This is a genomic window from Paraburkholderia sp. PREW-6R (assembly GCF_039621805.1).
Lineage (GTDB): Bacteria > Pseudomonadota > Gammaproteobacteria > Burkholderiales > Burkholderiaceae > Paraburkholderia.
This window is the reverse complement of sequence record NZ_CP155076.1, coordinates 173,015-230,685: the sequence shown is the minus strand read 5'-3', so window position 1 is coordinate 230,685 and position 57,671 is coordinate 173,015. Positions and strand designations below refer to the sequence as shown.

General features: G+C 59.1%; 37 protein-coding genes and 11 pseudogenes (1 of these 48 cut by a window edge). 25 read left to right on the top strand and 23 right to left on the bottom strand.

Annotated features, from left to right (window positions below; genetic code table 11):
- The first annotated feature begins 50 nt into the window (after positions 1-50).
- Positions 51-1,133 carry a site-specific tyrosine recombinase XerC gene (gene xerC, locus AAGS40_RS30170; RefSeq protein ID WP_345817672.1) on the top strand — a complete coding sequence of 361 codons (1,083 nt, stop codon included), beginning with the start codon at positions 51-53 and terminating at the stop codon, positions 1,131-1,133.
- Positions 1,134-1,139: 6 nt separating this feature from the next.
- Here the strand turns inward: xerC and AAGS40_RS30165 are convergent, their stop codons facing one another.
- The gene (locus AAGS40_RS30165; RefSeq protein ID WP_345817671.1) at positions 1,140-1,571 is read right to left on the bottom strand and encodes a hypothetical protein; all 432 of its coding nucleotides are present in this window, start codon (positions 1,569-1,571) and stop codon (positions 1,140-1,142) included.
- Positions 1,572-2,019: 448 nt separating this feature from the next.
- Between AAGS40_RS30165 and AAGS40_RS30160 the strand changes: the two are divergent.
- The 9 genes and pseudogenes from AAGS40_RS30160 to AAGS40_RS30120 form a co-directional block, all read left to right on the top strand.
- Positions 2,020-2,415: pseudogene (locus tag AAGS40_RS30160) on the top strand (DUF637 domain-containing protein); the annotation flags it as partial.
- A 132-nt stretch (positions 2,416-2,547) separates the two neighbouring features.
- Positions 2,548-3,234 carry an HNH endonuclease gene (locus AAGS40_RS30155; RefSeq protein ID WP_345817670.1) on the top strand — a complete coding sequence of 229 codons (687 nt, stop codon included), beginning with the start codon at positions 2,548-2,550 and terminating at the stop codon, positions 3,232-3,234.
- Position 3,235: 1 nt separating this feature from the next.
- Positions 3,236-3,718: an SMI1/KNR4 family protein gene (locus tag AAGS40_RS30150; RefSeq protein WP_200564034.1), complete on the top strand. Its 483-nt coding sequence runs from the start codon at positions 3,236-3,238 to the stop codon at positions 3,716-3,718.
- A 10-nt stretch (positions 3,719-3,728) separates the two neighbouring features.
- A complete protein-coding gene (locus tag AAGS40_RS30145) occupies positions 3,729-4,289 on the top strand; it encodes a DUF1851 domain-containing protein (RefSeq protein WP_345817669.1) in 561 nt (186 codons plus the stop codon).
- Positions 4,290-4,430: 141 nt separating this feature from the next.
- Positions 4,431-5,159 carry a hypothetical protein gene (locus AAGS40_RS30140; RefSeq protein ID WP_345817668.1) on the top strand — a complete coding sequence of 243 codons (729 nt, stop codon included), beginning with the start codon at positions 4,431-4,433 and terminating at the stop codon, positions 5,157-5,159.
- Between the two features lie 100 nt (positions 5,160-5,259).
- Positions 5,260-7,272 (top strand): filamentous hemagglutinin N-terminal domain-containing protein, encoded by a 2,013-nt coding sequence (locus AAGS40_RS30135; protein ID WP_345817667.1) that lies wholly within the window; start codon positions 5,260-5,262, stop codon positions 7,270-7,272.
- Entirely contained in the window at positions 7,272-9,074 is a 1,803-nt protein-coding gene (locus AAGS40_RS30130) for a ShlB/FhaC/HecB family hemolysin secretion/activation protein (RefSeq protein WP_345817666.1), read from the top strand. Before AAGS40_RS30135 ends, AAGS40_RS30130 begins: the two co-directional genes overlap by 1 nt.
- Before the next feature lie 10 nt (positions 9,075-9,084).
- Positions 9,085-10,035 carry a peptidyl-prolyl cis-trans isomerase gene (locus AAGS40_RS30125; protein WP_345817665.1) on the top strand — a complete coding sequence of 317 codons (951 nt, stop codon included), beginning with the start codon at positions 9,085-9,087 and terminating at the stop codon, positions 10,033-10,035.
- A gap of 22 nt (positions 10,036-10,057) precedes the next feature.
- On the top strand, positions 10,058-10,591 hold the full coding sequence (locus AAGS40_RS30120; protein ID WP_345817664.1) for a hypothetical protein: 534 nt from the start codon (positions 10,058-10,060) through the stop codon (positions 10,589-10,591).
- Between the two features lie 952 nt (positions 10,592-11,543).
- Here the strand turns inward: AAGS40_RS30120 and AAGS40_RS30115 are convergent.
- Positions 11,544-12,188: pseudogene (locus tag AAGS40_RS30115) on the bottom strand (prohibitin family protein); the annotation flags it as partial.
- A gap of 1,410 nt (positions 12,189-13,598) precedes the next feature.
- Here AAGS40_RS30115 and AAGS40_RS30110 point away from each other — a divergent pair.
- The 3 genes and pseudogenes from AAGS40_RS30110 to AAGS40_RS30100 form a co-directional block, all read left to right on the top strand.
- A pseudogene (locus AAGS40_RS30110) lies at positions 13,599-13,787 on the top strand (transposase); the annotation flags it as partial.
- 510 nt (positions 13,788-14,297) lie between these two features.
- On the top strand, positions 14,298-14,714 hold the full coding sequence (locus AAGS40_RS30105) for a hypothetical protein (RefSeq protein WP_345817663.1): 417 nt from the start codon (positions 14,298-14,300) through the stop codon (positions 14,712-14,714).
- A 10-nt stretch (positions 14,715-14,724) separates the two neighbouring features.
- Positions 14,725-15,366, top strand: coding sequence for a hypothetical protein (locus AAGS40_RS30100; RefSeq protein ID WP_345817662.1), 642 nt, complete (start codon positions 14,725-14,727; stop codon positions 15,364-15,366).
- 90 nt (positions 15,367-15,456) lie between these two features.
- On the opposite strand, the gene AAGS40_RS30095 is transcribed toward AAGS40_RS30100, so the two are convergent.
- A complete protein-coding gene (locus tag AAGS40_RS30095) occupies positions 15,457-15,759 on the bottom strand; it encodes a hypothetical protein (RefSeq protein ID WP_345817661.1) in 303 nt (100 codons plus the stop codon).
- A gap of 682 nt (positions 15,760-16,441) precedes the next feature.
- Between AAGS40_RS30095 and istA (AAGS40_RS30090) the strand changes: the two genes are divergently transcribed.
- From istA (AAGS40_RS30090) to AAGS40_RS30075, 4 genes are all read left to right on the top strand, one after another.
- Positions 16,442-17,452 (top strand): IS21 family transposase, encoded by a 1,011-nt coding sequence (gene istA, locus AAGS40_RS30090; RefSeq protein ID WP_345817659.1) that lies wholly within the window; start codon positions 16,442-16,444, stop codon positions 17,450-17,452.
- On the top strand, positions 17,449-18,237 hold the full coding sequence (gene istB, locus AAGS40_RS30085) for an IS21-like element helper ATPase IstB (RefSeq protein WP_345817658.1): 789 nt from the start codon (positions 17,449-17,451) through the stop codon (positions 18,235-18,237). Before istA (AAGS40_RS30090) ends, istB (AAGS40_RS30085) begins: the two co-directional genes overlap by 4 nt.
- 904 nt (positions 18,238-19,141) lie before the next feature.
- The gene (locus AAGS40_RS30080) at positions 19,142-20,314 is read left to right on the top strand and encodes a hypothetical protein (RefSeq protein WP_345817657.1); all 1,173 of its coding nucleotides are present in this window, start codon (positions 19,142-19,144) and stop codon (positions 20,312-20,314) included.
- A gap of 177 nt (positions 20,315-20,491) precedes the next feature.
- The gene (locus AAGS40_RS30075) at positions 20,492-20,746 is read left to right on the top strand and encodes a hypothetical protein (RefSeq protein ID WP_345817656.1); all 255 of its coding nucleotides are present in this window, start codon (positions 20,492-20,494) and stop codon (positions 20,744-20,746) included.
- Between the two features lie 640 nt (positions 20,747-21,386).
- Here the strand turns inward: AAGS40_RS30075 and AAGS40_RS30070 are convergent.
- The 4 genes and pseudogenes from AAGS40_RS30070 to AAGS40_RS30055 form a co-directional block, all read right to left on the bottom strand.
- Positions 21,387-21,941, bottom strand: a pseudogene (locus AAGS40_RS30070) (transposase); the annotation flags it as partial.
- A 126-nt stretch (positions 21,942-22,067) separates the two neighbouring features.
- Positions 22,068-22,886 carry an IS21-like element helper ATPase IstB gene (istB, locus tag AAGS40_RS30065; protein ID WP_345817655.1) on the bottom strand — a complete coding sequence of 273 codons (819 nt, stop codon included), beginning with the start codon at positions 22,884-22,886 and terminating at the stop codon, positions 22,068-22,070.
- Positions 22,883-24,377, bottom strand: a pseudogene (gene istA / locus AAGS40_RS30060) (IS21 family transposase). Before istA (AAGS40_RS30060) ends, istB (AAGS40_RS30065) begins: the two are co-directional and overlap by 4 nt.
- 227 nt (positions 24,378-24,604) lie before the next feature.
- A pseudogene (locus tag AAGS40_RS30055) lies at positions 24,605-25,149 on the bottom strand (transposase); the annotation flags it as partial.
- Between the two features lie 139 nt (positions 25,150-25,288).
- Here AAGS40_RS30055 and AAGS40_RS30050 point away from each other — a divergent pair.
- A complete protein-coding gene (locus AAGS40_RS30050) occupies positions 25,289-25,477 on the top strand; it encodes a hypothetical protein (protein ID WP_345817654.1) in 189 nt (62 codons plus the stop codon).
- A 91-nt stretch (positions 25,478-25,568) separates the two neighbouring features.
- Here the strand turns inward: AAGS40_RS30050 and AAGS40_RS30045 are convergent.
- The 5 genes and pseudogenes from AAGS40_RS30045 to AAGS40_RS30025 all read right to left on the bottom strand — a co-directional run.
- Positions 25,569-26,102 (bottom strand): annotated as a pseudogene (locus tag AAGS40_RS30045) (ISNCY family transposase); the annotation flags it as partial.
- A gap of 40 nt (positions 26,103-26,142) precedes the next feature.
- On the bottom strand, positions 26,143-26,352 hold the full coding sequence (locus AAGS40_RS30040) for a helix-turn-helix domain-containing protein (protein ID WP_345817653.1): 210 nt from the start codon (positions 26,350-26,352) through the stop codon (positions 26,143-26,145).
- A gap of 258 nt (positions 26,353-26,610) precedes the next feature.
- Entirely contained in the window at positions 26,611-27,090 is a 480-nt protein-coding gene (locus AAGS40_RS30035; RefSeq protein ID WP_345817652.1) for an RES family NAD+ phosphorylase, read from the bottom strand.
- Positions 27,087-27,527, bottom strand: a complete 441-nt coding sequence (locus tag AAGS40_RS30030; protein ID WP_345817651.1) for an antitoxin Xre-like helix-turn-helix domain-containing protein — start codon at positions 27,525-27,527, stop codon at positions 27,087-27,089. The genes AAGS40_RS30035 and AAGS40_RS30030 overlap by 4 nt, the downstream gene beginning before the upstream one ends.
- A gap of 1,356 nt (positions 27,528-28,883) precedes the next feature.
- Positions 28,884-29,102 (bottom strand): hypothetical protein, encoded by a 219-nt coding sequence (locus tag AAGS40_RS30025; RefSeq protein ID WP_345817650.1) that lies wholly within the window; start codon positions 29,100-29,102, stop codon positions 28,884-28,886.
- Between the two features lie 369 nt (positions 29,103-29,471).
- Between AAGS40_RS30025 and imuA the strand changes: the two genes are divergently transcribed.
- The 5 genes from imuA to AAGS40_RS30000 all read left to right on the top strand — a co-directional run bounded on the left by imuA (position 29,472) and on the right by AAGS40_RS30000 (position 38,812).
- On the top strand, positions 29,472-30,179 hold the full coding sequence (gene imuA / locus AAGS40_RS30020) for a translesion DNA synthesis-associated protein ImuA (protein ID WP_345817649.1): 708 nt from the start codon (positions 29,472-29,474) through the stop codon (positions 30,177-30,179).
- Positions 30,109-31,578, top strand: coding sequence for a DNA polymerase Y family protein (locus AAGS40_RS30015; protein ID WP_345817648.1), 1,470 nt, complete (start codon positions 30,109-30,111; stop codon positions 31,576-31,578). The genes imuA and AAGS40_RS30015 overlap by 71 nt, the downstream gene beginning before the upstream one ends.
- Before the next feature lie 6 nt (positions 31,579-31,584).
- Positions 31,585-34,734 carry an error-prone DNA polymerase gene (locus AAGS40_RS30010; protein ID WP_345817647.1) on the top strand — a complete coding sequence of 1,050 codons (3,150 nt, stop codon included), beginning with the start codon at positions 31,585-31,587 and terminating at the stop codon, positions 34,732-34,734.
- 1,621 nt (positions 34,735-36,355) lie between these two features.
- Positions 36,356-37,719, top strand: a protein-coding gene (locus AAGS40_RS30005) for an IS3 family transposase (protein WP_345817646.1) whose coding sequence is annotated in 2 segments (ribosomal slippage) — positions 36,356-36,830 and positions 36,830-37,719 — 1,365 coding nt in all. Because the reading frame shifts where the segments join, the coding sequence is not laid out codon by codon here.
- Between the two features lie 130 nt (positions 37,720-37,849).
- Complete coding sequence (locus AAGS40_RS30000) at positions 37,850-38,812, top strand: SOS response-associated peptidase family protein (RefSeq protein WP_345817841.1); 963 nt, start codon at positions 37,850-37,852, stop codon at positions 38,810-38,812.
- A gap of 771 nt (positions 38,813-39,583) precedes the next feature.
- On the opposite strand, the pseudogene AAGS40_RS29995 reads toward AAGS40_RS30000, so the two are convergent.
- The 10 genes and pseudogenes from AAGS40_RS29995 to AAGS40_RS29950 form a co-directional block, all read right to left on the bottom strand.
- Positions 39,584-40,030: pseudogene (locus AAGS40_RS29995) on the bottom strand (RES family NAD+ phosphorylase); the annotation flags it as partial.
- A gap of 71 nt (positions 40,031-40,101) precedes the next feature.
- On the bottom strand, positions 40,102-40,512 hold the full coding sequence (locus AAGS40_RS29990) for a DUF2384 domain-containing protein (protein ID WP_345817645.1): 411 nt from the start codon (positions 40,510-40,512) through the stop codon (positions 40,102-40,104).
- A gap of 223 nt (positions 40,513-40,735) precedes the next feature.
- Positions 40,736-42,151, bottom strand: coding sequence for an ISNCY family transposase (locus AAGS40_RS29985; protein ID WP_345817840.1), 1,416 nt, complete (start codon positions 42,149-42,151; stop codon positions 40,736-40,738).
- A gap of 151 nt (positions 42,152-42,302) precedes the next feature.
- Positions 42,303-43,745: an ISNCY family transposase gene (locus AAGS40_RS29980; RefSeq protein WP_345817839.1), complete on the bottom strand. Its 1,443-nt coding sequence runs from the start codon at positions 43,743-43,745 to the stop codon at positions 42,303-42,305.
- A 510-nt stretch (positions 43,746-44,255) separates the two neighbouring features.
- Positions 44,256-44,582, bottom strand: a complete 327-nt coding sequence (locus AAGS40_RS29975) for an H-NS histone family protein (protein WP_345817644.1) — start codon at positions 44,580-44,582, stop codon at positions 44,256-44,258.
- 541 nt (positions 44,583-45,123) lie between these two features.
- Positions 45,124-45,587: pseudogene (locus AAGS40_RS29970) on the bottom strand (RES family NAD+ phosphorylase).
- Positions 45,587-45,952, bottom strand: a pseudogene (locus AAGS40_RS29965) (antitoxin Xre/MbcA/ParS toxin-binding domain-containing protein); the annotation flags it as partial. The pseudogenes AAGS40_RS29965 and AAGS40_RS29970, both read right to left, overlap by 1 nt.
- Positions 45,953-46,803: 851 nt before the next feature.
- A complete protein-coding gene (locus AAGS40_RS29960) occupies positions 46,804-48,210 on the bottom strand; it encodes a CocE/NonD family hydrolase (RefSeq protein WP_345817643.1) in 1,407 nt (468 codons plus the stop codon).
- 1,208 nt (positions 48,211-49,418) lie between these two features.
- Positions 49,419-49,712, bottom strand: a complete 294-nt coding sequence (locus AAGS40_RS29955) for a hypothetical protein (protein ID WP_345817642.1) — start codon at positions 49,710-49,712, stop codon at positions 49,419-49,421.
- Positions 49,713-52,069: 2,357 nt separating this feature from the next.
- Positions 52,070-53,818: an ATP-binding protein gene (locus tag AAGS40_RS29950; RefSeq protein WP_345817641.1), complete on the bottom strand. Its 1,749-nt coding sequence runs from the start codon at positions 53,816-53,818 to the stop codon at positions 52,070-52,072.
- 1,116 nt (positions 53,819-54,934) lie between these two features.
- Between AAGS40_RS29950 and AAGS40_RS29945 the strand changes: the two genes are divergently transcribed.
- Both AAGS40_RS29945 and AAGS40_RS29940 read left to right on the top strand, forming a co-directional pair.
- Positions 54,935-55,102 carry a hypothetical protein gene (locus AAGS40_RS29945; RefSeq protein ID WP_345817640.1) on the top strand — a complete coding sequence of 56 codons (168 nt, stop codon included), beginning with the start codon at positions 54,935-54,937 and terminating at the stop codon, positions 55,100-55,102.
- 831 nt (positions 55,103-55,933) lie between these two features.
- Positions 55,934-56,262 (top strand): annotated as a pseudogene (locus AAGS40_RS29940) (integrase); the annotation flags it as partial.
- 1,006 nt (positions 56,263-57,268) lie between these two features.
- Here the strand turns inward: AAGS40_RS29940 and AAGS40_RS29935 are convergent.
- Positions 57,269-57,671: the 3' end of a peptidyl-prolyl cis-trans isomerase gene (locus tag AAGS40_RS29935; protein WP_345817639.1), read on the bottom strand. Its footprint extends 485 nt past the window's final position; only the last 403 of its 888 coding nucleotides appear in the window; its start codon lies beyond the right edge, outside the window — the gene reads right to left on this strand; the stop codon is at positions 57,269-57,271.

Here is a 57,671-nt window from a genome sequence, read left to right as displayed (position 1 = left end):
ACGGCGCTGCCCTCACGCCCCTGTTAGCTGCCGGTGTTCGGGGGTAGGCGATGCCGAACCTGGGACGCCGCGAGCCGTTTGCGCCGATCGGCCCGGCGCATGATCCGCAGAGCCTGTACCGTCAGATGAAGGATTACCTTGAGTGGCTTGCGGAAAAGAACTACTCGCCGCGCTCGGTGGTGACGTGGGAGCGGTATCTGCGGTACTTCGTGATGTGGTGCGATGAGCGGGGGTTGACGCGCCCCAGCGAGATCACGCGGCCGATCCTTGAGCGCTACCAGCGGCACCTGTTCCTGAAACGCAAGGCGAATGGGGCACCGCTGTCGGCGACGCACCAGGCCGGACAGACGGTGCCGGTGCAGAAGTGGTTCCGGTGGCTCACGCGCAATAACCGGCTGCTGTACAACCCGGCAGCGGACCTGGACCTGCCGCGCAAGGAAGAGCGGCTGCCGAAATATGTGCCCACGCCTGGCGAGATGGAGCGGGTGCTGGGCATGCCGAAGCTTGGGACGGCGACGGGGGTACGGGACCGTGCGATCCTGGAGACGCTGTACAGCACGGGGATGCGTCGCATGGAGGTGATTGGCCTGCAACAGCGCGAGGTGGACTACGAGCGGGGCACGGTGATGATCCGGCAGGGTAAAGGCCGGAAAGACCGGATGGTGCCAATCGGGGAGCGGGCGCTGGCGTGGATCGCGAAATACCGGGACGAGGTTCGCCCGGAGCTGGCGCTGGCGGGTGACGACGGCACACTGTTCCTGACGGTGGCGGGGGAGCCGTTCTCGGACAACCGGATGACGCGGATGGTGCGGGACTACGTGCACGCGGCAGGGCTGGGGCAGATTGGCAGCTGTCACATGTTCCGGCATGCGATGGCGACACAGATGCTGGAGAACGGGGCGGACGTGCGGTACATCCAGGCGATGCTGGGTCACGCGGACATCAAGACGACGCAGGTGTACACGCGGGTGAGCATCCGTGCGCTCAAGGAGATTCACACGGCGACGCACCCGGCGCGGCTCGCGCGCACGGCGCCGCAACCCGCCGACGGCGAAGACGGGGTGCCTGCGACGGCGCTGGACCTGCTAGTCGCGCTTGATGCCGAGGCGTGGGAGGAGGGAGAGCCGGACTGATGCGGGTTATGCGTCGGGCGTGAGCAGGTCGCGCTGTCCGGGTGGGGTGGCGGGCGGTTTGCGTTCGCGCTTCGGCTTGGGGTAACCCGCCCGGTTGAGGGCGCGGGTGACGGCGACCAACTCGTTCCAGATGGCATCGGCCTGTGCGGGAGTAAGCAGTTCGGCGGCCGAGTTGATGGCGACGACGAGTTCGGCCAGGCGGCTGTGGGCCGCGTCAATCGTGTGGCGGTGCTGGGCGTGTTCCTGACGGTCGTGCCGGACGGAAAGCCAGCGTTTGAGTGCAGCCTGTTCGTCGCCGGAGAGCTGCGCGAGCAACGCCCGTGAGGGCCCATCGTCGCGGCGGAAAGTACCGATGAGCTTCTGGCGTGTACGGGGCGAGTCGGGGTTGCGCTCGGCGCGAATCAGCTTGACGGAGTGACCTTGTTCGCGGATCAGCATGGGGCGGTTCGCGAGTGATGGAGCGAACAGCATAGCGTGCGGAGGGCGCGAAGATAGAGAAAATGCGAAGCCAGCCTGCCAGCCGTGGGGCTGGCTTTTTTATGCCCGGTGATGGGAGCGTCAGGGACAGCGGCGGGGCGATATCGACACAAGCCCACTTCCTCGTTTCTCCCGGATCGGGAGAAACGCCCGCCATGGGCAGGTGACGGCCCATTCGACAGTTAATAAAAAATCATAGTTAGCGCAAGTCCGGGTGCTCTAGAATCCGGCGCAAACGCGCTGGAGGACCAACCACGGCGCATTGCTCTTTAAATAAAGTCGCTGACGCGCTGGAAAGGTGCGTCGGGGCAAAAAATCCGGAAAGCAGGATCGCATCGGGCCGATTGCTGTCGCAAAGCCGCATGACGTCAGGGGTTGCGGGGCGTGGTGAACGCGGGTCGCGTCAGGGGTTTTACAGACTGCGATTGGCGGCGGCAGCTTCCTGACAAACTTCCGCAACAGCACGGTGAGCGATATGGCCGCCGCCATCGCGTATGGGATCGGCGACAGCACGGATTCCTACACCGCACAAAACATCCTTGAGCACGCGGCACTCGGTTGTGCGGCATCGGCCGCTGTAGGAACAGGATGCGCGGGAGGCGCGGTGGGTGCAGCGGCCAGCGCGGTCATTTCGCCGCTGCTTGTCTATGCTGCCGCAACCAGTGGCGCAGACCTCCCCGTCCAGCAGGCTTTCGTAGGGTCGTTTTCCACGGCGGTGGGCGGGATTGCGGCGGCGCTCAGCGGTCAGAATCTACAGGCGGGGGAGACCGCCGCGCAGAACAACGCGCTGAATAACGACCTCTAGCACAGCGACAAGGTCGTCCAGCTGATCAACAAGGCGCTGGCGAGCAACCACACGCTTGCTTCCCAGTACACGCCGGATCAGCTGCTGAAGGCCGCGCAGAACGTGTATGGCGGTAACGGCGGTCCTAACGGCATGCGCGTCTGGAACAGTCTCGCCGATGCGCAGGCTGGCACGGCAGCTCGCGGCACGACGTTCTACCAGGACGCCGCAGGCCAGTACGTCGAACAATGGGCCGTGCCGGCAGGTGCCGAGGATACGGCCCGTAGCATTGTTGATAACGCGAAGTACAACTATGGCCCGTCGTACGCCGATGTAACGAACGACAATCTGGGTCAGCTGATGTCGACGTACATCGGCAAATACGGTGCTGATTCGTCGAACTTCCAGGGACCGGGCGAGGCAGCCGCAGGGTTAGGTCTGGCCGGTAGCTTGCTGAAGCAGGATACGTCCGCTGCTGACGGGATCGTTTTGGTAAATGGGCGAGTGCCGATTAACAGCAAGTACGCGGGGCAGTTGTATCCTTCCGACGGCCTTTCGCCCGAGCTCCAGGCAAAATATCCAAACGGGGTTCAATTTACGCCGCAAGGATTTCCCAACTTCTCGCCATATGCGAAGGCGGAGGTCGAGGTTGACGGCTTAACCGGCAACTACGGCACAGACGCGGCGATGGCTAACCAAGCTGTCGGTTTGCCATCAACCCCGCAGGGCTACGTTTGGCACCACGTGGAAGACGGCAATACGATGCAGTTGATACCGCAGGACCTACACAATGCGGTAAGGCATACTGGTGGTGCTGCTGTAATCAAAGGAGGAAATTGATATGCAAATCAAGCTGAATTCTGCGAGCGCTGCGCCTTCTGACGAACTCGTCGCGAACGTGGAGGCGGCACTTAACCTGAAGCTGCCCATGGACTACCTACACTCTCTTAAAGAGATCAATGGCGCAGTTCCGGAGAGCAATATGTTTGATATTCCGGGCGGGAATAACTCAGGGGTGAATCAATTCATTCTTCTTGATCGCGTGCCATACGAAGCTCACCTAGTCGAGCTGCATGGAGTCAGCGCATTCTTGCCGATTGCGTATGCCGAAGGTGGGAACTATGTCTGCATCTCGGCATCGGGGATGGAAATAGGCAGTGTTTATTTCCTTGATCATGAGATACCCGGACTCGCGGCTCTCACGAAACTGGCTTCTTCAATCAGTGAGTTCCTTCAATTGCTGCGCCCTTCCCGCTCGGACGATGTCAAGCTCAAGCCGGGACAGGTCAAGCGGGCGTGGATTGACCCGGATTTCTTCAAGTGATCGTTGAGATATGTTTGACCTTTTTTCGTCAGTGTTCAAAGTCGACGGAGACGGCGCTGTCGCAACCATGCCGACTGACAGCGTTGCACGTGACCCGGATATTGTTGCCTTGCGTGCGCTATTTGCAGGCATGTCGTTTAATCGCGGTTTGTATCGTGTGCTAGAAAACTCTGTAGCAGGAACGATTCAACGAACAGTCGGACACGCATTTCCGGCGCTCGCCGCGCGCATCGAATGTTTTGGTGTCGACTGGCTCGGCCGTGTTTTTTCTGCTGATTCGGGGCGCAGGATCGATGGCAAATCTGCCGTAGTAATGCTTGAACCAGGCTCAGGTCAAGCTCTTGAGATGCCTTGCCATGTGACTTCATTCCACGATGAAGAGATATGTGAATGCGCGGACGCAGCTCTCGCGGACGGATTTTCCAGAAAATGGCTTGCCTCCGGGGGAGCCTCTCCGATGGTAAGTCAATGTGTCGGATATAAGCGACCGCTTTTTCTTGGGGGGCGGACGAGCTTCATAATCTTGAACTCACAGACCTCGACGTCTACTGGACGCTATCAGCCCAGATGATCGCTCAGCTCAGCGGCGTCCCCACCGGAACGAGCGTTAAGATCTCGAAATCTCCTGACACTCTGAAGTAATCTGGCTGGCTCGGCGGAGATTCGAGTGTTATTGAGAATATAAAATAGTTATACTAAGCAAAATAACGTAATGAAAAGCCCCCTATTCCTGTCCGTTGCGCTGCTTTTCGCGACAGTGACCACTGGCTGCTCGACCGTCAGGACGCAGCCCCTCACGCATGAGAACGCGGCGAGCATCCATTCCATCACTGTGATCCAGCACCGTGGCATGGAGGAATATCGCACGCTGATTGTCTTCAACCCCGCGATGGCCTTTGGCCTGATTGGTGGCATGGTGGCCGCAGCCGACATGAACGCCAAATCAACTCGACTTACGCAAGCACTGGACCCGGCCCGAACTCGGCTTCAGGAGAGGTTGGCCACGCAGCTAGCGGAAGGATTGGCGCGGGACGGCTATGCCGTCGACACGGTCGCGCTTGACTCTCCCAAGGATGCACCGGCGGGTGCGAAGCCGCCTGCAGACGATCTGCCGAAGAACCTGAATGGCGATGCTGTGCTGAGCACCACGATGACGTCCGGGTATGTTTCCGCCGGGCCGGGCATGCCCTATGTGCCTAGCGTACGTGTCAACGTGATTGCCAGGCGGCAGGCCAGTGGCGCCGTGATTTACCAGAACACCTATGCCTACGGCTACACGGTAGGCGAATCTGATCGGGCCGTTCATCTCGATGCCGACGCGAAATACCGGTTCGACAACATCGACGCGCTCGTCGCGAACGCAGACGAAGCCCGCGAAGCACTGGTGACCGGGGTGAACGCGATCGCCGAACGCATCGCAACGGATGCCAGAAGAAACTGAAATCGGGGAAATCTTGAAAACAATAAAAGCTCGGAAGGGCACTTCGCCCATATGGCGCTGGACGGCACTGGCTGTCGCCGCGAGTGGGACCTTTGCGGCGATGGGGGGCACCGCTTCGGCGGCCGGCATCGTCGCCGACGGTGGTACCGCGACATCCGTTTCAACTGGAGCGAACGGTCACCAGATCGTGAACATCGCACCAGTAACCGGTGGCGTATCGAACAACACCTATTCGTCGTTCAATGTCGGTTCGGCAGGCGCGGACCTGAACAACACAGGCATCAACGCGCGTACGATCGTCAATCAGGTAACAAGTACAAATCCGTCGCTGATCCAGGGTGCGGTTAGTGTGCTGGGTCCGCGCGCGAACGTCATTCTGGCCAATCCGAACGGCATCACGGTCGATGGGGGCAGCTTCGTGAACGCCGGGCACGTGGTGCTGTCCACGGGGCAGGTGAGCTTCAACGACCTCACGCTTGCGCCCGGCGTTACACAGCGCAATGTCGTGCTGACGACGAACGGCGGGACGATCACGATCGGCGCCGGCGGTCTGTCCGGCACGCTCGTGAACCTCGATCTGATCGCAAAGCAACTGGCCGTGAATGGTCCGGTGACAAACAGCTTTACCAGTTCGACGGGAGGCATCCGCGCGATCGTTGGCGACAGTACGAACACCTACGACACCAGCTTTTCCCCGAGCGATAACGGTCACGACTGGCTTGTCAGTTCCACGTCACCCAATGCCAGCAGCACCGGCTTCGCAGTGGACATCACGGCGCTGGGCGGTCTGACAGCGGGTCGTGTGCAACTGATCGTGACAGACCAGGGCGCGGGCGTGCGCAACCTCGGGCAGCTCTACGCGAGCGCGGGCGATATCGTCGTATCGGCCAGCGGCGATATCAGCGCGTCCGGCGGCTCAATCAAGGCCGAGCACGACGTCGATATCGCGACAACGGGCGCGCTGTCGCTGACTGGCGCACAGATGAGCGCCGCAAACAACGTGACGGTCCACGCGAGCAGTATTACGCTGGCCGACGGCGCGACGGGTGCAACTGCAGTGCCGACCGCGCTCACGGCAGGCAACGCAGTGAATCTGACGAGTACAGGCGATATCAGCAGTACCGGCAGCCTGATTCAGGCCGGGAATGTGGCATCGAGCGGAACGGCTGCTGCTGCCGCGACAGGCGGTGACGTGACGCTCTCGGCCGGCGGCAGCATCAGGAATGCATCGAGCCCGGCGAACCTCGGGATCATCTTCGCAGCCAACGGCTCGACGGTGCTAAGCGCGCAGGGCGACATCACCAACGACAACGCGCGTATTCTTGCTAACCAGTCCGTGAGCCTCACGACGCAGGGCGACGTGCTCAACACGATCGATCACACAGGCGGCACCAACGGTGGCCAGCCGGTTGCGTATTCAAGCCGCGGCGGCAGCTTCCTTTTCTTCACCCACACGACGAGCGGTTTCGGCGTCGACTACGGCACCGTGAGCCAGCCAGACCAGCTCGCGTACATTGCGGCAACCAGCGGTCCGGTCACGATCTCGGGGCGCAACGTCACAAACGAAGGCGGCATCATCCAGTCAAATGACGCGGCCGTGAAGATCTCGGCGCAGCAGGCGTTCACCAATGCGGCCGTGTTTTCCGGTCAGGCCAGCTATTCGCGCGGCTGCTGGATTGTCTGTTATGCCAGCGCATCGAGCAACGTGACGCCGTATGGCGGCACGATCCAGCCCGGAACCGATATCTCGATTTCCGCTGGTACCGTGGCACGCAACGTTGGCGGCAACGTCTTCGCATTGGGTAACATTGACGTCAGTGCACCCGTCACCTACGCGCAGGGCGTGACCGGCTATTCGGCGCTTAATCAGGACCGCGGCTTCAAGGCTTTCTTTGGCAGTAGCTGGGCGCAGATCATCGCGGCTGACGTGGGCGGCGGCTTCACGGCGAACGGACTCGTTACGCTCACCGGCGAAGGCGTGATCGATGGCGGCTATGTCACCGGTAGCAAGGGTGTGTCCGCGACAGGTGGTCTCACGACCATACGCGCGCCGGGACGTACCCCCGTGCAGATCGGCCAGCATCTCGGGCTCACCACATGGTGGTGGCGCTGATGCGGAAGTCTTCCAGAATCGTGCGTCGGGCGGTACGTCTGGCGCTGCTGCCCGGTGCGCTCTGTGGACTCCACCTCACTCCTTCGCAGGCGCAGACTGCCGCGCCCGGTCCTGTGCCTTTTCCGGCCGCGCGACCGGTGCAGGATCCGGCGCAACAGCTGATCGACCAGCAGAAGGAGCGGGCGAGACAGCAGGAGCTGAATCAGCCGCCCCCGTCGATCGCGGTACCAACGACAGAGCAGACGCTTGACGTTCCCCCCGGCACACCGGTCGACCAGATCGACGAGAGCGGGCCGACTTTCCGGGTCGATCACATCGAGGTGAGCGGCAACACCGTGCTGGCGCAATCGAAGCTCGATGTGATCACGGCGCCGTTCGTGGGCCAGAAACTGGGCTCCCACCGTCTGGGCGTGCTCCTGAAAAGGCTCACCGATGCGTTCGTGTCGAGCGGGTACGTGACCACGCGCGCCTTCCTCGGGCCGCAGAACCTTGAATCCGGCACGCTGAAGATTACCGTCCAGGTCGGACACGTGGAGCAGTACACGGTCAATGGGCAACCTGTTCACCGGCTGAAGAAGGATGAGCGCGCCGCGGGCGGCGGCTGGCTCACCGATGCCGGCTACGAAAACGCCTTCCCGATCGCGCCGGGCGACCCGCTGCGGCTGGAGGATCTCGACCAGGGCGTCTCGCAGATCAACCGACTGCGGCGCAATCAGGCGGAGGTGCAGATCCTGCCGGGCCAGAGTGCGGGGGATTCGATTGTCGCGATTCGAAACCAGCCCGGCGATCGCGTCTACACGACACTCGGCGTCGATAACTATGGCAGCACCGCCACCGGCGTGACGCGGTACCGGGCGGGGATCGAGGCCGACAACCTGATCGGTCTGCAGGAGTCGGTGAGTCTGAATTTCATCGACAGCCTCGACAGCAATGCGCTCGTTGGTTCGGTCGCGGTGCCGTTCGGCCGCCATACGTTCAGCTACACGCTGTCGGACTCCGAATACCAGCAGGTGGTCGGCACAACGGCGCTCGTGTACGGCCGCACGCTAAGCCATATCTTCGGCTGGAACTACACGGTTGGCCGCACGCAGGCGGACATCACGAATCTTGATGCAACGTTGTCATGGCGGCGCACCGATCGGGAGGTCAACGATATCGACTTCAATCCGCAGCATCTGGCGGTGTTGAGAGTCGGCGGCAACTGGCTGCACAAGTTCGTGCTGAACGACGCGCCAGGCAATGTCACGCTCGATGCGGGCATTTCGCAAGGCCTGCCGTGGCTCGAGGCCGATCACGATACGCAGGGAGCCGCGCGCGGTGACGCACACAGCCAGTTCACCAAATTGGATGCGACCGCGAGCTTCACGGTGCCGCTACCGGAAATCCGCGACGCGGTCTTTGCGTATCGGGGCGTGATCGGTGGCCAGTACACGAACGTAGCGTTGTACGGCTCCGAACAACTGTATCTCGGCGGCATGGATACCATCCGCGGCTTCCGTTCTGGCGAGATCGTTGGTGACCGCGGGCTGTATTCGCGTAACGAGATCGCATGGGTGAACGCGCCGGCGTGGAAGGACGGACGCATTGAGCCTTATGTGTTTCTTGACGCCGGCAAGGCGGGTCTTGTCGCGGCATCAGGCTTTCCGACACTTGCAGGTGTCGGCGGAGGTCTGCGCGCGCAATGGCAATGGCACCAGCAGATCCTGTCCGGCGAGGTGACGGTCGGTCGGGCGCTCACTCAACCGGCCAGCCTGGGTCCGAAAGCGACTCTCGTGCTGGCTACGGCAAACTGGAATTACTGAGAAAATCATCATGAGAAAAACCACCTCCCACCTGGGTACCACCGTCAACGCGCTATGCGTGGTGGCTTTCGCTTCCGTATCGCTGAGCGTCGCGATGACAGGGCTGGCCCGTGCAGACGATGCGAACAGCGCCGCCAGTCAGACCGGCGCCGCGATCGTGCATCCCTTCGGCATGCAGGCCGCGGGAACTGGCGGCTTGCCGCAGGGTGTCGTGGCCCTCGTCAATGGAGTCGATATTTCTGTTGGACAGCTCGATAACGCGCTGCAGGCTTCGCGACAACCGGATACGCCGCAAGTGCGGCAGGCGCTCAAGGACCAGCTGATTGCCCGCGAACTGTTCCGGCAGAACGCCGAAAAGGCGCATTACGATACGAAGCCCGAAGTGCAGCAGGCGATCAACGCGGCGAAGGTCAATGCTGAAACGCAGTTGTACCTCAAGGACAGCATCCATCCGGAGCCTGTGACCGATGCGCAGGTAAAAGCGCGCTATGACCAGATCGTCGCCTCGCTTGGCAAGGAAGAGTACAAGCCCCGCGTCATTGCCGTGACCGACGACGCAACTGCGACGGCAGTGCTGCAAAAGCTCAGATCTGGCGCATCGTTTGATGCGCTCGCCCGTCAGTACAGCGTGGCACCGAGCAAGGCGTCGGGTGGCGAACTGCCGTGGGTCAGTTTCAGGACGCCGCTCAGTGAGGGCAATACGCAGGGCCTGCCGCTGGCGGTGGCGCAGACGATCACGCAGTTGCCGGCCGGCGGCGTCACGCCACAGCCAGTCGTGACTGGTCCGGCGGCCAATGCACCGCGTGTCATCCTGAAGCTCGACGCGAAGCGGCCGACGCAGGTACCGTCGTTCGATCAGGCGAAGGACACGATCCGGCAGCAGTTGCAGGCGCTCGCACTGGAGAAAGCGGCCGCGCAGTTCACCGGCGACCTGATCAAGGGTGCAGCGATTACGCAATAGGTCGCGCCCCTCAGGAGCCCGCATGAAAGCCTTCACGATCTCCGGCAAACCTGAATCGACGAACCTCGCGCCACACGCGAATGCGGACGAAATGACGGCATTCCTGCAGCAACATGTGGCGCAGTTGATGTCCCCAGGGTTTCGAACCGCTGCCGACGTGCCCGCGGTGCGGGAGTCAGAACGTCCGGGGCTGATTCATGACCCGGCAACGCGCCGGTCCAATGCCGTATTTCATGTGCCGCTCATGCGTTTGCGTGTTCGACCGGATCACTGGCACGCCGCTTGCGGGCGCATTTACCGTAACATGGTCTATGAGTTCATCATGTTGCTCCCCGAGCCGATCAGTCTCGAAGAAGCCGGCGGATACTGGCACACCTTAAGCCAGCGACGCGCACAGTTTGCTACCGGACCCCGACCGCGACGCCTGGAAATGGCGGACTGGACTGGCAGTCCGGCGATACGCCGATGCGCTCGCGGCCAGCACGAAAACGCGCGAAGGCGGAATGCTATGGAGCGACGGGCCTGCAACGCTCAAGCATGTACGCGCGCACCTTAATCGGAGCCGCCTTCTATTGCGGCGCGGCGTTGACCACTACATCCAGTACATACGCGGCTGGAATGCCCTCGTGCCCCTGTCGGGAAAGGAGCGTGCTAGCACTGATCGACCAGGTGCGCAATCGGTCGGTTGTGTGACAGCTGACACTTCGGCCACGCTCACGCACGCGCCCGACAGTTTGAGACGCTCGCGCTGGCTCAACTGTCGGAGCAGGGAAAGGCAAACCAGGCGCGCAGTCATCGCTTCGCGCGTCAGAAGGCGAGCGTCCCGATGGCAAAAGGCGGTATCGGAAAACAGGCAGGAACAGGGCGGACTATGCACTGGACTGGCGTTGCGGTACAAGAGGTAGCACGCGCCGATACGCCATTGAGTTGTCTCACGGCGTGCAGGGATGCCTGCCGGGCGGTTCTGTAGCGCTGTGAGATAACCTCTTTGGGCAGCTATCGACGGCGGAGCAATGCAAGGTGCTGGCGTCTCGCGAGCTGGCTGTCATAGTCTGACACCGACGTCTCGCGGGCACCTTGGCTTTTGGTTGACCGATTAACAAGCTCCTCGGTGGCCACATCTGCGAATTACGCAACGGAGGCTAGTGCAGCCCCGCATACCAGCATTAAATGCGTGCTCCGGCAAGTCGCAGGCGTGCCGAGGTAGAAGCCCGCTATTTTTTCCGAAGCCGGCTGTAAGCTTGCGCCCCTGCCGCTAACCGCTAACGGTCGACAGTGCGTGTCATTTGGGCCCCGCTAACACAACCGTTGATGCGAGGAGCGGCTGCATTCAGATCCGGTCGTCGAACTGGCGGTCCCGGTCAGGAAGCGTGGTTCGCCTCTGCCTGCACTCCGACGTACGAACGGCCACCTCGGTCTACCAATGGACCTTCGCACGGTCTTTTATGTCGACACGTCTTTACGGCGACTAACCGCGTTTCAAGCTGTGTACAAGAGGGAGAATGGCATTATTTTTGGGTCGCTAAGTTGACGAATGGGATCGCTGCTCCGGACCACTGGCTCGGAAGCTGGCCGTTCCACTTCTCGACAGCTTTCAGCGCGACGTACTCCTGTCCGCCCTGTTGCTGGATCGCCTGAGCCTGAATCGCAATAGCCTTTGCATTACCCTCGGCTTCAACAATCTGTTGCTGCGCTGTCACTCTCGCGGTTTCTAGCTGTTGCTCAGCAGTCAACCGGTTCTGGCCAGCGACGACCTTCTGTCGCACCGCTTCGGCGAATTGCGGATCAAAGTGGAAGTTCTGAACATTGATGTCAGACACGATGATCCTGTATTTCGTGAGCTTTGCCTGGAGCTTCTGCACAATGTCCTGCGATACCTTCGCGCGCTGTGTCACAAGCTGTTCAGCCGTGTATTGCGACGTCTCGGCTTTGAACGACTCGTAAAGTGCCGGAACAATAAACTTCGCCTCGATGTCTGCATCGTCGCCGAAGTTGTTGTAGACGTACGGCGCGTGGACCGGATCGTATTCATAGTTGACCGTGATGTCCTCAAACACCTCCTGCAAATCGGCCGTGCCACCTTCCGCCTTCGTCGCCGTTGCACTCTGGAAACGCACATTGAAGTCGATTACACGGGCAAGCGGGTTTAGAACATGTAACCCCCCTGAAGCGGCTGTTCCTGGACGTCACCGAAGACCTTCACAACGCCACGATGACCAGCAGGTACCACGTGCACCGAACACAGGATCACGAACAGGACTGCAACGACAGCACCAGCTACCCCCTAGACTTCCATTACCAGGTTTCATTGTGGCTACCACTTTTTTGACTCGGACAGCGCCCTTCGCCGGGCGCACGCCTAATATACTTCCTGGCTATCCCGAAAAGATGACTAGAAATGAACATTGACAAAAGCTGATCCCTACCGAAATGGTAGCTTTGGTGTGGGTCACCGGCGCGGGCGCTGCTCCAAACGGGGCGCCCGAGTCCGTAGGCGCAGATTCTTTGCGGAGGTCGCTGCTCGCTGTTCAGGCATCAGCATGTCGAGGCAAAGCTGCGCCTGTTCGGATTGACGTTTATTGGTTCGTTGACAGGCGGCTTCCCAACGCACCCCTGTTGTGCGATGCATGCACGGTTTTATACAGCTGCGCCACGTTGAACCATCCGCTTTGACATGGCGTGCAATAACGTTTGGCATGGCGCGTTGACGTGAGACTGGCGCGCCGGGCTATCATGTCGTTGGCGTCAGATCCAGGCGCCAATTCCAACACTGCCACAAGCAGGACACGGAGACACCATGCCAGACAGAATGACAAAAGACAGAATTCTCGAACTCATGAAACGCGGCCGTTCGTATAGCGCCGTACACATAGCCAACCATTTTGCTGAGCCGTCGCACCGGGTGCGTGCACTGCTGCTTGAGATGGCTCACGAAGGATCGCTTCGGCTGATCCGAAGGTCGTGGCAGGAATTGTTTGTACTCATCGACTCCCTGCACGAGGAGGTCTCGCCGGCCGCTAGTCCGGTCCTTGTGTGCGATCCCCAGCAGCCTTCCGCATCGGATGACCGGGGTGCCCGCAAAACGTCGCTATCAGACTATGACAGCCAACTGACGAGACTTCAGCAGCTTGCATTGCTCTGCCGTCGATAGCCATGTGAAGAGGCTGTCTGACAGTGCTGCCGGCCTGCCCGGCAGGCGGCCCTGCGGGCGGCCCGACAACTCAATGGCGAGTCGGGATTGGCTCGTCTTACCTCTGGCACCGCAACGTTAGTCCAGCCCGTAGTCCGGCCCGTTCGGGACATTTAGTCACTGCACCGCGTCCGCAACCTGCTATTGCGGGACCGCATCGCGCAGATCAATCAGATTCGAGGCTGCTGGCTAAACACGATGTGGTCATCGCGCGAACGCCTCTGAAAGTGCAGACGCAGTTTCCCGCAATTATCGATAACGAGCCCAATGACTAGGCCGGCCCGGGCGAAACCTGACACGCAGCAACCTTTAAACTTTGAGGTAGTCTTACGCATATGTCTAAGCCCAGCTCTGACCTGGAACCTGTTGAAGTCTGATCCAGCGCCGCCAGCGCTCTGTCGAGGAGAAGCTTGCGATAGTGCGCGAGACTTTCGAACCCGGCGCAACCGTATCCGGAGTTGCCCGTCGCCATCAGGTTAATGCAAACCAGTTATTCGGCTAGCGCGAGCTCTATCAGGACGGAAATTTGTCAACAGTCAGTGCCGGCGAGCAGGCGGTGCCCTTCGTCGCCGTCGGGCTTCGTAACACGGCAAGCTTTTTCATACCGGTGACCGCAGCGTTGACCTACATCGTCGTTTCCAGTTTCCCCGTGTAATTGCGGAATGCGCAGCCGGTAGACTATTTGAAGCCCGCATTTTTACGCCTTTGTGGGAAGCAGATTCTGTGCTTCCTGCCGCTGCCCCCGCTGTCTGGGCAGCATCCGGCTAGACGCGGTATCCCAACTTTTCCGACACTCAACCAGCCGCTGGATTGTGGCAGGCGACTCATTCGATTGCGCCTGTATGCCCGTATGCCCTGCGGTCGATGCAAATGCAGGTGTGGCGTTCCGGCTCGTAACCGGTCTATTGCCAAGCGGCGGTCCTCACCCGAACGTCGCGAATTTAGCCTTGCCGACTGCTGCTTACCGCACGGCGGGTCCCGATTGTATGATCGCCGTGCGGAACGTTGTTGTGGGGCGTGGGCAGAGGTTTCTGCAGGTCGCAGATTGCGAACATTAGAATGGAGAAGGAGCATGGGTCTGACGGTCGAATGGGTGCTGATAAATCTCGTCTTCCCTGTCGCCGTAGCTCCGGTCCTTGTGTCTCTCGCAAGTGCGTTTCTTGCCCTGACGCCCGATCAGAAAAGGAACACGCGACTTCTGAGGACGGTTCAAGAAGGGCAGCTCGGCTGGGTATCGCTCGCATGGTCCGCCGCCGCGGTATATCAGGCTTGGGACTACCTCGAACATCATCAGAACTTCTACAGATTTGTTTCGCTCGTCGGACCCGCTGAAGGGCTGTTGGTGCTAGCTGGCGGGTTTATATCTGTCGGCGGCACAATGGCTGCTTCAGATGAAGCTAGTAAGCAGAAGAGATACGCAATATGGAGTATTGTGACTGCCTGCGCCTCCGGTTTTGTGTGGGCGGTGGTGCAATTCAAAACCACGTAAGGGGCCAGTAATGGCTGACGAGCCTCTTGTTGAGCATCTACTCGATCGCCTGACCGCTCTCGCAGTGCGGGAAAACGACGATCGGTCGGAATTGGTCGCCTCGGTTCTGGCTCGCATTCGGGAACAGACTGGTGCGGGCGACTTTGATCATGCGCTAGAAAGTGTGACTTACGTCAGGGAGCTGTTGGAGGGTCATCCGCCTCTTCCCTTCAGGTTTTCGCGGGACCGCGACATAGAGGCGCTATCGTTGCTGCAATTGAATTTGCGGGCGCTATCATCGGCGCAACGGTTGCTCACGCCCGCACCGACGTCCGTTGCTGATGCGACAGCGTCTTCGCGCGTCGAGCACACCACACTTTTGCATAATGCAGTATTTGGCCAAGTCGATCCGGACCCGAGAGGCCATCTTGCCGATCTTGCGAAGCTCTGGACGGAAAACGCCGAACGGCGGGATAGTGCGAACTTGACGACGCTCGCCGAGCCACAGGCAGCGCATGGAGTTGTAGCTGCACGTCATGTGCTGACTGACGTCGACGCTGGGGAGCCGGTTGCTGCGTCGGCATTTTGGGACAGTGCCCGTATGGGTATGGCGGCGGGAGGCCTGTCATGTATTGCCGTCGTTATGGCGGTAGCGGCATTGGTCATCGCCTAACCGCACTTAGGTCATTCTTCCATGCTGCGCTGCGAAAGTTGCTTTGAAGTTGGCCACCTCTACAGGTCAGGCCGCGGCCCGCAGAACCGTTTAGACGGTCCTGACCCGGTAGGCGCCTTGAGTATTCAGGTATTGAAAGCAGCCGGCCGCGGCTTTTTCAAGCGCATCATTTGCATCTTTTCTGTGTACGGAAAATGTGCCGTTTTTTCGCTGTTTCGATTGCACCAGGCCCTTCGCGACGATTGAAAAAACGCCGGACCACTTGCGTACCAGCATTAGGCCGTTCTGATGAATTTTGCGACGGTCTATGTGTGCGGACAGGATGCGTTCGTCAGGGACGTGGGAACACATCGTCACATCGTCCGGGGCAAAGGCATCTTCACAAAACGCCACATTTTCCTCACATTCAATACTGCGGAGGAGGGCAGCTCATAGGTCAGGCGCCTGGGGCGGGTGTTCGAGGCCAGCATACTCCCGAGGCCCAAACACAGCGATAGAAGAGCAAGAGAAGCTGTACGTTGAGGGCGCTCTTTCTACTCCCGGATCGGGATTGCGCCATGCCTGGTCAGTGTCTTCGTGATCAACAGCGGCGTCGCGACATCTGGAAATGCTTACTTAGCCTGATCGGGAAGGTCGCACTGAGCAACCGAGGCCGCAAGATGGCATCGTATCCGTCCAGTCCTCCGTATCTGACAGCATCTAGCACACTTCATTAATGACGCAGCTTTGCGTGGCATCGTGCGGTTTCAGCAATTATTGTTGGAAGCCCGCTAAATATTAAGAAGTAACCGTTTGGATGCGACGAACTCCAGGCGGTGTATCGGGCGAAAAATTTGTGGGAATAGCTTGAGAATGTCGTTTTCCGCGCTCGCCGATCTGTCATACCTAGGGAAGGGCAAGCCAATTGAATAATTCAGAACGTCCTACCCGCCCGCATAGTGACCCTTGAAGAGAAAACCTAAGGAGGCTGTCATGCTTGCGAAAAATGCGTTACCTGTTAGCGCCGATGTAAAAATGACCCTGGCGCCGAAGTAAGCCTGACCCACCTGGGAGACGATGGCGGCTTTTGCCGCCGATGCTGACTCAGGAGCAAGCAGTGGAAATCAAGGTATTGGCCCGGCGTGGGACGGCGGTGCGCGAGATAGCGAGGCAAACAGGTTTATCGCGCAATACTGTGCGACGCTATCTGAGGAACGAGCAGGCTAGCCGCTACAGCCAGCGTGAGCCGCGAGCAACGAAGCTCGACCCGTTCAAGGACTATCTGCTGGAGCGCGTCGCCGCCGCGCGGCCGCACTGGATTCCGGCAACGGTTCTGCTACGCGAATTGCAGGAAGCTGGATACGAAGGCGGCATCAGTCAGCTCAAGGCGTTTCTGGTGCCCCACAAGCGTCCCGAAGTCGAACCGGTGGTGCGCTTCGAGACTGCGCCCGGCAAGCAGATGCAGGCCGATTTCACCGTTATCCGGCGTGGACGCGAGCCATTGCTCGCGCTGGTCGCGACGATGGGTTACAGCCGCGCGAGCTTCGTGCGGTTCACCGCGCGCGAGGACGCCGCGACGCTTTGCGAATGCCTGCGCGAAGCGCTCGTGTACTTCGGGGGCACGCCGGAGCATGTGTTGTTTGACAACGCGAAGTCCGTGGTCATCGAGCGCGATGCATTCGGCGAGGGCCAGCATCGGTGGAATACGCAGTTGCTGGCGCTGGCGGAAACCTATGGGTTCACGCCGAAGGTGTGTCGTCCGTATCGCGCGAAGACCAAGGGCAAGGTCGAACGGTTCAACCGCTATCTCAAGGAGAGCTTCGTTGTGCCCCTTGCCGCGACGCTCAGGTCGTCAGGGTTGAAGCTGGACGTTGGGGCCGCCAACGCGCACATCGGCCGATGGCTGTCAGAAATTGCCAACGTGCGCCGTCACGCGACGACGGGTGAGCGTCCAGCGGTGCTGCTTGCAACCGAGCAGGCGGCGCTTCTTCCGTTGCCGACGCAGGCACCTGCGCTCGCTGTGCCGGACAACCGCCGGGTGCTGCCACGCGAGAGCCTGCAACACCCGCTGGCGGTCTACGACGCGTTGCTGGAGGTCGCCGCATGAATCTGCAACATGAACGGATTGCCGCGCTGTGCGTGCAACTCAAACTCGATTGCATCGCTACCGACTGGGCGCCGCTCGCACAACGCACCGCAACGACTGATTCGAGTATGGCCGACTTCCTTGAACAGCTTCTGCAAGCGGAGCTCGGCGCGCGCGAGCAGCGCAAGCGTCAGGTTCTGACAAAGCTGGCGGCGTTGCCGGGCGTCAAGACGCTTGAGCAATACGACTTCGCCTTCGCCAGCGGCGCGCCGCGTGCGCAGATTCAGGAACTGGCGAGCCTGGCGTTCATCGAGCGTGCAGAGAATGTCGTGCTGCTCGGACCATCGGGGGTCGGCAAGACACATATTGCGACCTCGCTTGCGTATCGTGCGGCGCAAGCGGGCATCAAGACGCGGTTCATCACGGCCGCCGACCTGATGATGCAACTGGCCGCCGCGCGACAGCAGAACCGCTTGCGGGAATTCTTCAATCGAGCGGTCATCGGACCCAGGCTGCTCGTTATCGACGAAATCGGCTACCTCCCATTCGGACGCGAAGAGGCAAACCTGTTCTTCAATGTCGTCGCGAAACGCTATGAGCGCGGTTCAGTCGTCTTGACCAGCAACCTGCCGTTCACGCAGTGGGCGACGGCCTTCGCTGACGACCAGACGCTGACAGCGGCGATGCTCGACAGGCTTTTACATCACGCTCATATCGTGCAAATCAGCGGTGAGAGCTATCGATTGAAGGACAAGAGAAAGGCGGGACAAACAGGTACGCGGGCAAGCGCGAAAGCAGCCGGGTGATACAGGACCCGGGTGGGTCAGATTTACTTCGGCGAAACCTCCAAATGTGGGTCAGGTTTCAGTCGGCGTTGACAGTTACCAATCCTAACGATCCTGCTTGCGGCATGCGAGCCATGTATGGCTCAGAGCGAGCCAGTGTTCAGAGTCGTGACGGTCCATGTTGACAACACATTGAATGGGACAACTATTCTCGACCATGTAAATGACTGTCTGAACAACAATCTATGCGCTGGCGTCGTCAAACAGGCATTGCAGTGGGCCGCGAGTGGCGGGGACGGTGGCGATAGCGGAGGGACTAATACTGGCGATGGAGCAGGGATCGTGGCAAGCGCTAAACCTGTAGTAGCTCAGGCGTCCGTCGTTTCTCAATGGCATAAGGGCCAGGAGTGGGGTCACGTTTTCGCACTACCAGCCAACTATGTTTTCTGCCGCATCCATATCGAGTCGGGCTCCAAGGTTCCCAAAAACGGGGACCGCTCGCCCCATATGTCAGTTGGGGTGGACGGAAATCAATTCAGCGACTACTTCGTAACGCCAGCGCAAAATAACGGAGCCAGGTCCTGGATGGAGGCTACATATACCGTCACAGGCGTGCGAAGCGACTTGGCGGGAAAATACCGGGCGAACGGGCAGTGTAACGCCAGCCCAACGCACCTGGTTGTTTCGTGCAGAGGATCAGGACCGGGCTTTCAGCACGGGGAAATACCCTGCACACAGTTTGATAACTAAGAGCGTTCTGACTTCGACACAATGGGCACATCAATGCTGTTGCCGGGGAAAGCGGCAACTGGGCTGGAGAGCCGGGGGAGTTACGGCCATCTGGCCATTGTCAAGCCTCAATCTGGTAAGTGCAAATTTTCGCCACTTCAGTCGAATAACCCATGTGGCCTTCGCGAGATAAAAAATGAAACGCACTTCGCACTCCGTAAGGCTGTTTTGGGCGGCGTCCATTTTGATCGCCAGCCCTTGTACATTCCCCCAGACGCCGAATGAATTACTCGCGCAGCGCCTATTGATCTGGCAAAGGTACGCGCCCGTATGCTTGGGAAGCCCGAGTAAATGGAAGGATCCTCCGGCCTCCGTCGATCCGATGTGCAACGACGGTGACATGAATCTCTTTTCCGGGCTTCTATGCGCGGCCGGGGTGGAGGAGGGGTGTCGTGCGGTGAAAGCAGCATTCGCGAACAGCGGCCCTCAAGCCGGTCGCTGGTACCGATCACCGAGGCGCAGGAATGATCCCTCGATCGACGCAGCCGAAGCCAAAGGGGGAGTTGCTTCGTTCTCGCCGGACATGGCGCTCGGCGCGCAGCTGTATCTCGCCACGACCCGCGACACGGCCACCGCCCAGGCATGGCTTAACTGGTTGAACAGGCATCGTCCGTGTCTGGCAGGTAAGGAACCGACATGCAATTTCCCTCAGGACGCGCTGGTCCTGATACCCAACGTGCGTGGCTGGCCACGCTTCTGCACGGACGATGCGCCATCCAGTGGGAACGTCGGGCGTGGATGTACGATGAGACCAGGAGATCTTGCGGACCTGGCGTTCACTCGGTATTACCTGCTTTCAGCAAACCAGCCCTCTTTAAGCTGCACTGCGGACCTCTCAAGTGTTGGGGACCTCGGAGACTACTTCAGCCAGCTCGTTGACGTCGATAAGCTTGTCGCGGGCGGCCTCCCCCGACTGCTGGATATTTCTTGCGGCCTTGCTCCTGAGTTGAATCGACTTAGTGGCTTGGTGAACAGGCCGGGCTACTCGCAGCATCTTGTGGCGGTCGAGATTTTTCTATACCGTAAGCTTGGCGTCAAAAATCCGCTGATTGACCAGACAGCGAAGCTGCTGTCCGACAAGCAGCCGAAGAATCCCTTTTTCAGATATCTCGCGGAAGGCCCAACGGACAGCGTTAGAGACCTTGTGCTGGCACAATGTCCGTCGACAGACGCGGAAGCGGCAGCTTCGCCGCGCTCGCAGTGGGCTTGGGAGCGGGACGATGCCGAGCAGGCATGGAAAAAGTCATCCATGTGGGACTGCATCTTTATGGCGAAATTGCTTTATTCCGGCCTTGAGTCAACGAAGTAGTGCGAATTCTGATCTCTTCCATTGGAGTCTGCCAGCGCATTCAGTCGATTTCCAGAAGCCAGGATCTGCTGGTTAGCGGCAAATGGACAGGCATCTCTGTGCGCGAGCCGGTGACTTTGCAGATTGCTGTTTCGGGGGGATGACGAATCGCGCTTCAGTTTGACGGGAGACGGAGAAGTGAAGCTTGATGGGCGCGTCGCGGAGACCGTCGGAAAGGCCACCTATGAACTGGCTACCAATGCCATCAAGTACGGTGCGCTTTCGGGCAAGGAAGGTATCGTAACGGTCGAAGGGGCTACGGACGAGCGGAACTCCATGTTTCGGCTGACGTGGGAAGAAACGGGAGGCCCTTCAGTCGAAGTACCCCAGCGCAACGGTTCGGCTCATCGGCAATTGCGCGCAACCCTTTTGCGAGTCGCGGTGCTCACGTGAGTCACGTGTTTCAGCGTGACGGAGTGAGGTGGGAATTTGCTATGCATGGCGGTGCAGCGTTAGCGCCGAGCTACTCGCTACAGCCTGCCGCGGCACCATTCCGGTCCATTTGGGTCCGCCCTTCCTGCACTACAAGGGGAACGTCCCGAAACGGATGCGAGCGCCTGCACGAGCAAGGGTCCTGGCTGCTGGGAAACGGACTTTTTGATGAAGCCGTTACGCCAAGGAGGCGTCTCTGGTCCTCTTGAAGGTGCTTGCTCGCCCCGTCTTAAAATGGAAGTTCTTTAGTAGCAGGGTTAGCGTGTCTCCGAGGCCGTATTGACCGACAGTCTGATCGCAAGCTTGCCTCCGTCTATGGGTTGACGATCCATCGTGACGGGTAATATGGATACTCTTGAAGGGAGGCATGAGCGTGGACGTCGAACAGATCCATGAGGAACGTTACGAGATCGTTGTGTCTGGCAACGGCGATACGCTCTGGGTCAATGGAGATGACGGCTTGTGCTGGGCGCGATTCAGCAAGCGATTCGGCATCGACGTACACCGGAATGCGTCAATACAAGACGCAACAAGCGAGTGTCTGTACTGCACTCACAGCAAAGCTGGCGTCGACGATTGGGCGATTTTCCGCGCCGAAGTATTACGGCATCACCGCGCTGTTGTTCCAGCAGATGCACTGTCGTTTGATTGCAGTTCGCTGTATTACTGCCCGCCATGGCAGCAACTCATCGGCACGACTGATCGGATGGTCCGCAATACGTCCAAGCACGAATCGCAAATACGCCTCAGGATCGATGCCATTGAGTTTTGCGGTGCCCACGAGGCTATAGATTGCGGCAGCACGTTTACCGGGAGAATCGGCTTCAGCGAACAGCTAATTGCGGCGACCGAAATCCACGCCACTTAGCGCGCGTTCGACTGGCAGGTTGTCGATTTCGAGCTGGCCGACATCGCGATAGTGTGTGACCGATTCCCACCGGTTCAGCGCATGGAGAATCGCCCGGCTCGTAACCGATTTGCGCGAGGGTGTCTCCAGCACCGTGGTGAGCCATGCGTGGAATCGATCGAGCAGCGGGCGCGCGTCCACGTGGCGATACGCGCTGTGCTCGTCGGGCGGTTTGCCTCTGATCGTTTCCTCAATCGTGTACAGCACGCCGATACGCTCGAGCGCTTCGGTGTTCAATGCATTGGACCGTGCGTAAGCATCTGATGTGTACCGTTCCTCGCCTTGCTTCCTTGGTAACCGTCGTAGACGGCGTCAAGCAGCACGGCCGATCAGCGACAACTATCTTGGCCGGTCGACGGGTGTAGTTGTCGCGGGCTAATTCATAGTTGTCGCGCCTCCATCGTAATTGTCGTCGGGTAATTGTCGCCGGCGCGCGCTCTGTTTGTCGCTGGCCTTACGACGGCGATAGCTTTCGACGTTCAGCTCGAAGATCGTCGAGTGATGGACGAGCCGGTCGATGGCTGCGACCGTCATGCCGGGGTCGGGGAACACATCGTTCCAGCCAGAGAACGGCTGATTGGCCGTTATTAAAAGACTTTTGCGCTCATACCTCTCGGCGATCAGTTCGAACAGTACGCTGGTTTCGGCCTGGTCCTTGCGCGCGTACGACAGGTCATCCAGGATGATGAGATCGAAGCGATCGAGCTTCGCGGGCGCGGATGGCAGTTGCAGGCTCTGGCGTGCAGCCTGGAGCTTCTGGACGAGTTCGCTGGTGCGCGTGAACAGCACCCGGTAGCCAGCGTCGATCAGCGCGTGTCCGATGGCCGATCCAAGATGACTCTTGCCGGCGCCAGGCGGCCCGAACAGGAGAATCGTGGCGCCTTTCTCCAGCCAGGATTCCCCGGTTGCCAGCGCCGTGACATGCGCTTTCGAGACCATCGGCAGCATGCCGAAGTCGAAGTTAGCAAGCGTCTTGGTCGGATCCAGATGCGACTCGGTTCGGTGGCGCTCGATGCGTCGTTTGACTCGCTCGGCCAGTTCGTGCTCGAGCAATGCGCCGAGCAGCCGTGAAGCCTGCCAGCCTTCCTTGTCAGAGCGCTCCGCGAACTCGGGCCACAACCTGCCGATGGTCGGCAAACGTAGCTCGTTGAGCATCAGGGCCAGACGGCCGTTGTCGTGGGCGGGAGCGTTCATGCTGCCACCTGGTCGAGCAGCTCGTCATAGATCGCCACAGGGGGCATTTCGACCACCACCTCAGGGCACAATGCTTGACGTGGCGCGAATTCGTCGCGCAACTGCTTCAGATCGGGCAGGTCACCGGCTGCGAGCAACGCTTCAAGCCGTTCGGCCAGTAGCGCTTCAACGCCGTGGTGTCCCGCGAGTTCGAGCAGGCCCACCATGCTCTTGCAGGCCTGACGTTGCGACAGCTGTCCCTCCAACTGCTCCCAGGTCCGGCGATAGGCTTCGCGAGGAAACAGTGCATCACGGAACGCGAGCCCCTTGAATGCCTGTGGCTTGCGCCTGAGCGAGTCGATGAAGTGTCGGTAGTCAAGCGCGTGGCGGTTGTCGGCGGCACGAGAAGCTCGCGCGGTGCTATGCACCAGAGCGCCAGACAGATAGCAGTCGAGCCGATCACCGTAGAGACGTACCTTGAGGCGATGGCCGATCAGGCGCGACGGCGCGCTGTACAGGATGCCGCGCACGGTGAACGTGCTGCAACGGGTCACGAGCGCCTCTTCCTCGACGAAGTCAGTGGTACGGCGTTCAGGTAAATTCTGCAGCTGTGCGCGCTCAATGCGAAACGCCGCAGCGTTGCGCCGGTTTCGGCGCATCACCACCTCACGGATGAATTCATCGTAGGCCGCCCGGTCCGCGAAGTCGCGATGGCCCCGCAGCATCAGGGCCTGGTCGACCGCTTCCTTCAGATATCGATGCGAGGATTCCACGCTGCCATTCTCGTGACCCAGACCGCGATTGTTGCGCGTACCCTCCATGCCGTAATGATCGAGCAGCGCTGCGTAACGCGTCGTGAAGTCCTCCTGCTCCGTCAGGTTCTTAAAGGGCAGCCGACAGGCTGTCAGAGCGATGTTCGCGCGGGCAGCCACCCGCTTGCCATAGCGCGTTCTGCAATCCCGCTGCGAGGGCCTCGAAACTCTCGCCACCCTCAACAACGTTCGCATACTCCCAGCGCGAGAACGCCAGTACGATGTGATACAGCCGGTGGCCAAACGGGGCGCCGCCGATCGTCACGCACAGCTTGCTCATATCGGTGAAGTCCGACAGTCCACGCACGCCGGGCTGATGCTCCTGGGGGAAGAACACCTCCAGGCCAGGCCCTTCGAGTGCCCGCCACTGGCGAATACGTCGCTCCAGCGTGCGACGCATGCTGTCGGGATAACGATCCGGATGATCATCCTGCAGCTTGCGCAAGATCGTGATGCCCATCAGGTGGGGCGCGTTGCGCAGCAACGGTACGACTTCGCTGTCCCATACGTCGATAAAGGGATCAGGGCGGGTCCGCCAAGATTGACGAGGCTTCTGGGAGGGCAACGTGGCATCGCGCTCGATGCGGCGTGCCGTGCGCACGCTGATACCGGTCTTGGCGGCAGCGACTTCCTGAGAATGGTGTTTGCGCTTGTTCATGTAGAGACGAACCTGTTGGTCGGTAATGCGGGTTCCAGACATGAGCTGACCGCTTCTTCTTTAAGCTTCGATCAGCCCATCCTAAAGCCCCGCCGACACGGCGCTGCCGGTGGCTCGTCGTCTCCGGCGGCTACGCCGCCTACGACTCCTCACCACCGGCCAAAGCAATCGTCAACGACCGGCCAAGACAATTGTCGCCGCCCACCGTCGCGACCGCGACCGTTCCTGACAGAGTGTTGATATCGAACAGTTGGACGCGGCGTGCTGAGTCAGGCGATGTCGTGATGAAGCTGATCGGCAACAACCCATGGCAGCAGGTCATCAACGCGATTGACGGGGTGCTCGGCGATGCGAGCGATGACGTGGGCAGGCAGGCCTCGGGATCAAGGCCATTCAGTTTGGCGGTACCAACCAGTGTGCAGATTGCGGCCCCGCGTTCGCCGCCGCTGTCGGAGCCGAAGTGCAGATAGTTCATCCGGCTGAGAGCAACGGCACGTAGAGCGCGCTCGGCTGCGTTGTCGTCGATTTCCACGGCGCCGTCATCGACGTACAGCGTGAGCGCGGTCCACTGGTTCAGCGCGTCGTTGATGGCTTTGGCGGTATCGCTTTTCTGCGACACCGTACTCCATGTCGAGCGCAGCCAGATCTCGAACGCATCGAGTAGCGGACGAGCCTATTCTTGCCTGACAGGTCTTCGTTCGTCCGGTGGCTTGCCGCGAATCGCGGCCTCAATTGCGTACGGTTCGCCGATCTTGCGCGACGCTTCGGTGTTGACCTCGTTCGTGCGTGCGACGAACAGATCGTGGAATTTGCGCGCGAAATCCGCATAGCGCTCCCGGATGGTCGCCAGCGGCCGCTGGGCCAATCCTTCGTCCAGCTTCCGGTTGCCGGAACGGCCACGTCTGCGCGATGCCAGTCCCGCCTGCACCGGATTGCTGGTAGCGGATCACAAGATGCTCAAACTGACGTACGGTCAAGCCCAGGCGTTCGGCCGCGCGACCAGGCTCAAGGCCCGTGTCGACAACGGCCTGGATGACCTTCAGACGGTCGAGTTGCGCATGTTCAATGTCGCCGGTGCAGCTGCATGCAGGGCAGGCTCCGTAGTCCCGCAGGGAACCGGCAATACCGAGACCAGAACATGACATTTCTATAAAGCTACTACACACGCGATGTCAAGGCCATTCTCAAATGTCGTAGCGGCAACAAAGTAGAAGTGTCGTAGTTGTAGCTTTGCTATCTCCTTGACGAGATTTTGATCAAGGAGTCCTGGAGGCTGACCGTCGTTCTGCCAATCGCGGTGTTCAGATCATCGACCGTGATCTCCCGCTGCTTCTTTGTCCCAGCCTTGCGCTCCTTCGGCTTCGGCGCCTGCCCCTGATAGGTCCGTGACGGCGAGCCTGACGCACGACGGTTATCGCGATCGGCCTGAACCAGCTGCGCGACCTGAAGCACGTGACCCAGCCGCTTGTGGTCAACCACCGCGCCCTGATCGATCTCCGCGAGGCGGTCATAAGGGGTGCAGGGAAGGGCGACACCGTCCGCGCGAACCTCAATGCGACCGTCCGGATACTCAAACACGTCGATGTAGCGTGCTGCCAGCCTGCGGTTCGCCTCTGTGTCATCGAGCAGGTAGATTTCCCGGTTGTACTGCAGCGTCAGAGAACGCGTGACGCGCCGCGGTTCACGCCACGTCAGGATCGTGTCGAGATTCTCATCCTCACGGAGCGGCCGGTGCGCATTGAAGGCGCTCCGTGGCACCTTGCCAAAGCAGTCGATCCGGACCAGCTCGCCCACGCCGTCTGCCAAGTTAGGCGCCCGGGTGCTCACGATGCCGTGACAGCAATTCCGAAGCGCCCTGGCTGCGATAGCGGACGATCAGCCGCTCAACCTGACGCCGGCTCAGATGGAGCCGTTGCGCAGCCTGCAACGTCATTAGCATGCCATCGACCAGCAACTGGATCGTCCTGAGCCGGTCAACCTCGCGGATCGTTATGGTGATCGTTCTAGATGTCGTCATGCGAGCCTCCCGTCAAAGGTCGGCCAGTATGACAAGCGAAATTCCAACTTTGTCCAGGTACGACATTACAGCTTTGCCGTTATCCGAAAATCTGGCTTATTAGATGTATGTTCAGTACATCGGAAACCGAACGACTAGACGAGTCGTTAAAGCATCGTCCCACCCCGTTATCCGGTGTCTACTCGTCAAGCGTAAGTTCAGAACGGATCACCTGGTCGCCGGATCAACGGTGCCCGTCGACCGCTCGCGGACACATCGTCAAGCATCGTTTCGAGCGGCGCGCCTTAACAACCGCGGATCAGTCTCCCATTCATCGCGCCTCCCGATTGCGATTTGCGAGAAGTCTGGATGACCAGGGTTCAGCAGATAGTTGGCTTCAGCAGGGACGACCGCGCTCGGCACTGCAAGCACTGCGCTCGTCAGCTTCTGCGCCCACCTGGCACCAATCTGTTGCAGCTCGGTCCGTGCACTGAGATCCCGCCAGTCGGGCGGCAAATCTGTAGCATCCACGCGCTCGATCAGGATCTCAGGAATCTGGGCTGGGATCATCACATATCGTGCTCGCAGCGGTGAGTCCTGCACGAGCATCTCGAGGAGTGCCAGTGATTGGGTCTGTGCTGTATATATGAGCGCGACGCCTTTCGGGTTCCACCGCCCACCATAAAGTCGCGCGCCTTCGCCGGAGAAGGCGTTATCAGCATACCGCGCTGTCACTACCCGCCATACCGTCAAGGTCATGCAAAAACACCATGCTCGAGGCGCCCGAGCGTATCCATCACGCTATCGGCCCCAATGTCCGTATCGAGAAGGCTGAGCGGGGTAGCATCACCTAGTGCGGCCGCCGGCGACTTGAGCCACCCGATGGCCAGATTGAGATCTTCAAATACCTCCGCCGCGCGCGCCGCGACACGCGCAAGCCGCAGTAATTTGGCCGACTCCTCGCGGCTGAAGACGCCTTCGCGCTTGCGCCGCGCCAAGGTGCGCTCGGGTATATCGAGCGCCTGCGCCAGTTCTGACTGCGAGATTGCAATGGATTTGAGCATTGAGTCGAGCGCCTGGGAGGAGATGCCGTGACGGACGATATCGACCCATTCGAGACCCGACCGAGGGGCACGGCGCAAGACCGCGCGTCCGCCCAACAACGAATCTGCAGAAATCTTCTCGATGACGGTCATAGCACCTCCTGCCATTTGGCATCCATATTACACCAAATTGGCAGCGCCTGCCCGGGGCGCGCTTTGCAGTTTAGAACCAACGCGGGGTTGCAACTCTATTGCGCAAGTTTTTAATAAAAAATCCTTGCAACCCTGTGACCGTCCTTGGACCGTCAAAATAGGGTCCACGAACCCTGGAATCAAGCCGGACGAACCGTGGAGCCGTCATTAATATGTCCAGAAGCCCGAAACGCTGCACCGGGACGCGTACTGCGAGATCGACCCAGGATGCTCAACGGTCCTTTCGGCCTGCATCGACATGATCGATGCCGCAGCCGTCATTGGTGTAACGGAGCGGCTCCATGCCGTACGCGAGACTCTTCTGGGCCTCCACGCTGTCTCGACCATGGCTGTTGAAGGGGAAGTGGGGGCGCGCGTGCTAGCGATATGTACCTGAATCAGTTCTTCGGAAAAGAGCGCTGACAATTGGCTGTTGCTTAACACCGGCCTGACTGACCGAACCACGGTGCTTCCAGCCGTTAAGTGTTCGTTTCAGCAACCGTCAGCTTCGGGGCGATTGCTGTCCGACGCTGACGACATTGCGAATCTGAAAGCGGACGCACAGTCGCATCACTTCGCCAGTCGAATCTTCAGAATTTCGCGATCTGCGCTTTTCCGTCCAGGCGGTCGGAGCCATTACCGCGTGCCGGCGAAAGGTTGACGTCTTAAGTCGGCCGCCAGCATGTTGCCTCTAGCCGGACACACACGCGAATGTCAGTTCTGCCTCTTGAGGCGTCCAGCCGCGAACGCCGTGCGTCTGCATGTCGACCTGATGCATCTGCTTTCCCTCTTGCCTGCAGTACTCGTCAGCACGTTTCAGACTTGACGCCTTGATCTCTCCCCAAGGAGTCATTCCGCCGCGTACCTGCGTTGTTACGGTGTAATGTCCGTCTCCGGCCGGCGAGACTTCCGAGATCGATGTGCAGGCTGTCAGGACAGTAATGGCGGTGAGTGCGACGATTAGTTTCATCGATTGGAGGATCGAAGGATTGGCCGACGGTGGTGTTGCATTTCTCGCGTCGATTAAGGGCGAGGGCGGCTTGGCGGAGCTGCGCTCCGTCAAGGCGAATAACGGCCTCTAAAGCGGGAACTTGAGGTGTGTCTTCATGTCGTTGTTTAACGAACGGAAGGCCGCTTCACTCCTTTAAGGAGCCGCCGTTAAGAAAAGATGTCTTTAGGACCGTTTGGGGTCGCGTCTGGCCGATCGCTGCATGGTCGGTTGAAAAAAGCATCGGACTGGCTTTCCCGTCAGGGGGACCAATCAGCCTCGGCGGTGCCAGCACTGGCGCAGGAGGGGATGTTTTGCGAGACCAGTCGCTAGCCGTGGTTATCGACCCACGCACGACACCAAGACAGGCCGGCCGATTCTGCCTCTTCATCAGTATCAAAGGCGCCAAGCACTCCAGAGGCCACTACAACCTTCGAGTCGCGCATGATGGTGCCGCTCCCGGCGAAGCGCTCCCGGTGCATGCCTTCTTCCTGCTGCACGATGGCATGGCCCCACAACGTGTATCCGCGGTATTGGTCGGTTTGCATCGGTCGACCTTGAAGGTCTGCTATTCCTGTTTATCGTTGATTGTGTAAAGCGGGGCGGTTCGACACATGCCTGCTGCTTACGCGCAGTGTCGATACCGGCCATCTTCAACGTAGCGTCAATCTTCCGCAACTCCTGAACGAAATCAGTCGCCCACTTTTGCCCTCGCATCGGACGGTCAGGCCTGTCGATGCCCTATATAAGGCGGGACCCATACATCTGCGCTCACGATGGACTTCATCTGAACACAGGAGAGGGGCCTGATGCCGCGCGATGAACGTCGCGTCGCCCCGTTCCTTAAAAAGTGACAGTTCGCACCTACGAATTTGCGTGTAGCATACTGTATAAATATACAGGTTTTCTTTTCTCATATGTCCAGCGCTACTGTCACGGCCGAAGAGATACATCCGTCCCTGTGGCGCGCGTCCCAGCTCGCGCGCGGCCGTGGGCGGGTCGTTGAGACCGGCTATGCCGCATTGTCAGCCGAGCTCCCGGGCGGCGGTTGGCCGGTCGGTGCGCTTGTCGACCTGATGGTCCAGCAGGCCGGGGTCGGGGAACTGCGACTGTTGCGCCCTGCGCTCAGTGGTTCGGGCAACCGCCCGGTTGCGTTTGTGCAGCCACCGCACACCCCGGATGGACTTGGGCTGAGCTACATTGGACTTCCCATTGACCAGGTGATGCGGGTGAAAGCGCGGAAGACCGCAGATGCGCTCTGGTCGGCGGAGCAGATTCTGCGGGCAGGCAGCTGCGGTGCGCTCATTTTCTGGGCGCAGTACGCGCAGGCCTCATCGCTGCGGCGCCTGCATTTAGCAGCGCAGTCGTCGGAAACGCTTTTCGTGATGGTCAGGCCGCTTGCCGCCGCACAGGATTCGTCGCCCGCATTGTTACGGCTGGCGTTAAGACCATCAGCCGACGGTCTGACCGTCGACATCGTGAAACGACGAGGGCCCGCCCGCGCAGAGCCGCTGTCGATTCCCCTTCAACCTACTCCTGTATTGCTTTCCCGACATGCGCGTCTTTCTCGCCGTCCACTTGCCGAAGTTGCCGCTCGAGGTGTTCCGACCGAAGTGGTCACCTGAGCCCCAGCACGGAAGTGCGGTCCTGGAGAAAGACAAGGTGGTCATTACCGACAGCACCGCTCGTGCAGCTGGCGTGCGCCCCGGAATGAAGCGCGGTGGCGTGCTGACACTATCGCCGGAAACGGAGATGCATGAACGTGATGCCGCCAGGGAGGCCGCGGCACAGAGGGAGGTGGGCGTTGCCCTGATGCGCTTTTCACCTGAGGTCGCATTGCTTGACGAAGCGACAGTCGTGGCGGAGGTCGGCGCGAGTCTGCGACTCTTCGGCGGGTTGCTCGCATTGTGCCGGGAAGCGAAGGCTGTTCTCGGAACGCTCGGACTTACCGCGCGCATCAGCGCTTCGCCGACCGGCCAGGGTGCATGGCTACTCGCAAAGTTTGGGAACCGTCGCGTGCTCAAGCTCGCGTCACTTGAGCAACGACTGGCGGCACTACCGATGATGGCCGTTCCCGAAGTTCGTCCGTTCGGAGACTGGTTCTCCGGACTTGGCTGCGAGACCATTGCGGACATCAGGCGTTTGCCCCGCGCCGGCCTGCAGCGTCGCTGTGGTGAACATCTGCTCGACTCGCTCGACCGGGCATTTGGCACCGCGCCCGAACTATTCGATTGGCTGGAACTCCCGCCCACTTTTTCCGCGCGCATTGAAATGCCTGACCGGCTTGAGGATGCGGACGGCGCAGTCTTCGGGGCCCATCGGCTCATTGTGCAACTGTGTGGCTGGCTCTGCGCCAGGCAGCTTGCGGTCACGGCTGTCAGACTGCTGCTCGAACATGAACGTGGGCGCGACGCTATGGACCCGACGGCCATTGACGTCGCGCTGGGCGAGCCGACCTGGAAGGAGGAGCATCTCGTCAGGCTGCTGAAAGAGCGGTTGCACCGGATTGAGCTGGCTGCGCCGGTTATCGCGTTGCGGCTCGATGCATCGAAAGTGGAGTCCGCGGCACCGGCATCCGATACGCTGTTCCCGGAGCCGGGCGGTTCCAAGGAAGACCACGCGCGCCTTCTTGAGCTGCTCGTTGCTCGACTTGGCGAAGATAACGTTCTCCGGCCGGCACCGACTGCCGACCATCGCCCGGAGGTCGCCAACCGCTGGGTGCCGGTGACACTCAGGTCGAAGCAGGGAGCACTTCCGCACGGTTTGCCGAGGCCGACGTGGATGCTGGACAGCCCGGTGAGACTGCTGATGCGCCAGCATCGTCCTTTCTATGGGTCCCCACTGCGGATGGTGTCGCCCGGTGAACGCATCGAGGCCGGCTGGTTTGATGGTGAGCTCGTAACGCGCGACTATTTTGTGGCGCAAGGGGAAGACCAGAGTTGCTACTGGATATATCGCGAGCGCGTCAGCAGCCGGGATGCCGAGGAAGAGCAGCGATGGTTCCTTCACGGACTGTTCGGCTGATGCGCCATGGAGACTACCTTCAATGTCCTTCCGGCGTATGCCGAGCTTTTCTGCCTCTCGAATTTCAGCTTCCTGCACGGCGCTTCGCATGCCGAGGAACTGTCTGAGCGCGCGGCACAGCTAGGATATTCGGCGCTGGCTGTCACAGACGAATGTTCGCTAGCGGGTGTTGTGCGTGCGCATGTCGCCGCGAAGGAAGCAAAGCTGCCATTTATCGTCGGCTCGTTCTTCCGGCTGGTCAATGCCGACGGCTCGCCTGCATTCGGAATTATCCTGCTGGCCAGAAACCGCGAGGGGTACGGCAACCTGTCCGAGCTGATTACGCTTGCCCGTACCCGGGCGGCCAAGGGCGAATATCGCCTGACGCCACAGGACCTCTCGCGTCCCGAGAAGGAATATCGACACCTTCGCGGTATGCCGGACTGCCTCGCCATTCTTGTGCCGGATTTTCCCGCCAGCGAGGATGTCCTTGCCGCACAGGTCGAGTGGCTGAACGATACATTCACGGGCCGCGCCTGGGTAGGGTTGGTGCTTCACCAGCGCGCGATGGATGACATTCACCGTGGCTCGGTCGAATTCATCGCGCGCAGCATGGATGTACCCGTGGTGGCGTTGGGGCATGTCGTCATGCATGTGCGCTCGCGCAAGCCACTTCAGGATACGATGACCGCCATCCGCGTCGGGAAATCCGTACACGAATGCGGTTACGAGCTTGCGCCAAACGCCGAACAGCATCTGCGGTCCCGGCTCCGGCTTGCGAACCTGTACCCGGCAGAAGCACTCTCAGCGACCGTCGACATTGCGAGCCGCTGTACCTTCTCGCTCGATGAGCTTCGCTATGAATATCCAGACGAGCTGGTACCCGCAGGCATCACCGCGAAAGCCTATCTCCGGCAGGAAACCTACATCGGCGCGCAGCGACGCTTTCCGTCTGGCATCCCGCACAAGGTGCAGGAGCAGATTGAGCACGAGCTGGAGCTCATAGCCGAGCTACAGTACGAGCCGTACTTTCTCACTGTGTACGACATTGTTCGCTTCGCACGCAGTCAGCATATCCTTTGCCAGGGTCGTGGGTCGGCCGCCAATTCCGCAGTCTGTTATTGCCTGGGTGTGACCGAGGTGGACCCCGCGCGCGGCAACATGCTGTTCGAGCGGTTCATCAGCAAGGAGCGCGGTGAGCCGCCGGACATCGACGTCGACTTCGAACACCAGCGGCGCGAAGAGGTGATTCAATATATCTACCGCAAGTACGGCCGCGACCGCGCAGCGATTGCTGCAGCAGTCTCAACATACCGGCCCCGGGGTGCGCTGCGTGAAACCGGCAAGGCACTTGGCGTTGACCCCCAGATTGTTGACCTCGTCGCAAAAAGCCATCAGTGGTTCGACACTAGCCAGGACCTCCTCAAGCGCTTCGCCGAGTCCGGGCTCGACCCGGAGAAGCCGCTCATCCAGGCGTGGGCGCGGCTCGCTTCCCAGCTCCTTGGCTTTCCGCGCCACCTGTCGCAGCACTCAGGCGGCTTCGTTATCAGTCGGGGCAAACTCACGCGGCTTGTCCCTGTCGAGAATGCGGCCATGGCGGACCGGTCCGTCATCGAATGGGACAAGGATGACCTTGAGGCGCTTGGTCTTCTGAAAATTGACGTGCTCGCGCTTGGCATGCTGTCGGCCATCCGTCGGACGCTGGACATCGTGTCAGAGCAGCGGGGCGAGCGCTTCGAAATGCAGGACATTCCACCGGAGGATTCCCAAACGTACGAGATGATTTCCGCCGCGGACACTGTTGGTGTTTTCCAGATTGAGTCGCGGGCGCAGATGAGCATGTTGCCCCGTATGAAGCCACGGACGTTTTACGACCTGGTCATTGAAGTTGCCATTGTGCGACCCGGACCGATTCAGGGTGGTGCTGTCCATCCTTACCTGCAACGGCGTCAGGGCTTCGAACCTGTGACGTATCCGAGTGAAGCGCTGAAGACGGCCCTCGGGCGGACGCTCGGGGTGCCGATTTTCCAGGAGCAAGTCATGCAGGTGGCCATTCTGGCTGCCGGCTTTACAGCTGGTGAGGCCGACCAGTTAAGAAGGGCGATGGCCGCGTGGAAACGGAAAGGCGGCCTCGAAAAATACTACGACCGCATCGTCAACGGGATGCACGAGCGCGGCTACGACCAGGCTTTCGCTGAAGGTATTTTTGAGCAAATCAAGGGCTTCGGTGAGTACGGTTTCCCTGAAAGCCATGCCGCCAGTTTTGCGCTGCTGGTATATGCGAGTAGCTGGCTCAAGTGCCATGAGCCCGAGGCATTCCTTGGCGCGATGCTCAACAGTCAGCCGATGGGATTCTATTCGCCATCACAGCTTGTGCAGGATGCGCAACGCCACGGCGTGAAGGTGCTGCCGGTTGATGTCACTGTCAGCGGCTGGGACTCCGTCCTGATACCACTGGCCGACCACGGCCGCCCGGCAGTCCGGCTCGGCATGTCGCTCGTACGAGGCATGAAAGACGGTGCGGCAGAGCGGATTGAGAATGCCCGCGCCGTGCGCCCATTTGAAACCGTCGCTGACCTCGCCCGCAGGGCGCAGCTTGACCGGAAAGACCTTCATGCTCTTGCGGACGCCAACGCGCTCGCTTCGCTTGCCGGTAATCGTCGGGAAGCTCTATGGCAATCGGTCGCCGCCGTGCCTGACAGGGATATGCTTGCCGTAGCGACGGTCAGGGACGAGACACCGCAGTTGGGCGCACCGACGGAAGCGAACGACATCGTTGCAGACTACCGGTCCGTTGGGCTAACGTTAGGACGGCATCCACTGGAACTGCTCCGGCCGCAGCTGCTCGCAAACCGGTTGATGCCGGCGTCGACACTGCGCAGCTATGGCGACGGCCGCCTGGCAAGAGGCTGCGGACTGGTGACGGTCCGCCAGCGGCCCGGGACTGCCAAAGGCGTCATGTTCGTCACACTCGAGGATGAAACGGGTAACGTCAACGTCATCGTCTGGCCAGGCCTGCTGGAAAAGCAGAGGAAGGAAGCGCTTGGGGCATCCTTGCTTGCGGTGTATGGGACGTGGCAATGCCAGGGAGAGGTTCGACATCTGGTCGCGCAGCGGCTGGTCGACATGTCCCATCTGCTTGGCGGGCTGATTAGCGCAAGTCGGAATTTCTGCTGACGGAAGGGACAAATCCGCCACTGCCTCTGCGCTTGTCCAGTCAGGGCGCCGGTCAGCAAGATAGCGCAGATAATTCACATGAGGTGAGCGCGGGTTTCCTAGACTATCGAAGACACCGCTGGCCCCAGCGTTATGCCATGAACCGATGGAGGCTTCCATGGAATCTGGTCGGACACCGAAACTGTCGCGCCGCGACGCCCTCCGTGACATTGGCGACGGCTGTTCAAGGGCAATATCTGCGTGCATCGACATGATGGATGCTGCGGCCTCCATTGGCCTTATGGATGAGCTTTATGCCGTACGTGAGGCGCTGCTACGCCTCCATGCACTCTCAGCCCTGTCGGTTGAGCACTGGACGGGACAACCACGACATTGACTGCAACTGACCAGTCGTCGCCGCGAGCGCCGCTAACGAACCGACGTTCCACTGGCCCAGGCAGCGCGTGTGAGCCGGTCGACGGCAGACAACCGGCGAGCGTAGACGCGGTTCACATTAAGCGGGAGCTTTCACTTTCTGCGTGCTTCGAGCTTCGTCCGCGACAGCTTTCAGCTGTGACCAGTAGTCAGCGTAGTGAGTGCGTAGCCAGTCCGAAACGACACTGTTGTTCATCAGCTTGACGATATAGGCCACCGATACAGCCAGTTCGAGATGCTCTACGCTGCACGTTTCCTCGGCCGCCGAATGAGTCGCCTGGATCGTCGAAATCTCACGTTCCTAACGCGTAAGTCCAGCACAAGAACCGTGTCGAAGTCGCAGGCCAGATTACGCACGTCAATGGGCAGCCGCACCAACGCTATCGCTTACGGAGCGTGAGCCCGCTTGCGCCCGCATCTTCGTCGGTACGCACGACCTGAATGCCACGCGTTTTGCATATTTGGAAATCGCCTGCTTCTGCGCGTCTGGTGAGTATTGCTGCTGCTCGGTCGACATACGGATGCACTGTGCCGCGGCGGCTGCACGAATTGGCGACGAGCAGATGACTGAAGCGCTTTCGACAGGAGTCATCGCGCATTACCTCACAGCAGACTTTGAAGACGCGCGCTTTGCTAAGTCAAGTCACATTGCTGGTTCGGCAGTCGTGCACTCGCAGCTTTGCCCTGCCGTCCCCTTGATTGACTTCGAGATGACGGATGGATTGGTTTGCGACCTGCGACCTGCGAACGGGCAACGTGCTAGTGAGGCTACGGCCCGCGGTTCCGTGAAGATTTACAATGGATTGACTTACCCTTGCATCTACCGCGATGAGCGCCCCGCTGAACCTGGGCCTGCAGGCACGTGCTGAACTGCTGACGTATCTTGTAGCGTCGAACCAGCTCGCGCTTGAGTTGACCGGAGAGTGGCTGTCGGTGACGAATCTGGTTGAGTCGACGGGCTCGTCGCTATCGTTAAACGGGGCTGGCGCCGACGTGCTTGAAAGGGTTCGGCTCGTCGGTAAGGCCCATGATATGGCGCAGCAATTTGTCCCGAAGCTGAGCCAAGTGGAGGCTGGACTCGTTGCGGGGATGTTCTGCGACAACCTGAGGCTGGATTTCAGGTCCGCATTGGTTCGGAATCTAGCAGGACTGAACCGCCCCGGGTTTGAACTGACCCCCGAGAGTTGGACACAACCTTGGAGGCTCCGTGAGGAAATTCGATGTAAAGTTTAAGGGGAAGGTGGTTCGCGAGTATCTCGCTGGCAAAGGGGGCTATAAGCTCCTTGCGGCGAAATTCGGTATTGCAGAAAGCATGGTGAGGCGATGGGTCGCGGCATATCGTCACCATGGTAACGCTGGGCTCATCCGCCAGCGTGGCGCTTACACCCTTGAGTTCAAGCTTGAGGTGGTGCACCGGGGCGTGGCTGAGAACCTTTCCTGTCGAGAGCTGGCTGCCATTTACAATATCGGCAATCCGCACAGCATCACGATGTGGCAACAACAGAAAGCACGGGGAGAGCTCCGTTCGCTAAAGGGCATGCGCCCGTCGGGACAGGATGTTTCGGTGCCAGCAAAGAAAAAGACCTCGAACCAGTCGTTGGAAGCTCCGCGATCTGAGGAGTCAGACCAACTCCTTCGTGAGAATCACCAGTTACGCGCGGAGGTCGCGTACCTAAAAAAATTCAATGCCTTGGTTCTAGCAAAGAAGTTGGCGCGGCAGAAAGAGCCAAAATAGTGCTTGAACTGAGGCAGGAATTCCCCTTGGCCGACCTTCTCCAGGCTGCGGGGTTGCCACGCAGTACGTACTACTATCGGGCCAAGACGTTGGCCGCTCCAGACCGGCATCGTGGACTCAAGGCGAAGATTCAGGCTGTCTATGCTGCACATCGCGGCTTGTATGGCTATCGTCGCATCACCTTAACTATCCGCAGTGATGGCGAGCTAGTCAATCACAAGAAGGTGCAACGCCTCATGAACGAATTGGGAATCAGGTCGAGGGTGCGCCGGAAGAAGTTCCGGTCATACCAGGGCGAGGTCGGCGAGGCCGCTCCGAACCTGCTCAATCGTGAATTCACCGCATCGAGCCCAAACGAAAAGTGGGTCACCGATGTGACCGAGTTCCGGGTCGCGGGGAAAAAGCTGTACCTTTCTCCGGTCATGGACCTCTACAATGGGGAAATTGTTGCCTACGAGTCGAGCCATCGCCCCGACTTCCCAATGGTCATGGGCATGCTCAGGAAAGCTGTCAAGAAATGCGGGAATGCGGCTACACCGATGCTTCATTCAGACCAGGGTTGGCACTATCGCATGCAACCGTACCGAGTGGCACTGGCGCGCTACGGAATGAAGCAGAGTATGTCGAGAAAAGGAAATTGCTTCGATAACGCGGCCATGGAGAGCTTCTTTGGCACTCTGAAGGCCGAGTACTTCCATCTCACGGACTTCGAAGACGTCGACGCACTGAGGGTAGGCCTGAAGGGCTACATCGACTACTACAACCGGCATCGCATCAAATCGAAACTTGGTGGACTGAGTCCCGTGGAATATCGAATGCGAGCGGGAAAAAATTAACGCTTCAACGTCCAACTCTCGGGGGTCAGTTCATTCCCCGGGGCGGTTCAGGACTGTCTGAACAGCTTTGCTGGAGAATTCTGGCGTTAGTCAACAGCGGATTGGCCCGCACCATCAACCGGAGGTCAAGGTGTGCTACTCGGCTCAAATAAAGGCGGATTATCAAAGGTTCGTACGCACCTTTGGTGCGCTGATGGATATTGCAGAATTCACTCGCCTGTTTTTTGAACGCGCCGAAGGCATCAGCAAAGCGAAGATACCGAAAGCGATGGAAGATGCGTTTGCCCAACCCCGCACGGACGCTGAGCTTGAAATCAAGACCTTTATCGACCGGTTCAATGCTGCCCAGATCACCAGACTTGAACAGGACCTGTTCAGGCAGCGCAAGCGCCTGGCGGACGCTGAGCGGACCCTGCAGACAAAGGTGACCAAGGCCGCGACAGAGAATCAGCGTATCGCCACCGACAAGATTGCATGGACGTTGGGCAAGCTCGAAGATATAACGCGGACAGAGCCCAAGCCACGCGACTCGCGGATATTTCCCGGTCACTACGCGCCCGTCGTGGTGATAGAAGATGGCCGGCGCGTCGTCAAGCCGATGCGGTATCAGTGCCGCATTGCCGGCAAGCCAGCTTCGTACGACGTCAAATATCCGGGCACCTACAACGCCCGCCGCGACAATCTCGAGGGTTTCTGGAAACCGTGCTTCGGATACACCCACGGAGTGATGCTCGTGGACGTCTTCTATGAAAACGTAAGCAAAGCAAAATTCGAAGGCACGCTCCTTGAAACGCACGACCGGGACGAAAACGTTGTTCTCGAATTCCGTCCGAGCAACGGCGAACTGATGCACGTTGCCTGTTTGTGGTCTCGCTGGACAGCACCGGGGCAGTCAGACCTATTGTCCTTCGCAGCCGTGACCGATGAGCCGCCACCTGAAGTCGCGGCGGCTGGCCACGACCGCTGCATTATCCCAATTAAGCCTGAAAACATTGACGCATGGCTCAATCCAGACCCAAGGAATCTCGCAGCGATGTATGCGATTCTGGATGACAGGGACCGGCCGTATTACGAGCACCGGTTGGCAGCGTGACATGAACCCAACCGCTGACTGTAACTCCACCGGGTGAGCATGCAGCGCATTGCTGACAGGGATCGTGCCTTGCCCGTCGTTGGGGGTTCCACGCGGACAATTGCCGGCTGATGGGCAGGGCGATCAGCCTCCGCGATATTTGCGCTGTCGCAAATGCACTTTCATTTGAGGTGTCGCCGGCATCGTTTGCCGTCATGTCTTTCTATGACTATCGCAGCATGTATTAACGCTCAATTGCTTTTAAAAGTACGCAACTAACGGTCTTCCGCTGATCCTCCGACCCCTGATGGCTGCGCCATGGCTGTCAAGAAGGCAGTCGGGAGTTGCGACCTAAACCAGTCGTGAACTGTGACCATGACTACCTTCGTAGGGCGACTTGTGTCGGCCAATCGAGACGCCTTGGAATGTCAAGTCGCATCTATGCCAATGAGGTTCACCGGGAGCGGACCGATGGACCCGACATCAAGGTCATGCTCAATTGTGCGGGTGGGACATATATGGTCGCCTCTTTATTGCACGATGATTGTGCGTTGCGAGGAGGGTGGTCGCAGACAGATACGCAACTGGAATCGGGAAGTGCGATCAGAATAGCCGCTGCGAGAATTCCGTTGTATTCGATAAATGACCGCCCACGTACCGCGAATTAGCGCATACGAGGATATGGCTGAAGAGTTGTTGAAGACTTCGGCTAGCACGTCTTTGCGAAAGTCGCGGCATGACGTCTGCCAGCGTGAATAGGAAAATAGTGCCCAGCCGTTTCGATGGTTTTCGCTATCTCCAGGACGACTGATCTCGAGGTAATGCGCCCAGAGGATCATGGACCACGAGTCTGTCTGACGACGTCAACTCGTCGATGTAGAGAACCAGATTGATTCCTTCGGGCGACAGTCGCGAGTTGAAAAGAATTCCTTTTGCGCCAGACGCGATGGTCTCGTCTCCAAGCACCCAACTCGGGGGCTCAATGCGCTGATCAAACCAGCAGCCGCGCCAGTCACAATAAAAATCTTCCCACAATCCGGACCATATCTCCGCCTGGTAGCCGCCTGTGAAATCGACAACTGGTCCTATGCTCAGCTGATAGCTGACTAACGTGCCAGGTGGCATCAGCGGCGACACCTGCTGGTACTCCCGTACAGCAGTGTTGATGTCCAATGCGAGGTAGAGTGCATTGACGCCGATACGATTTGCGCGGCCGCCGTGTCTGCTCGCGCCGGCGCCGCTTGTCGGCGCAACTGCCTATTTTGGAAGATGCATCCGGTAGACGGTTAGCCCGGACAGTGCTGTGAGGATCATCCGGCCGCGCCCGCCTCAAGCGAAGAAATGTAGCGAAGCAGGTCGTCTGTTCTACCGTCTGAAACCAGTTGTTCAGCAGTCTTGTAGTCGAACACTGACAATGGCTCATTGCGATACCAGAACAATGCCTGCGCAACGTCTCCAGAAATGTCGGTGGCCGCGCGGATGGCCCGCAGTGCGTCCCGTAGGAATCGCTGTACGCTCTCGGCGCCGGGCTGACGGCTGAGCGTATTCCGATGCACGTGTGCCTGCTGCGCGAGCGTCTGCAGATCGATATGAAGTGCTTCTCCAAAGCGACGTGCAGATACGATTGGCGCAGCGCTACCGGGCTCACGCAGCGATGCCATGAACTGATCAAAGGTAATGCTGGAGCCGGGAGGGGCGGAAATCGGGCGAATATCCATCATGGCGTCTCGTTGCACAAGATATGCACAATATTAGCACTCTTACAATGCTGTGCAAATTGGTCAGTGAGAAGGATAACTGTCGCCAATAGACGGACCGCAGTCTGGCCTATCAAAAATGATTCGACCCTATGTCCCCGCCAAGTTCAAATGTCGGGGTCTGCGCTAAATTGAAATGTCGGGTTTGGACTTTTTAGAAATGTCCGATTTTGTGGTTCAGAAATCTTTATGTTAGAGGGCTTTTAAGCACCGAGCCAACCCGCGCTCCGGCAGTTCCAAGAATCGCTTCATTCAACTGCTCCCGGGTCAACTCGCGCTGCTTGCGGGTACCCACCTTGCGCTCCTTCGACCGTGGAGCCTCACCCTGATTGGTCCTTGATGGAGCTCCCGACGCCCGCCTGTCATCGCGCTGCGCCTGGATCAACTGCGCCATCTGTAACGTGTGTCCAAGCCGCTTGTTATCGACCACTGCAGCCTGATCGATCTCCGAGAGCCTGTCATAAGGCACATAGGGCAGGGCAGCACCATTCACCCGGATTTCGATACGTCCGTCCGGATACTCGAACACATCCAGATACCCGTGAATCAGGCTGCGGTTCGCTGGCGTATCTTCAAGCAGATAGATCACACGGTCGTATTGCACCGTCAACACTTTCGACACGCGCCGCGGCACACGAACCGTCAGGATCAGATCAAGATCGTCATCCGCCCGCAGCGGCCGGTGTGCATCGAACGTGCTGCGCGGCACCTTGCCAAACCGGCCGTTAAAGTCAGCGATGAAGTGGGGCGCGTAAGCATTGGCAGCTTCCTTCGTGCTGATGCCGCGTAGCCGCAGTTCCTTCACCAGACGATCCTGCAACGTCAGGTTGGCCCTCTCGACACGGCCCTTCGCCTGACTGCTGTTGGCGCAGAACGTATCTACATTCAGCTCATACAGCGCCCTGCCAAACTGCGTCACGCCCTTGCCAGGCGTAACCGAATGGCTGTTGCAGTGAAACACGCTGGCCTTGTCGCTGTAAAGCGCGACCGGCTTGCCATGCTGCTCAAGGTACGCGCGTATCGCCTCGAAATAGCTGAAGGTCGATTCGGTCGCGGTGAAGTGCAGCACCATCAACCGGCCCGTCGCATCGTCGATGAACACCAGCAGCGTACAGGCCGGTGCGCGGTCCTCGAACCAGCGATGATCGCTGCCGTCGATCTGCACCAGCTCGCCCAGACATGCACGACGGTTTCTCGGCTGATGCAGCTTCGGTGGCCGCTGTTTGCGTGGAATCCACAACCCGGCCTCACGCATCCAGCGCCGCACGGTTTCCTTGGCGAGCACGAGCCCATGACACTCGTATAGCTTCTCGCACGCCAGCGTCGGCCCAAAATCCGTGTAGCGCTCACGCACCAGCGCCATGGCTCGCGCCCGCAGATCAACCGGCAGTTCACGATTACTGGGCTGTCCACGCCGCGCCGACACGAGCCCGGCCGGTCCAGCGGACTCGTAGCGTCGCACCAGCCGTCTGACCTGACGCTCACACAGTTGCAGACGTTCAGCCGCCCGTACGGTCGTCAGTCGATGCTGGACGACCGCCTCAATGACCTTCACGCGCTCGAGCTCATGCATGCTGATCGTGATGAGTCCACGTCCGTTCATGGTCGGGCTCCGGGCTGGCTGTGATGCCGCAGCATGCGCCACAGCTAGCCCGGAGTTGGAAAACCGGACATTTCCAATGAGCCAGAACCGGACATTTCTAAAAAGCTCTGACAACACGTGTCGAGGCCAGATTGAAATGTCGGGGTCTGCGCTAAATTGAAATGTCGGGTTTTGCGGCGTTTTTTCTGATGTTCCTGGGGTGGGCGGCGCAGCCGCCCACCCCCCGTTCTTCACGTTTTTTGACGCTTACCTCATGCACGGCCTGAGTGACATCCGCTAACGTGATCGCCCGCTGTTTCTTCAGGCCCACCAGCGCTTTCTTCGCCCGGACGTCCTCGCCAGTATGGGTGCGTGAAGGCGAGCCCGAAACGCGCCGGTCATCGCGCTGCGCCTGCACCATCCGCGCGACTTGCAGCGCCGCAGACAGCCGCTTGTTCTCCACCTCTGCGCCCTGATCAATCCGCGTAATCCGGTCATACTCGCGATACGGCAAGACGCGGCCAGAGGCCTGAATCTTGATCGCACCATCCGGGTATTCGACCACTTCAATGTACTCGTGGATGAGACGCCGGTTGGCCTCGGTGTCCTGCAACAGGTACATCACCCGGTCGTACTGCACCGTCAGCGCATTGGAGACCTTGCGCGCCACGCGATAGGCCAGGATCTGCTTCAGGTCCTCGTCGTCACGCAGCGGCCGATGCGCGTTGTGGTCGCTCTTCGGCGGCTTGCCAAAGCGCCGGTTGAAGTCCGCGATGAAGGAGGGCGCATACGCATTGGCCGCTTCGCGCGTACTGATGTTACGCAACCTCAGTTCCTTGACGAGCCGGTCCTGCAACGTCAGATTGGCTCGCTCGACACGCCCCTTGGCCTGGCTCGTGTTCGCACAGAACGCCTCGATATTGAGCTGGTACAGGGCGCGACCGAACTGTGTGACGCCTTTGCCGGCCGTGCTTGCACGGTCCTTGACGTAGAACACGCTGAACTTGTCGCTATAGAACGCGACCGGTTTGCCATGCGCCACCAGATACTTCGCCAGTGCCTCGAAATAGCTGAAGGTCGACTCGGTCGCCGTGAAGTGCAGGGTCATCAGCCGGCCAGTCGCATCGTCAATGAACACCAGCAGCGTGCACGCGGGCGCGCGTTCCTCGAACCAGCGGTGATCGCTGCCGTCAATCTGGATCAGTTCACCCAGACACGCACGACGGTTTCGGGGCTGGTAAACCTTGGCTGGACGATCCCTGCGACGAATCCACAGACCAGCGGCCATCATCAGCACACGCACCGTCTCGACCGACAGACCGATGCCGTGACATTCCCGAAGCTTCTCGCACGCCAGTGTCGGCCCGAAATCCGCGTAGCGCTCACGAATGATCGCCAGCGCGCGTCGCGCCACGCCATCAGACAACTGATGGTTGCCCGGTCGCCCGCGTTTGCCCGACACCAGTCCCGCAACGCCCGCGGCCTGATAGCGCTGCACCAGGCGCTCGACCTGCCGCACGCTCAGCGCAAGGCGCTCCGCTGCCTGACCTGGCTTCAGACGCCGCTCGCAAACGGCCTGTACCACCTTCAAGCGGTCCAGCTCGGTCATCGACATGGTGATCTTCCCAGTTGCGTTCATGGCCAGCGCTCCTTAAGGCATGCTGGCCACCAGCCTGAACCCGCAAACACGACATTTCAATTTAGCGGAAACACGACATCTGAACTTTGGACTAACAACACGATGGTTGATAATTAACATTATGTTAAATAGCGCAGGATGCTGCTATTGGTTTGACTCTCGCCGAATCACTTCTGCTCACAACAACCCGAAGCCGTTTGCGGAGAAAGTGATATCGCTCGACACCGTTTGCCAGGCGACTCTCGTTTGGCCGGCACCGCCAATTCAATGCCGTCATCCTTCCATAAGCCGCGAGCTTGCCTAGGCAGGACGAATCGCCATGGCGCAGCCACTAGGGTGGTTCAAGCGGCAGAATACAGGTGGGACCACCTAAAATCGGTACATCACGGAGGCGAGCGTCTGGACCCTTGAAAAGGCCTGAAGCGTAGATGGCTTGCGGTTCACCCAGGTAACCGCCAATAATGACGCCATCAACGAATATGCACGCTAGTTTTTGACGCTTTCTTCCTCGCCAGAACGATGCGACTCCTGAGGGACAATCAGGAACTCTTTTGATTCCTTGCCCACCAGCCAGTGGGGGCGCGCCCCTCTACCAGTCCATGTCTGCCCGGTTTCCGGGTTCAGGTATCGGGCTGGCGCCGACGATCTTCCACGCTTGCGTCCAACAAGTTCGCTTGGTTTGATACCGAATTCCTGCATCTGCGAGCGGATCTCTGCAATAACCCGACAACGTTCGAGACGCCGGACACGTTCTATTTCACTATCGAGTTCGGCAAGTTGCCTTACAAGCTTTGAGTAGGTGTTCCTTTCCATTGATTACACGATGCAGCGGTAGCCAACTATCATATCGTCAGGGATGCGTCTTGGAGCCCGATGGCGGCGCCGGGCAATCCGTCCGATGCTTTGCACACCGCATCAAGCCCGTCTTTAACTCCCATCATCATACAGTCCGGAGTGTCCGTTGGGCGAGCAAGCGATCATATCGAATTGAAATCTCTGGTGCCCGGCAAGTTTAAGTTGCACGGACAACCATACTGCCCGGCTGTGCCCCCCCGGGCGAAGCATTGCCGCGACAACCTATTCGGCGCTGCCGGCAGCCGACATCCTGCTCTGGCGAGGACATTGCATGCTGCTGCAGTCAATGCCTCAACATTACTTATACCAAATCGTCAGGGCAGCTATAAATCCTGGCAGCCGTGTCGATTGGCACCAGACATGCAAATTACACGAAGACGCTCAATGGCCTTTGCGTGTGGCGATTGCGAACTGAACCGAAAGCAATGTCTATGTTACTTCCACTAAAGGCCAAAGCGTCGAGGCGAGGCTAGCCGGCCACCATGGCAATCTGGCCGTGTCAGCCCTTTGGTTTCACAAAGAAACCTTTATCCCACACCACAGTTTGCGGCTCGGTCACCACAATCCGCGTCGCGTCGGGGTGTTCAGGATTAACGAGCACGTTTAATTCCGTACGGACCACGACGGAAGGCTCCATCAGGAGAGCAGTACTCAACCCGGTCAGCCAGGCGTCGCCGAACTCCCTTTCCGCCTGCAGTGCTGGCGCATCCCATCTCACCGACAACAATCCGGCCGAATGGGGTTTGACACAAATATCGCCGCGAAAGCTGCTTCAACCTAGCCTTGTGTCATCGGTACCTTGCCGATGCGGGCAAGCACGAGAACCTTGAGCATCGCACAGGCAAAGGTCGACGCGGCGTAGATGACCGGTCGCCCCGGGCCGTTGAAGCGGCCGCCCGCCAGCATCGCGCCGGTGCCGCTCCGGACCGTATGTCGAGTGCCGGCGATTCGAAACAATTCCACGCCGGCAACCCATAAAACAGTTTCCAGAGTAGCTCTTCGACCCGGCGCGCGCCGAGTTCGGTCAGCGCAACATCGAGTGGCGCCCGCACTTGAAGCTCCGGGTGCGGCGTCGACAGGCATTCCCGCGCGTCGTCTTCGTCGTTCCAGACGTAAGCCGTCGTCGCGACGATCCTGGCCAGCCGCTCAGTCTTTTCTGATCCGTCTGGCGTCAGCCGATCGCGACGCCGCTTATAACTCGCTTCGGTAATGATGCGGGCAAATAAAGCACGCCGGGCCTCAGCGCCTAGCGTTGCATGTTCGACGCCCGCGCACAGCGCGCATTTGGGCAGTCCGTCGCGGACAGGTGCTTCGAGGTCCGCGACCATGTGCGGGACCTGCCGCCAGCCCTTCTCCCCTGAGAAATTGTGACCGCTCAAACCGAAGATATGGGCGAATCCGGGATTTTTTGTAGCGGCCTCCAGTAGAAATTGAAATCTTTCCGGCCTAATAATTCTAGGATTCCGAATTAAACTTTGCGAACTTCAGCTATGAAAAGTTTCACTGGCTGGATGACCGGTCCTTTCAACGTCCGTCGGTCCGAGTGATTTTTGAACGTGCAACCGAGCGAACGGACCAAAGCTGGCTACTTCCAGGAGGTCCGCGGCGAACGTCGTATTTCGTCAGCTGGCGTTTGCGTGTGCGCTTCGGAAGGAGTCATTCTCGGATGACCTTAATATGGTCTCGGCATAGTCAACCGATAACGCGGACCTCGCATCTGATTCATTCATCCGTCTGATCTCTCTCACCCGCCAGCACACACAGCTGCCATCGGGGAGTCTTCGCCACTCCTATACGACCATTGCGGCGACGCCACCTGCGAGCGGACGAGGCGCCGACGTATTGCGATATTCCCGGCACCGGGACGCACCTCGTCAATCCTGACGACCGATATAACCAGCAGAAGCGAGCCGGTTATAGTCGGTCATTGCCCAGAACCGTGTTATCAAAATTCGTTCTTGACCATAAGAAGCACCGGCGTCTATCTGCTGCAGGCCCTCGATACGTGATCGGCTAGCGACGGCACCTGGCACAGCTGGTTCACTTTAAGCCTTGGCCATTCTTTCGGCTACCTCGCCATGAAGTCAGTCATTGACTCGCGCCCTCGTTTCATGGCCCCGCGGAGTGCCGCCGTTTAACCAGGGCGGCCTGGAGACGCACGCGCCACGGTTGGCGAAGCTTATTTTCCTGAACTCCACACAACATCACCGTCTACTGCGTAGAGGCGGCAGTTCTGGTGGAGTTGACTGCAATGAGCGAGAGCATATGCGACGGGGTCGGCGCCTAACGAAGCGCCATCTGCACCTCCGTCGGGTGCCACGACAAACGCACGGGGTCGTCTCATCTGCAAAAACTGCCTGTAGACGGCGCGGCTATCGCTACTCAGATAAGGGACCGCGTCGACATCCGCAAGAGCTGCGAAATGCGTCGGGGGTGGCACGGGGGTCGGCCGAGTCCATACGACGTCGTTGTCTACGGCGTACAGCCGACAGCCTGGCCCGTGTTCTGCGCACAGCTTCAACGACTGCGCGCCTGGATCAAATCCGCCCATTGCCGAGGCGGCGCCGTTTGGTCCGACGGCAAATGCTCTTGGCAGGGCCGTATTGAGGAACTTCCGGTAATATGCCCGCCCTGCCCCATCGAGATACGGGAGTGCCTCAACGTCGGTTATATCGGCATAATGACTTGGGGGCGGGACATGTGACGGCATGTATGCGGGATAAGTTTCGACATTGGGCAAGCCAACCCGTGCAAGAAAGCTGTCTACCGCGGGCACCCATAGCCGCAGCCCGTTGCGCGCACTGAGCAGCTGATGCGAATCAGCGCCGAACGCTCCGTATGCAACCAGCTCGGCGGGACCTCCAGCCGCCGTATAGGCGGCATACATCGCGTGCCACAGCGATGTTTCGAATACCTGATCATTGTCCCCGAAGAACCAGATCGAAGGTGTCGTCGTCGCCTTTCCATAATAGGCAGCAGCTTTCGTCAATGCATCTGCCGGATCCGCACAACTCACCGGCTTCATGCCACCGGCGAAGCTGATCAACCCTCTTACTCCCGGCACATTGAGCGTGCCAAGCGCCAGTGTGTTCCATCCCCCAAAGCTCTGCCCTGCAACGATGATCCGCGATCCATCGATGTCGGGCCTTTGCTTGAGGTTCTCGATGACTGCGCGAATATCGCGCGCCGCTTCAAGGCCGATGCCAACGTCGTCGCAATCTGTACCGACCAGCATGCCCGCTGATCCCGCATAACCTCGCATCATTGGGAGCGCTACCGCGTATCCCCGCGACAGGAAATACCAGGCAGAGAACGTCAGGCGGTATCGCGGCTGCTGCGACGGGGGGACGTCCCCCGTCGCGCCGTGGTTCATCACAGCGAGCGGGAAAGGACCGGGCCCCGGAGGCGTAAAGAGTGTCACCTGCAACAGAGCTGGTGGGGCTGGCTCACCAGGTATTACTAGCACCTGCTCGCGCAAAAGCGACGCGTCAGGCGTATTCGGATCGTCGCCTGCAAACGTATGACCCACGACCAACGTCAGGAAGATCAGCAGGATCGGTCGAAGGTGCAAAGTCGTGTGTCTCATGCTGTTCCAGACCATTGCCGTGGAATACGTGCGAGGACGAGGCTTCCGATACCGCCGGCAAGGCGCGCACACGCCCTCTCGCTATCAGCGATCGGATACGCAGCGCCCTGTATCAGCGAGCGTGATTAAGAGTCTGGCCTTCGATGACGCTGCCACCAGATTTCTTACGTGATCGGGGCGACGATTCGGACATCCCTTGCTGCGGCGTGCGGCACCTCACCTGTCAGTCTTTTAACGAATGCAAGTTCGCGACCCACACCTGAATGATGTATGGTTCCGTGCGTGCAAGCAACAGCACTTGGTCCATGAGAGTCAGTCGGGACCCCTTCTTAAAAAAATCTAACTGCCAGTACCGTATCAAAGAGAGCATGTCATGCACGTCGAAGATAATCAACGAAAGAGACATTATTAAATCGATGCAGGAGAATGCATAGTCCAGCCAGAACCGTAAGTGCCCGGTCATACAGTCGCTCACCTTCTGCGCCGAATCCCCTCCGGAAGCCGGCGTCTATGGGGAAGGCTTGCCAAACTTGCCGGAGCTGACATAAGTCGGTCCTTGCCACCACAGAATACGCGAAAGGCCTCCGGCAACACCGGGAGCGATATGGAAAATTACCTATCCCCAAAGGACGCAGCGCGAAAGTCTGGCGACTTCATTGGCCAACGAGGTCGATGTCGCGGAGCGGCCCGCTGTGCAGAAAGGGCGGCCGCATTTAACGAAAACGAAGCGCAAGCGATCGGAAGCAATGTTGCTAGGTGCAGCAACCATCACATCGATTGCCGCCTGCAAGTGGCATATCAAACACACCGGGACGAAGCGGACATCATCGCCGCGAATATTCATGACGATCAATGCACCGGCTACCCACGCCAGCAATCGTCGGACTTCGCAGGTTCATAGTTGGAGTCGAAGATCTGTGGAAGCAGCGCTCTCGCCTTTTGACGCTTTGACTGGTCTTTGGGCTGCCTAACCTGGACAGCCTTCCCTGGCCCTTAACCATTTGCTCGCGTCCAGTGCAATTGCCGCCCTGCCTGTCCGGAATTGACCGAATCGGTTGTCAGCCCGATGAAAAGATTATCAGAATCCTGTGAAAAAAATGGCTGTGCCGTTGTCTGACAAGTTGAGTCCGTGTGTTCTGTAGCTAGCGCAATCAAATAACACTACAGTCCGCTTCTACGCCGTTGCCCGCACGGATCAACAGGTGCCATTAGTCCCTCGATCCATCGTCCGCCTGCATCAGGCAAATCAAAGTTCGAAACAGCCCGAATGCGACGGCTACCGGGGTTGCTAATGGCCACGCGACGGCCTTCAGTAGCACCATACCCGCCTCCGGCTCCACGCCAGAAGACCGCAGCATCTTGCGCCGGCCAACTGACTGCACGTAGAGAAATACTCCCATGACATACATCAGTTCGGCGAGCCCCGAGACGCTTGAATCAAGCTCGGCAAAACAGAGGCAGGTGATACCCATGAATAGCGCGAGTGCACACAACGTTGACATGTCCCCGTCCTTCTGAGCGGAGCGTTCCGACGCTTTCGCAATCGCGTCCGACAACTTGTCTCACACAACTAAAGCAGACGGTTCAAAAGAGCACGGCCGGGATACTTCCGCAGCATCGCTACACGTCTTCGATCAAGGTATTTCCGCGATCGCCAAGCTTAAGCTAAGCGGTTTGATCGGGGCGACGGCACTGCCGGTAAGGTGAACGCGCTTCAAAGGCCTGTCGATCAATCAGACACCCGACTGCGTCAGCGGCAGCTTCGTCGTCACACCCCAGGACGGGAGATTGTGCTTGCTCATAAGGTCTCTCGCGGAAAATGGAATCAAGGCAAGTCTAAGCCTCGAAATCAGCGCTTCTGTTATGTTCTATGATCTGTCCATAGCCCAGAAGGGCGCATGGATGGTACGAAGAGGAAATGAGGGGGAGAAAGAAGAAGCCCTCGCGTGACTCTTCCCGGTCTGTTCTTCCAGGTTTTACGGCGGGAATTTGCTCGTATCTCGCGGAGCGTTCACCTTCGCCGACAGGTGCGGCTGACAGCAGGAAATGGCCTGAACGGGTAGCATACCGATCGTTCACGGATAATGGCTGCCAAATGAGCATTGGCACTATCCCCGCTCCCATGCCGTCTCAAATCAAATGCGGCAGCTTTGCCGGCAGTATGGATCGCGCTGCCGAAGAGCCGTCGATTCAAGTATCGTATGCGGGTCGCTAAAGTTGGGATGAACGCTGCACTCAGATGATCCAGACCGGTTGCTGATCAAGCATCGCCTGGTTTTACGAATGGGACCGGCGGGCGGACCATCGCATACATTGCTGCGGTTATGACAGGATCGGCTCGAGGCCAGTCACTGGGGAGTGGTAAAGGAAGAGCCGATTCGCCCTCACCAAGCTTGTAAAGTCGCTGGTTCGAGGAAGTGACGGCGCAAATATGGATCCGGCGCGCCGTACGAAGTTGCGATAGCGCGCTACGGACCTTGTCGAGGTTTCCTCCGACCGCACGATGTATTTCCGAAGTGGTCAGCGGTTTGTCGGCCGTTAGCACCTGCTCAATCAGTGCAGTGAAAAACTCGGGTATATGTCGCTTCGACATGGCAGCAAGAGAGCCCGCTCAGCGAGCAATGGATAACGTTCAGGCGTTAATTGATGTATCGCCAACTGGCGACTTGCAGCCGATTGGCCTTTTCATACCACATGATGTCACTTCGTTTATTGCATGTATGTGATCGATTGTGATGACATCGTATTCGGATCGCGTCGAGCGAACTGCTCGTCCTTGACTGGTAAATGAGGCAGTACAGTTGCAAGGATTCGGTGTGGCAATTGCCTGAGCTGTTGATGTTCGCTGCGGGTACCTTTTGCGATACCTGTTGATTCGCTCTCTTGCGGATTGGATACGGTCCAGTTTGACGGCGCCCGTAAGCAGATTGCCAGGCAGCCTCAGAGGTAGCCATCTGCATACCGATCTTGACTGGATGTCGCTATTGGACGGTTGAGCGCGGCCCGCTCAGCTCAGACAGCGTTGTCAAGGTGATAGGCGACGACTCACGGCAACAGTTCGACGACGCGGTTGACAGGATCTATGGACGATGCGGGCAGTAATCAGGCTTCGGGTGAGGCTTCGGAATCAGGACCGTCCAGTTTGGCCGCACTAACCGGAGTGTGGTGAACGGCTGAGCAATCGCCGTTGCGGTTTGAGCCGAAGTAGAGGGAGCGAAGTAGAGGGAGCTTACCCGGCCCCGAGCGATTGCACGGGAAACACATTTGGCTGTGTTGTTGCCGGTGTCCACGGGGCCACCTTTGAAATGCCGCGTACGCGCCTGATCCTGTCTGACACATGTTCGTTCTTCCGGTAGTTTGCCATGAATCGGGACGGGAATTGCGTGCAGTTCGCCCACCCGATGCAACGCTTCGGTGCTGACTTCGGTTACGCGTGCGACAGACTGATGCCGGATGGGCAACGCGGGTGCGCGATGCACGCATGCCTCACGCACATCACCAATCCTGTAATCCGTGCTGTACTCCATGAACGTGCTGGCCCACAATGTTTCCCTGAATGCCTTTAGGGGGACTGCGGATGTTTATCGACCCTGTGAGCCGAATGCAAGCCTGACGGCTGATGCGTTGTTTCAGAAAGCCGGCTGGTCATCCCTGGAGCATCCTCGGGATGCGCGATACGGCTCGGCCCATGTCGCGGCTCAAGTACAGGTATCGAAGTAACATCCGCGTGGATCGCCGATGGGGTCCTTACGTTCCAACTCGGTGCCGAGATTTGCCTGAGAAATGCAGGTAGCAAGCGACGGAAATATCCGGAACAGGAGAATCGTGTGTGCCAGGCGCCTACCCTGCCTGGATTAGACTAATCACCCCCCTTTTTTGTTGATGACATAAGGTCGAGAAGCACCGCAATCACACGATTGCGTCCGAGTGGCTTTGTCAGATATCCAGTGAATCCCGCTTCAGTTGCCTGATTCATATGTTTTTCAGTCGCTAACGCGGTTGTGGCGAATACCGGTGTGAGAATATTCCGTGCACGTAGCCAGCGGACAAACTGAATTCCGTCCTCACCGGGCATGTTGATGTCCGAGAAAATGACATCAACACTGCGACCGGCAAGCAACTGGCGCGCCTTGGATGCACAATCCGCAGTGATCACATACATACCTAGACTTGCAAGTAACTCCTGCATCGCCTCGAGCGAATCCGGCTCGTCTTCTACTACAAGCACACTGCGCCCGCGCAGCGCACCGGCAGCAGGCTCGGACGAAGTAGCAGCGCTCAGCTTCGTGTCGTCCGGCTCAGGGGATCCAAGAGGCAGCGTAATAATGAGCGTGGCACCTAACGCGTTACCTTCGCTCCTGGCGACAATGGAGCCTCCATGCAAATCGATCAGTCCGCGAGAGATGGCGAGGCCTAGCCCTAGTCCTCCGTGACGACGCGTCATCGAGGTGTCAACTTGCGAGAACATGTCGAAAATGCTTTCGAGTCTGTCTGCCGGGATCCCCTCCCCCGTATCGCTGACTTCTACAACAATCTGTTCGCTCACGACAGCCTGGCTGACATTAATCTTGCCGCCTGCGGGCGTATGTTTCAGCGCATTGCCTAGCACATTGGAAAAGACCTGTCGCAGGCGGAGTTCGTCGCCTGGCACCACAATCTCCCCTTGATACGTAAAGTTGACGCCAACATTTTTTGCCGCTGCGAGAGGCGCCAAAGCCTCTACCTCTCCGCCGAGGACAGAGGTCAGTGATAGCGGACGCAGATCGAGGCGCATTTTGCTTGCAGCAATTCGTGTTGCGTCCAGCAGATCATCGACAAGGCGCACCTGGGTCAGTATGTTTCGCTTCACCACTTCGATACAGCGGCTGACGAACGCCCGATCATTGGACTGCCGCTCAAGTAGGTCAGTCCACATCTGTATCGCGTTGAGGGGAGTCCTGAGCTCGTGGGATACCATAGAAATGAACGTATCCTTAAGTTCGCTCTGCTGCTCGGCCTCAGCACGTCGCAGCTGCTCGCGCAGTAGCAACTGATCGCGCTCGAACTGAACGCGTTTCTGCTCGCTGATATCAATCGTGACCCCGTCGAACCGCACTGCAATGCCGGCTTCGGAATACTTGACCGCGCCCTTTGCGCGGATCCATCTGATCTCACCTGCTGGCGAAACAACGCGGTATTCAACGTCATAAGGCGTTCCAGAAGTCACGGTCGCTTCTACCGCTGCATGCGTGTGAAGCCTGTCGTCCGGATGGAGACGGGAGTAGAAGGCATCAATGTGGATATCCGTTTCCTCCGGCATCCAGAAGTGCGCGCGGCATTGCGCATTCCAATGAATAGGCCCAAGCGGTAGCGGCGCGTGGAAAGTACCGACGCCAGCGGCTTCCACCGCCGACAGAAGGCGGTCGGCGGTCTCAATTAGCTGACGATGCGCTCCTTCGCCGAGCGGACGCCGGAACCAACGTGAGGCCCAAACGGTCGGAGGCTGGATTGGCCGGCCGGCAAGCGGCATAGCGGGAGCCTGATAAAGGACCCGCGACTCAGGATCCCCGGTGACGGGAGCCACAACCGCGGCGCCAAGGCCCCCGCGTTCCAGGATACGCGGCTTCAATGTTCGTCCTGTTTCACGAAGTGCCCATCCTAGTTCGGCCGAAGACGGTAGCCATTGCGGATGGCCAAGTTCCTGAGGCAATCGCCAGGCAGGGACGCCCACAGGGACAATATCGAGTCCGACAGCCCTCACGAGTTCCAACGCACAATTGAAAAAAAGGATGGGACCCGCTCGCCAGCCTGCCGTCTTTCTGTTGCTCATAAGCTCCATCAGCGATCCATAGTCAAGATGTACTTTCCCGCTTCCATAACGACGGTGCCGCAGTTCCACGCTCAAGACCAGTGCAATCACAGCCAGGATTGCGGGGTGGCGATTAGCTATGCAGCGATCGGCGCGCGCGATGCCAGGTCTGCGAAAGCTTAAGTAACATCGCGCCGTGCAAATTATCTATATTCATTTACGGTCTTCAGAAGCGGCGCAAACGCTGCTTCCTGCATCAATCAATGTCGCAGCCTGCCCAGTTGGAGAAATGATTCTCTGGCGTGAACGCGAAGCACCACCGACGGTTGTAAAGTACCTGGACGTACTGCTCAAGCAACCCGGCCGCACGGAATAGAACGGAGGTAAGTGGGTGCTTTCCCATGCCGAAGTTGCCTGTCCAGGATTTGTTATTGACTTCGGACGCGTATCGCTATAACCGCTACTACAGCACATAGCCGGTGCAGGACCCTCTGTAGGAGTGAATTTGCCTACGACCCTTCTCTATGGGATGCCAACAACCCGCGCAATTTGCCCCCGCGCTTGCTGCATATGCTTCTAGCCGGGTATACACTGCATCTCCGTGGTCTTGAAGACCGTCATACTTCCCGCCGCGCGCGACGAAATTGCAAGCACATGCATGACGTTCACAATGCCGGACTATTCCTTGTCCAGGAATACGGCGGTCCCTGAACCGATGTGAGCGACAGGTTGCTGTCGAACTGCTTCTTCCGCATCGCGTAGCTCAACTTTTCTGATCGCGTTGGCGGTCGCATTCACTTTCGTAACTGATCGCCTGCCGCTGTCACATCAGCCAGACCTGAGCCTGCGCCGGATAAAATTCGGAAACTGATCGTTCAGGCGAGGGACAAGAGAAATCAATTAGTCTGCATGCCTCAGCAACACCGGCGACACTGATTGACCAATGCGATCGGGGATGAACAGGAAAAGGCGACGGCGGCGCAGAATAAAACATTAATGACCGGGCGCCCAATGCTGGCTTGGTTCACGGCGGTGCCCTTTCTGGCGCGTCGATTACGTGAACCGCCGGAACTGGATCTCTTCTCAAGATCAAGGCCCCTTTAATACCTTTGGCAACGACAAGGCAATGCCGGCGAAGGACTCGGCGGCAGTAGTTCTAGCGGGTTGGTCGTAGGAGTATATTGGTTGCGGAGACGACCACAGAATATGCCGGGGCATTCAATCCTGTTCACCTGTGGCGCCATCTCCAGCACCTCATGCGCTCCACGTTCGCAACAGTCTGAAACGGTAGAGATCAAATCGGCTTCGCAACAGGCCAACGCTGTCGTCTTAATGGAACATGTTGCCCCGACGTTGCATTCCCGCGCGTCAGCGACATTGTTTAAAGAGCAATGCGCCGTGGTGTCTTCCGCGCGTTTGCGCCGGATTCTAGAATACCTGGACTTGCAGTAATTGTGATTTTTTATGAATCCATGTACTGGGCCGGCGTGCGGCAGCAGTTTTACTGGCTTGGCAAGAAAGTGGGGTTTGGGGTCAACCGGGTGGTATGCGGCTGGCTTATCGACCGCTCTCTCGTTATCGACTGCAGATCGCTCGTTGGCCGCCATGCCCGACGGAACGGAGCCGTGCCACTGTGCTGTCGATGATCGCCGGCGGAGGCGTTGCAGAGCCACTCCGGCGAACGTTTTCCCGGGCCGTCTCAGGTTTGCGTGCGTCGCGGCCGGCACATGCACCGGTACTCTCGCGAGTTGTCCGTGATACAGCGTCAGATGGCTTCCCCGCATACACTTTCCGCCTGAGGGATGCGCTACCCGTCGTTAAATGGTGCTCGCGTTCCGATGTGCTGGAGAGCTAACGGCCGGGGCTTCCGGAATGGATCAGGGTCACGTCCTGCCATACGCTGTCTCCGTGACGGAGGTGGGACAGGTAGAAGGCTTGAGGAAGTCGGCCGCCACGCAGCGCGCTTACCAGAAAGAAGGCCAAAGGCTGATTCTCTGGGCAATATCGGGCGCGGGCGCGCACTGTCATCCCTGACGACGGTGAATGCGATCGCCTATTGCGCTTTTCTGCGGCACCCGGCACCCGGCACCGCGGAGACGCGGGTTGGCCCGGCGCGTCCCTGCTCATTGCGCAAACGACGCCCCCTTAATGTCAATCTTTCCGCGCGACTGGCCGCTCGTGCACGTTCCCTTCTCGGCGCACTGATTCGCTGGCTGGTTGAACAACGTTACGTCCTGGCTAACTCGCTTGCCGGCATCAAGGTGTCCTGTTAGATCACAGCAAGCTTATCCGATGTAGATCATCCGCCGCGCGCCGGTAAATTGAGACGAGTCGGTCCGGACCGGATGCGTCACACCATGTCGTTCATACACCTGGCAGCGGCGTGGAACTGACAAAATCGTTTGGGACAATCATTGCCACGCATCAATGGCGACGACATTGATCTACCTGCCAAGCGACGACGTGCAGCGGGCAACAGAGATCGCCCGGACGTTCTGATTATCGCTGAGGTGGTAGCCTCGGCCCATGGCCTGGGGACAAAGTTGCCCGACTCTCTGAAGTTGGGCACGGGGAGGTTGGGAAAGTACGTGGGGGTTCGAGACTGTTAGTTGCATATTATGAACGGAGTGAAGATTGGGTCCGGGTTGCGAAAGGTTGCCCTTGCCTCAAACCGCATCAGTCTCAACACTGCAGCGGCGGCATCGCAGCAAAGGTTAGGTGGCGTCGTGGCGTTGTTCACCGCATCGATGTCCCAATGTCGACGCTCAGCATCCGGTGAAAGGCAAGTCCTCACACGCGACTCGCGACGGACTTGACAGGGGCGTGTTGCTCGGCGCGCTACCTGCCTGTCAGGCTGGACGGTACGCTCCTGCAGGGATCCGGGTCGAGCGCCAGCTGAAAGCGCCGGAATCGCGGACGTAAGCGAGACATATTCACTCGAGGACAACAGCCGCTGCGCGGCCTCGAGGCGATCAAGCGGTTCCCAAACCAGGAAAATGAACGGGTTGAGCCGCTAGTACCGCAGCGGGTGCGTTCGCGGCGCACCCATCGGCCATCTGAACGCCCTGCCCTCGCATGGGTGGAACAGCAATCTGGCGCACAAGCCCCACCGGTTCGGAGCTGTCCACCGTAAGGAGGTGTGCTGCTGTAGCGGGAATGCGATGATCGCCTACGATTCCGGCTCACAGCTGGAATCCGTAAAGTCCACCGCACCGGCAGGACCATGCGCGACACGTGTACACAGATGCCGGATCCCGCTCTGCACGGTGATCACTGCTGGATCGTCGCGTCTTTGAGCAGCCTGCCGGTGAGCTGCACGGCCGCCTTCTGGAGCGCGAGCGCTTGCAACTGCTGGCGGATCGTATCCTTCGCCTGATCGAATCCTGGTACCTGCGTCGGCCGCTTTGCATCGAGTTTCACAATCACGCGCGGCGCGTTGTTTTCCGCACCAAGCCGGATTGCCACTGGCGTGACGCCACCCGGCGGCAGCAGGGTGATCGCCTGAGCGACCGGCAATGGCAGGCCTTGCGTTTTGCCTTCAGTCAAGGGGGTTTTCAAGCTCACCCACGGCAGCTCGCCGCCGCTGGCCCTGCCCTGAGCCGTGCTGTAGCGCCGGGCGAGCGCGTCGAAACTATTGCCCGCTTTGAGTTGTGCGAGCACCGTGTTCGCCGTC

Coding starts and splice junctions, on each gene's coding strand:
- AAGS40_RS30145 (WP_345817669.1), top strand. CDS start 3,729: ATGTTTGACCTTTTTTCGTCAGTGTTCAAAGTCGACGGAGACGGCGCT.
- AAGS40_RS30035 (WP_345817652.1), bottom strand. CDS start 27,090: ATGACCTTGACGGTATGGCGGGTAGTGACAGCGCGGTATGCTGATAAC.
- xerC (WP_345817672.1), top strand. CDS start 51: ATGCCGAACCTGGGACGCCGCGAGCCGTTTGCGCCGATCGGCCCGGCG.
- AAGS40_RS30050 (WP_345817654.1), top strand. CDS start 25,289: ATGCTCAAACTGACGTACGGTCAAGCCCAGGCGTTCGGCCGCGCGACC.
- AAGS40_RS30130 (WP_345817666.1), top strand. CDS start 7,272: ATGCGGAAGTCTTCCAGAATCGTGCGTCGGGCGGTACGTCTGGCGCTG.
- AAGS40_RS30040 (WP_345817653.1), bottom strand. CDS start 26,352: ATGACGACATCTAGAACGATCACCATAACGATCCGCGAGGTTGACCGG.
- AAGS40_RS30155 (WP_345817670.1), top strand. CDS start 2,548: ATGCGCGTCTGGAACAGTCTCGCCGATGCGCAGGCTGGCACGGCAGCT.
- AAGS40_RS30150 (WP_200564034.1), top strand. CDS start 3,236: ATGCAAATCAAGCTGAATTCTGCGAGCGCTGCGCCTTCTGACGAACTC.
- istA (WP_345817659.1), top strand. CDS start 16,442: ATGCTGACTCAGGAGCAAGCAGTGGAAATCAAGGTATTGGCCCGGCGT.
- imuA (WP_345817649.1), top strand. CDS start 29,472: ATGTCCAGCGCTACTGTCACGGCCGAAGAGATACATCCGTCCCTGTGG.
- AAGS40_RS30100 (WP_345817662.1), top strand. CDS start 14,725: ATGGCTGACGAGCCTCTTGTTGAGCATCTACTCGATCGCCTGACCGCT.
- AAGS40_RS30165 (WP_345817671.1), bottom strand. CDS start 1,571: ATGCTGATCCGCGAACAAGGTCACTCCGTCAAGCTGATTCGCGCCGAG.
- AAGS40_RS30120 (WP_345817664.1), top strand. CDS start 10,058: ATGAAAGCCTTCACGATCTCCGGCAAACCTGAATCGACGAACCTCGCG.
- AAGS40_RS30125 (WP_345817665.1), top strand. CDS start 9,085: ATGAGAAAAACCACCTCCCACCTGGGTACCACCGTCAACGCGCTATGC.
- AAGS40_RS29955 (WP_345817642.1), bottom strand. CDS start 49,712: ATGTCAACGTTGTGTGCACTCGCGCTATTCATGGGTATCACCTGCCTC.
- AAGS40_RS30140 (WP_345817668.1), top strand. CDS start 4,431: ATGAAAAGCCCCCTATTCCTGTCCGTTGCGCTGCTTTTCGCGACAGTG.
- AAGS40_RS29975 (WP_345817644.1), bottom strand. CDS start 44,582: ATGGAAAGGAACACCTACTCAAAGCTTGTAAGGCAACTTGCCGAACTC.
- AAGS40_RS29990 (WP_345817645.1), bottom strand. CDS start 40,512: ATGATGGATATTCGCCCGATTTCCGCCCCTCCCGGCTCCAGCATTACC.
- AAGS40_RS30030 (WP_345817651.1), bottom strand. CDS start 27,527: ATGACCGTCATCGAGAAGATTTCTGCAGATTCGTTGTTGGGCGGACGC.
- AAGS40_RS30135 (WP_345817667.1), top strand. CDS start 5,260: ATGGGGGGCACCGCTTCGGCGGCCGGCATCGTCGCCGACGGTGGTACC.
- AAGS40_RS30105 (WP_345817663.1), top strand. CDS start 14,298: ATGGGTCTGACGGTCGAATGGGTGCTGATAAATCTCGTCTTCCCTGTC.
- AAGS40_RS30015 (WP_345817648.1), top strand. CDS start 30,109: ATGCGCGTCTTTCTCGCCGTCCACTTGCCGAAGTTGCCGCTCGAGGTG.
- AAGS40_RS30010 (WP_345817647.1), top strand. CDS start 31,585: ATGGAGACTACCTTCAATGTCCTTCCGGCGTATGCCGAGCTTTTCTGC.
- AAGS40_RS29985 (WP_345817840.1), bottom strand. CDS start 42,151: ATGAACGGACGTGGACTCATCACGATCAGCATGCATGAGCTCGAGCGC.
- AAGS40_RS30080 (WP_345817657.1), top strand. CDS start 19,142: ATGAAACGCACTTCGCACTCCGTAAGGCTGTTTTGGGCGGCGTCCATT.
- istB (WP_345817658.1), top strand. CDS start 17,449: ATGAATCTGCAACATGAACGGATTGCCGCGCTGTGCGTGCAACTCAAA.
- AAGS40_RS29980 (WP_345817839.1), bottom strand. CDS start 43,745: ATGTCGATGACCGAGCTGGACCGCTTGAAGGTGGTACAGGCCGTTTGC.
- AAGS40_RS29960 (WP_345817643.1), bottom strand. CDS start 48,210: ATGAGACACACGACTTTGCACCTTCGACCGATCCTGCTGATCTTCCTG.
- AAGS40_RS30025 (WP_345817650.1), bottom strand. CDS start 29,102: ATGCAAACCGACCAATACCGCGGATACACGTTGTGGGGCCATGCCATC.
- istB (WP_345817655.1), bottom strand. CDS start 22,886: ATGAACGCTCCCGCCCACGACAACGGCCGTCTGGCCCTGATGCTCAAC.